The 57,671-nt window shown below is 53.7% G+C and carries 55 protein-coding genes and 1 pseudogene (1 of these 56 running past the window's edge); 42 read left to right on the top strand and 14 right to left on the bottom strand.

Annotated elements, in window-relative coordinates; all coding sequences use genetic code 11:
• Together GOM71_RS02555 and GOM71_RS02550 are read right to left on the bottom strand one after the other, a co-directional pair.
• A protein-coding gene (locus GOM71_RS02555; RefSeq protein WP_156278200.1) for an alpha/beta fold hydrolase crosses the window boundary here: on the bottom strand, nt 1–6 show its 5' end (the start). The gene continues 795 nt to the left of window position 1, outside the view; only the first 6 of its 801 coding nucleotides appear in the window; its start codon is at nt 4–6; its stop codon lies beyond the left edge, outside the window.
• Between the two features lie 25 nt (nt 7–31).
• On the bottom strand, nt 32–262 hold the full coding sequence (locus GOM71_RS02550) for a hypothetical protein (protein ID WP_156278198.1): 231 nt from the start codon (nt 260–262) through the stop codon (nt 32–34).
• A gap of 157 nt (nt 263–419) precedes the next feature.
• Between GOM71_RS02550 and GOM71_RS02545 the strand changes: the two genes are divergently transcribed.
• Nucleotides 420–725 carry a hypothetical protein gene (locus GOM71_RS02545; RefSeq protein ID WP_156278196.1) on the top strand — a complete coding sequence of 102 codons (306 nt, stop codon included), beginning with the start codon at nt 420–422 and terminating at the stop codon, nt 723–725.
• 34 nt (nt 726–759) lie between these two features.
• On the opposite strand, the gene GOM71_RS02540 is transcribed toward GOM71_RS02545, so the two are convergent.
• Nucleotides 760–1,161 (bottom strand): carboxymuconolactone decarboxylase family protein, encoded by a 402-nt coding sequence (locus GOM71_RS02540; RefSeq protein WP_156278194.1) that lies wholly within the window; start codon nt 1,159–1,161, stop codon nt 760–762.
• A gap of 71 nt (nt 1,162–1,232) precedes the next feature.
• Nucleotides 1,233–1,910 carry a Crp/Fnr family transcriptional regulator gene (locus GOM71_RS02535; RefSeq protein WP_156278192.1) on the bottom strand — a complete coding sequence of 226 codons (678 nt, stop codon included), beginning with the start codon at nt 1,908–1,910 and terminating at the stop codon, nt 1,233–1,235.
• Between the two features lie 481 nt (nt 1,911–2,391).
• Here GOM71_RS02535 and GOM71_RS02530 point away from each other — a divergent pair, with 481 nt between their 5' ends.
• The 4 genes from GOM71_RS02530 to GOM71_RS02515 are packed head-to-tail and all read left to right on the top strand — an operon-like array spanning nt 2,392 to nt 4,725.
• Nucleotides 2,392–2,715, top strand: coding sequence for a thioredoxin family protein (locus GOM71_RS02530; protein WP_156278190.1), 324 nt, complete (start codon nt 2,392–2,394; stop codon nt 2,713–2,715).
• Between the two features lie 2 nt (nt 2,716–2,717).
• The gene (gene msrA, locus GOM71_RS02525; protein WP_156278188.1) at nt 2,718–3,347 is read left to right on the top strand and encodes a peptide-methionine (S)-S-oxide reductase MsrA; all 630 of its coding nucleotides are present in this window, start codon (nt 2,718–2,720) and stop codon (nt 3,345–3,347) included.
• A 31-nt stretch (nt 3,348–3,378) separates the two neighbouring features.
• A complete protein-coding gene (locus GOM71_RS02520; RefSeq protein WP_156278186.1) occupies nt 3,379–4,005 on the top strand; it encodes a hypothetical protein in 627 nt (208 codons plus the stop codon).
• Nucleotides 4,006–4,047: 42 nt separating this feature from the next.
• A complete protein-coding gene (locus tag GOM71_RS02515; protein WP_156278184.1) occupies nt 4,048–4,725 on the top strand; it encodes an NAD-dependent epimerase/dehydratase family protein in 678 nt (225 codons plus the stop codon).
• Between the two features lie 304 nt (nt 4,726–5,029).
• On the opposite strand, the gene hflX is transcribed toward GOM71_RS02515, so the two are convergent.
• Complete coding sequence (gene hflX, locus GOM71_RS02510; protein ID WP_483311021.1) at nt 5,030–6,316, bottom strand: GTPase HflX; 1,287 nt, start codon at nt 6,314–6,316, stop codon at nt 5,030–5,032.
• Between the two features lie 438 nt (nt 6,317–6,754).
• Nucleotides 6,755–8,029 (bottom strand): MFS transporter, encoded by a 1,275-nt coding sequence (locus tag GOM71_RS02505; protein WP_156278182.1) that lies wholly within the window; start codon nt 8,027–8,029, stop codon nt 6,755–6,757.
• A gap of 135 nt (nt 8,030–8,164) precedes the next feature.
• On the opposite strand from GOM71_RS02505, the gene GOM71_RS02500 reads away from it, so the two are divergent.
• The 6 genes from GOM71_RS02500 to GOM71_RS02475 all read left to right on the top strand — a co-directional run bounded on the left by GOM71_RS02500 (nt 8,165) and on the right by GOM71_RS02475 (nt 13,198).
• Nucleotides 8,165–8,935 carry an AraC family transcriptional regulator gene (locus GOM71_RS02500; RefSeq protein WP_216651695.1) on the top strand — a complete coding sequence of 257 codons (771 nt, stop codon included), beginning with the start codon at nt 8,165–8,167 and terminating at the stop codon, nt 8,933–8,935.
• Nucleotides 8,936–9,046: 111 nt separating this feature from the next.
• Nucleotides 9,047–10,831, top strand: coding sequence for an HSP90 family protein (locus GOM71_RS02495; RefSeq protein WP_156278178.1), 1,785 nt, complete (start codon nt 9,047–9,049; stop codon nt 10,829–10,831).
• Nucleotides 10,828–11,883 carry a hypothetical protein gene (locus GOM71_RS02490; RefSeq protein ID WP_156278176.1) on the top strand — a complete coding sequence of 352 codons (1,056 nt, stop codon included), beginning with the start codon at nt 10,828–10,830 and terminating at the stop codon, nt 11,881–11,883. The genes GOM71_RS02495 and GOM71_RS02490 overlap by 4 nt, the downstream gene beginning before the upstream one ends.
• Before the next feature lie 28 nt (nt 11,884–11,911).
• Nucleotides 11,912–12,148 carry a DUF6953 family protein gene (locus tag GOM71_RS02485; protein WP_156278174.1) on the top strand — a complete coding sequence of 79 codons (237 nt, stop codon included), beginning with the start codon at nt 11,912–11,914 and terminating at the stop codon, nt 12,146–12,148.
• A 374-nt stretch (nt 12,149–12,522) separates the two neighbouring features.
• Nucleotides 12,523–13,017 (top strand): hypothetical protein, encoded by a 495-nt coding sequence (locus tag GOM71_RS02480; RefSeq protein ID WP_156278172.1) that lies wholly within the window; start codon nt 12,523–12,525, stop codon nt 13,015–13,017.
• Nucleotides 13,007–13,198, top strand: coding sequence for a hypothetical protein (locus GOM71_RS02475; RefSeq protein ID WP_156278170.1), 192 nt, complete (start codon nt 13,007–13,009; stop codon nt 13,196–13,198). Before GOM71_RS02480 ends, GOM71_RS02475 begins: the two co-directional genes overlap by 11 nt.
• Here the strand turns inward: GOM71_RS02475 and GOM71_RS02470 are convergent.
• Nucleotides 13,193–14,461, bottom strand: coding sequence for an S-adenosylmethionine decarboxylase related protein (locus tag GOM71_RS02470; protein ID WP_156278168.1), 1,269 nt, complete (start codon nt 14,459–14,461; stop codon nt 13,193–13,195). The two genes, GOM71_RS02475 and GOM71_RS02470, sit on opposite strands and share 6 nt — an antisense overlap.
• A gap of 195 nt (nt 14,462–14,656) precedes the next feature.
• Between GOM71_RS02470 and GOM71_RS02465 the strand changes: the two genes are divergently transcribed.
• The 4 genes from GOM71_RS02465 to GOM71_RS02450 all read left to right on the top strand — a co-directional run bounded on the left by GOM71_RS02465 (nt 14,657) and on the right by GOM71_RS02450 (nt 20,884).
• On the top strand, nt 14,657–15,382 hold the full coding sequence (locus GOM71_RS02465) for a GntR family transcriptional regulator (protein ID WP_156278166.1): 726 nt from the start codon (nt 14,657–14,659) through the stop codon (nt 15,380–15,382).
• Nucleotides 15,383–15,661: 279 nt separating this feature from the next.
• Entirely contained in the window at nt 15,662–16,732 is a 1,071-nt protein-coding gene (gene uxuA, locus GOM71_RS02460; RefSeq protein ID WP_156278164.1) for a mannonate dehydratase, read from the top strand.
• 1 nt (nt 16,733) lies between these two features.
• Nucleotides 16,734–17,594 carry an SDR family oxidoreductase gene (locus GOM71_RS02455; RefSeq protein WP_156278162.1) on the top strand — a complete coding sequence of 287 codons (861 nt, stop codon included), beginning with the start codon at nt 16,734–16,736 and terminating at the stop codon, nt 17,592–17,594.
• 203 nt (nt 17,595–17,797) lie between these two features.
• Nucleotides 17,798–20,884: a choice-of-anchor A family protein gene (locus GOM71_RS02450; RefSeq protein WP_156278161.1), complete on the top strand. Its 3,087-nt coding sequence runs from the start codon at nt 17,798–17,800 to the stop codon at nt 20,882–20,884.
• Nucleotides 20,885–20,891: 7 nt separating this feature from the next.
• Here GOM71_RS02450 and GOM71_RS02445 read toward each other — a convergent pair whose 3' ends face one another.
• Entirely contained in the window at nt 20,892–21,452 is a 561-nt protein-coding gene (locus GOM71_RS02445) for a MerR family transcriptional regulator (protein WP_156278159.1), read from the bottom strand.
• A 120-nt stretch (nt 21,453–21,572) separates the two neighbouring features.
• Complete coding sequence (gene speE, locus GOM71_RS02440; RefSeq protein WP_156278157.1) at nt 21,573–22,442, bottom strand: polyamine aminopropyltransferase; 870 nt, start codon at nt 22,440–22,442, stop codon at nt 21,573–21,575.
• 191 nt (nt 22,443–22,633) lie between these two features.
• On the opposite strand from speE, the gene GOM71_RS02435 reads away from it, so the two are divergent.
• Nucleotides 22,634–23,464, top strand: a complete 831-nt coding sequence (locus GOM71_RS02435; RefSeq protein ID WP_156278155.1) for a protein-glutamine gamma-glutamyltransferase — start codon at nt 22,634–22,636, stop codon at nt 23,462–23,464.
• An 86-nt stretch (nt 23,465–23,550) separates the two neighbouring features.
• On the opposite strand, the gene GOM71_RS02430 is transcribed toward GOM71_RS02435, so the two are convergent.
• Complete coding sequence (locus GOM71_RS02430; protein ID WP_156278153.1) at nt 23,551–24,168, bottom strand: TetR/AcrR family transcriptional regulator; 618 nt, start codon at nt 24,166–24,168, stop codon at nt 23,551–23,553.
• A 285-nt stretch (nt 24,169–24,453) separates the two neighbouring features.
• On the opposite strand from GOM71_RS02430, the gene GOM71_RS02425 reads away from it, so the two are divergent.
• The 8 genes from GOM71_RS02425 (at nt 24,454) to GOM71_RS02390 (ending at nt 33,528) form a co-directional block, all read left to right on the top strand.
• Nucleotides 24,454–25,908: a 4-hydroxyphenylacetate 3-hydroxylase family protein gene (locus GOM71_RS02425; protein ID WP_156278151.1), complete on the top strand. Its 1,455-nt coding sequence runs from the start codon at nt 24,454–24,456 to the stop codon at nt 25,906–25,908.
• A gap of 17 nt (nt 25,909–25,925) precedes the next feature.
• A complete protein-coding gene (gene ssuD, locus GOM71_RS02420) occupies nt 25,926–27,083 on the top strand; it encodes an FMNH2-dependent alkanesulfonate monooxygenase (protein ID WP_156278149.1) in 1,158 nt (385 codons plus the stop codon).
• A 129-nt stretch (nt 27,084–27,212) separates the two neighbouring features.
• Nucleotides 27,213–28,289, top strand: coding sequence for a dimethylsulfone monooxygenase SfnG (gene sfnG / locus GOM71_RS02415; RefSeq protein WP_156278147.1), 1,077 nt, complete (start codon nt 27,213–27,215; stop codon nt 28,287–28,289).
• Between the two features lie 27 nt (nt 28,290–28,316).
• Nucleotides 28,317–29,693, top strand: a complete 1,377-nt coding sequence (locus tag GOM71_RS02410) for an MFS transporter (RefSeq protein ID WP_216651694.1) — start codon at nt 28,317–28,319, stop codon at nt 29,691–29,693.
• 29 nt (nt 29,694–29,722) lie between these two features.
• Nucleotides 29,723–30,928 (top strand): acyl-CoA dehydrogenase family protein, encoded by a 1,206-nt coding sequence (locus tag GOM71_RS02405; protein ID WP_156278145.1) that lies wholly within the window; start codon nt 29,723–29,725, stop codon nt 30,926–30,928.
• A 95-nt stretch (nt 30,929–31,023) separates the two neighbouring features.
• Entirely contained in the window at nt 31,024–31,875 is an 852-nt protein-coding gene (locus GOM71_RS02400) for an AraC family transcriptional regulator (protein ID WP_156278143.1), read from the top strand.
• Nucleotides 31,876–32,000: 125 nt separating this feature from the next.
• Nucleotides 32,001–32,990: an L-glyceraldehyde 3-phosphate reductase gene (gene mgrA / locus GOM71_RS02395; protein WP_156278141.1), complete on the top strand. Its 990-nt coding sequence runs from the start codon at nt 32,001–32,003 to the stop codon at nt 32,988–32,990.
• A gap of 7 nt (nt 32,991–32,997) precedes the next feature.
• Nucleotides 32,998–33,528 (top strand): CbrC family protein, encoded by a 531-nt coding sequence (locus GOM71_RS02390; protein WP_301539597.1) that lies wholly within the window; start codon nt 32,998–33,000, stop codon nt 33,526–33,528.
• Between the two features lie 98 nt (nt 33,529–33,626).
• On the opposite strand, the gene GOM71_RS02385 is transcribed toward GOM71_RS02390, so the two are convergent.
• From GOM71_RS02385 to GOM71_RS02370, 4 genes are all read right to left on the bottom strand, one after another.
• On the bottom strand, nt 33,627–34,451 hold the full coding sequence (locus GOM71_RS02385; RefSeq protein ID WP_156278139.1) for a hypothetical protein: 825 nt from the start codon (nt 34,449–34,451) through the stop codon (nt 33,627–33,629).
• A gap of 439 nt (nt 34,452–34,890) precedes the next feature.
• Nucleotides 34,891–35,727 (bottom strand): 1,4-dihydroxy-6-naphtoate synthase, encoded by an 837-nt coding sequence (locus tag GOM71_RS02380; RefSeq protein ID WP_156278337.1) that lies wholly within the window; start codon nt 35,725–35,727, stop codon nt 34,891–34,893.
• A 17-nt stretch (nt 35,728–35,744) separates the two neighbouring features.
• On the bottom strand, nt 35,745–36,410 hold the full coding sequence (locus tag GOM71_RS02375; protein ID WP_156278137.1) for a futalosine hydrolase: 666 nt from the start codon (nt 36,408–36,410) through the stop codon (nt 35,745–35,747).
• Nucleotides 36,407–36,625 (bottom strand): hypothetical protein, encoded by a 219-nt coding sequence (locus GOM71_RS02370; protein WP_367649437.1) that lies wholly within the window; start codon nt 36,623–36,625, stop codon nt 36,407–36,409. The genes GOM71_RS02375 and GOM71_RS02370 overlap by 4 nt, the downstream gene beginning before the upstream one ends.
• Nucleotides 36,626–36,796: 171 nt before the next feature.
• Here GOM71_RS02370 and GOM71_RS02365 point away from each other — a divergent pair, with 171 nt between their 5' ends.
• From GOM71_RS02365 to GOM71_RS02290, 18 genes and pseudogenes are all read left to right on the top strand, one after another.
• Nucleotides 36,797–37,858, top strand: coding sequence for a lactonase family protein (locus GOM71_RS02365; RefSeq protein WP_156278133.1), 1,062 nt, complete (start codon nt 36,797–36,799; stop codon nt 37,856–37,858).
• A gap of 811 nt (nt 37,859–38,669) precedes the next feature.
• On the top strand, nt 38,670–38,828 hold the full coding sequence (locus tag GOM71_RS23685) for a hypothetical protein (RefSeq protein WP_173275093.1): 159 nt from the start codon (nt 38,670–38,672) through the stop codon (nt 38,826–38,828).
• Between the two features lie 1,096 nt (nt 38,829–39,924).
• On the top strand, nt 39,925–40,692 hold the full coding sequence (locus GOM71_RS02360) for a YveK family protein (protein ID WP_156278131.1): 768 nt from the start codon (nt 39,925–39,927) through the stop codon (nt 40,690–40,692).
• 17 nt (nt 40,693–40,709) lie between these two features.
• Nucleotides 40,710–41,432: a CpsD/CapB family tyrosine-protein kinase gene (locus GOM71_RS02355; RefSeq protein ID WP_253944668.1), complete on the top strand. Its 723-nt coding sequence runs from the start codon at nt 40,710–40,712 to the stop codon at nt 41,430–41,432.
• A gap of 62 nt (nt 41,433–41,494) precedes the next feature.
• On the top strand, nt 41,495–43,327 hold the full coding sequence (locus GOM71_RS02350; RefSeq protein ID WP_156278129.1) for a polysaccharide biosynthesis protein: 1,833 nt from the start codon (nt 41,495–41,497) through the stop codon (nt 43,325–43,327).
• Nucleotides 43,328–43,358: 31 nt separating this feature from the next.
• Nucleotides 43,359–44,789, top strand: a complete 1,431-nt coding sequence (locus tag GOM71_RS02345) for an oligosaccharide flippase family protein (protein WP_156278127.1) — start codon at nt 43,359–43,361, stop codon at nt 44,787–44,789.
• Nucleotides 44,773–45,936, top strand: coding sequence for a glycosyltransferase family 1 protein (locus GOM71_RS02340; RefSeq protein ID WP_156278125.1), 1,164 nt, complete (start codon nt 44,773–44,775; stop codon nt 45,934–45,936). Before GOM71_RS02345 ends, GOM71_RS02340 begins: the two co-directional genes overlap by 17 nt.
• Nucleotides 45,926–47,263 (top strand): hypothetical protein, encoded by a 1,338-nt coding sequence (locus GOM71_RS02335; RefSeq protein ID WP_156278123.1) that lies wholly within the window; start codon nt 45,926–45,928, stop codon nt 47,261–47,263. The genes GOM71_RS02340 and GOM71_RS02335 overlap by 11 nt, the downstream gene beginning before the upstream one ends.
• Nucleotides 47,226–47,864: an acyltransferase gene (locus GOM71_RS02330; protein ID WP_367649436.1), complete on the top strand. Its 639-nt coding sequence runs from the start codon at nt 47,226–47,228 to the stop codon at nt 47,862–47,864. Before GOM71_RS02335 ends, GOM71_RS02330 begins: the two co-directional genes overlap by 38 nt.
• 171 nt (nt 47,865–48,035) lie before the next feature.
• Nucleotides 48,036–49,271, top strand: coding sequence for a glycosyltransferase family 4 protein (locus GOM71_RS02325; RefSeq protein ID WP_156278119.1), 1,236 nt, complete (start codon nt 48,036–48,038; stop codon nt 49,269–49,271).
• Nucleotides 49,268–50,311: an NAD-dependent epimerase gene (locus GOM71_RS02320; protein ID WP_156278117.1), complete on the top strand. Its 1,044-nt coding sequence runs from the start codon at nt 49,268–49,270 to the stop codon at nt 50,309–50,311. The genes GOM71_RS02325 and GOM71_RS02320 overlap by 4 nt, the downstream gene beginning before the upstream one ends.
• A pseudogene (locus GOM71_RS24240) lies at nt 50,308–51,405 on the top strand (glycosyltransferase family 4 protein); the annotation flags it as partial. The gene GOM71_RS02320 and the pseudogene GOM71_RS24240, both read left to right, overlap by 4 nt.
• A gap of 81 nt (nt 51,406–51,486) precedes the next feature.
• Nucleotides 51,487–52,098, top strand: a complete 612-nt coding sequence (locus tag GOM71_RS24235) for a sugar transferase (RefSeq protein ID WP_253944667.1) — start codon at nt 51,487–51,489, stop codon at nt 52,096–52,098.
• A complete protein-coding gene (locus GOM71_RS02310; protein WP_253944653.1) occupies nt 52,095–52,805 on the top strand; it encodes an acetyltransferase in 711 nt (236 codons plus the stop codon). The genes GOM71_RS24235 and GOM71_RS02310 overlap by 4 nt, the downstream gene beginning before the upstream one ends.
• A 237-nt stretch (nt 52,806–53,042) precedes the next feature.
• Nucleotides 53,043–54,212 carry an aminotransferase class I/II-fold pyridoxal phosphate-dependent enzyme gene (locus GOM71_RS02305; RefSeq protein WP_483311020.1) on the top strand — a complete coding sequence of 390 codons (1,170 nt, stop codon included), beginning with the start codon at nt 53,043–53,045 and terminating at the stop codon, nt 54,210–54,212.
• A 127-nt stretch (nt 54,213–54,339) separates the two neighbouring features.
• On the top strand, nt 54,340–55,242 hold the full coding sequence (galU, locus tag GOM71_RS02300) for a UTP--glucose-1-phosphate uridylyltransferase GalU (RefSeq protein WP_156278113.1): 903 nt from the start codon (nt 54,340–54,342) through the stop codon (nt 55,240–55,242).
• 1 nt (nt 55,243) lies between these two features.
• Nucleotides 55,244–56,587 (top strand): UDP-glucose 6-dehydrogenase TuaD, encoded by a 1,344-nt coding sequence (gene tuaD / locus GOM71_RS02295; protein ID WP_156278112.1) that lies wholly within the window; start codon nt 55,244–55,246, stop codon nt 56,585–56,587.
• Nucleotides 56,588–56,717: 130 nt separating this feature from the next.
• Nucleotides 56,718–57,410 (top strand): hypothetical protein, encoded by a 693-nt coding sequence (locus tag GOM71_RS02290; RefSeq protein WP_156278110.1) that lies wholly within the window; start codon nt 56,718–56,720, stop codon nt 57,408–57,410.
• The last annotated feature ends 261 nt before the right edge of the window (nt 57,411–57,671 follow it).

Raw genomic sequence — 57,671 nt, 5'->3', positions numbered from 1 at the left:
GGTCAACTGGAATAGCTGCTCCTTTCCGGAATCATAATTGGTCGGCTTGCTGAAGATAATCTTCGATAATGGAGCGGATAAAGGCGGATACCGCGTAATCCTGTCTTCCCCCGCAATGCCGTTCGATTTCTTCCCAATAAGCGGGAGGGAGTGTCAGCGACAGCTTTCTAGTTACTCCGATCGGCTTTCTGCCGGCTCCGGCCCGTTGTCCGCCTCTGTGTCCGATCCCTTTCTCATTGCTTGCACAGTGTTCTGAATCCATATGATCATCACCCGATTCTATATTTTCATATTTTTTAGAGCGATTCAATTTCTGCTACTTTATTCAAAGTGGACATGCCGATATAGTTGTTATCGGATGAATAGTGTGAGATGTTGCGCAGCTTAGAACAACAATGGAATGGAAAGGGGTTGGAACGATGGGGTTTGATGTCGTGCTCTACTCGCGCAATAAGGAGCAAATCGGCTTCTTTGAAATACCCGAAGCGGTGCATGAAGCGATTTTCCAGAGCAATACGTACTGGAGGAGCTACGTACTGCTGCGGAAAATGAACGATTATTATGCGACCAATGTAAAGTTTACAGCGGAAGAGATTGCGGTTTTAGCCAAGGAACTGCAAAGCATGAAACTATTTATTGCTGCAAGGTTTCATGTCGAGATCGACCAAATCATCCTCCGTATGAGCGAGCCTTCGGTAGCGCTCGCGCATATAGCAGGCGACTGACGAGGCTCGCTATCACACAATCATTCTCATTATATTAGCAAAAACAATCCGGCGGCGAAGCCGAAGCTGAACTGGACGGAGCAGCTGTTTCGCCGCTTGCGCGCTGCTCTTCATCGTATGCGTTTAATGCATGCGTTGCATGGCTGAGCACTGCGCCGGCCCGGGTGGAGGCAGCGATAAGCACCGCGCCGAAAATTTCTTCTTTGGTTGCGCCGAGCGATTTTCCTTTTTTCACATGGACGTCAATGCAATAGGGACAGCCGGTGATATGGGCGACAGCAATGGCAATCAGCTCTTTTGTCTTTGGGGGGATCAAGTCGGAAGCGTAGTATACGTTGTTCTCAAATTCGAAAAAAGAAGTTGCCGCTTCCGGCGCGAGCTTCACCAGCTCGGGTATTTTTTGCAAATTTTTCGGATCGTAATACGATTGATTCATAATTAGTTAGCCTCCCTAATCGTTAATATTATCGATCATAAGGGAGATAAAGAGCGGCCTCCGTGACTTAGTCACGAATGCCGCTCGATTATTTTCAACAGCGCATCGCGCTTTGGTATGCCGATCCTGCCCCGGCTCAGCGCAACAACCCCGTCGCTTGCGAAGCTGCGCAGCGTCCGGGTAACGACCTCGCGGGAGGTGCCAAGCTCAATCGCCAGCTGCTCATGCGTCAGCTGCAGCGAATCGGCATGCGCCGACTGCAGCCACAAATATTCTGCGATCCGATAAGGGATCGGCTGAAATGCTACATTCTCAAGCAGCTGCGTGACGCTCGTCATTCGCTCGACGATCTGCTTGTAAATATATTGTCGGAGCGGGGCATACAGATCCATCCAATGCTTGAATACATCGACAGGGAGCAGCAGCACTTCCGCTTCCGTCTCGATGGAGGCTGACGCTTCATATTCCATTTCGCCGAGAATGCTCGCCATCATCAGCACGCAGCTTTGTCCGCCGCGCACACGGTATAGCGTAATCTCGCGGCCTGCCGGACTGATTTTGTATATGCGGATGGAGCCGCTGACGACGAACATCGCGTGCTGCAGCATATGGCCTTCACGGATGGTATGCGGGGTATCGGGGGTTACAGGCGCGAGCTCCGCCAGGCGCCAAGCTTCGCGAGGGACAGAGGAGAAGCAAGGGAACAGCCGGACAAGCTCGCTTATATGGCTGTCGAGTAAAGCAGGCATTGGTTCGTCTCCTTCTGAAAAAATAAATGCTAATTTGTTTGATTAGTTTCCGCCTGTTTTTTTCCTAATGAGAAGCCGTCAAATAGTGTTCCTCCATACGGACGCAGCACCTTGTTTGCTAAGCCCACAACCTTCGTTTTGTCCCCTGTTTTGTAAAAAAACATTGAAGGCATCGCTCCGCAATAAATTGTAGCGCGGCATCTTGCGGATTTAATTTATTCATACACGCCCTCCTGTCCCAATCTTATTCTTTGTATTCGACGTTGTGTTTTCCAAATCCTTGCTATCGAGACAGAGAGACCGCGGAGTCGCGCAAGCTTGGAATAGGGACTAGGGAGGATAGGGGAGAGCCGCCGGCGGTGCCGGGACGGTTCTCCCTTTGTTTCCATATGCGAAGCTTCGGCTTATACTAATAACTAGATGAGATAACGGAGCCGAAGATGCAAGGAGCAAGACGGCAAGGAAAGGAAAGATGGGCCACATGGCTATTATAGAAATTTCTGAAGACGAATGGCTGGGCATGAACCGGATTGGTACGGGCGTAGATGCGATTTTGTTCTCGACGCCTTTTTGCGGGACGTGCAAAGTAGCGGAGCGGATGCTCGAAATCGCCGATGCGGCGGGAACGCCCGCGACGCTGTATAAAATCAATATGAACTATGCGCCAAAGCTTCGGGAAGCATGGCGCATTTCGAGCGTGCCTTGCCTTGCGGTGGTGAAGAACGGCGAGCCTGTTCAGCTGGAATATGCGATGCGTTCGGTGGATCATATTTATAACCTTTTAAATCACGCGGAGCAGGTGTAGGGATGAATGCGGTACAGACGGTTACGCTCGGCATGGGATGCTTTTGGAGTCCGGAGGCGCTTTTCGGCCATATGCCCGGCGTTGTCGGCACGCGGGTCGGTTATGCCGGAGGGAAGACAGCGTTCCCGACTTATCGGGAACTGGGCGATCATACGGAAACGGTGCAGGTTCATTACGATCCGCGGCTCGTTACGTTTGAACAGCTTGCAGAGCTGTTCTGGTCGAATCATAACCCCGTTAATATTAATGACTATAAAGGAAAGCAATATATGTCGCTGCTGTTCTACGCGAGTGCGGAGCAGGAAGAGGCGATCCGCCGCGTGCTGAACAGCAGAGAAGAACGGGAACTGCCGCGGCCGGAGACGCGTATCGAGGCAATTGCACATTTTTATCCGGCTGAAGAACGGCATCAGAAATATTATTTGCAGCGGTACCCGGACGCGATGGAGAAGCTCGCCATGCTGTACCCCGAACGCACGGAACTGCTGGGATCGAGGCTTGCGGCAAGGCTGAACGGCTTGGCAAAAGGCTTTACGAATATGGAGCGAGTCCGGAATGAGATCGCCGGATGGAATATGGATCAGGCGGAGCGGGCTGCGATGCTGGAGACGATTAAGCAAATTCGCTGGTAAGCGGTAGAACAAGAACAAGGGGGCGCAGTCGATGCAACTATTTGCAATCAAAGCAGATTTGCTGGGAGCAGGGCGAATGGAGCAGTTTTTGGAAGACCATTATATTTGCATCGGTTGGCCCGGTATTGGCGATTTGCAGCAGGAGCAGCCGGACGAGACGATGTCGTTGCTGGCGAAAGCTTACGGTTTGCAGGGGCAGGAGCTGGCGGACCGGATTCAGGAAATCAGCTTGTTTGTATACGGCATGTCGGATGGGGATTACGTGCTTGTTGTGGACGGCGATATCGTTCATGTCGGCGATATCGGCGACTATTATTACGTTGAGAGCGCGGATACGCCGGAGGACGGCACCTGCCATCGGCGAGGCGTCACCTGGCTCAAGACGCTTGCTGCGGAAGATTTGGCCGCGCCGGAACTGGTGCGGCTTTTGCGAGAGGAGCGGGTCATCGCTTGGCTGGACCGTCCGGTCGACAAGAGCACGCTGGAGCGCTGGTTCTCGGGAGCTTCTGCAGCTGCCGAGGCTGCGGCTCCCGCAGTGCTTGTCGACGCGGAAACGGTTCAGACTGCGATCGCGGTGCTCAAAGAAGCGCTGCGCAGCGAGGATGCCGAGCGGCGGGAGCGCGCGGCGATCGCGATCTTGCGTTACGCGAAGCAGTGAGCGGCTCCGGAGGCCATTACCATTAACAAGGAGGGTTTTGCATTGAAGCTTAAAGTCATCATTACCGGAGTGACGGGAATGGTCGGTGAAGGCGTGCTGCACGAATGCTTGCAGCATCCGGATGTAGAGAAAGTGCTTGTCTTGAATCGGCGTCCGAGCGGGATCGCACATCCAAAAATGGTTGAAGTGGTGCATGACGATTTTTTTAATCTGGAGCCTGTTTGCAATCAGTTGAAAGGCTACAATGCCTGCTTCTATTGTTTAGGTGTAACCTCCATTGGGCTCACCGAGCAGCAGTATGCCCGCATTTCGTATGATCTTACGCTGTATGTCGCCCATCTGTTAGCGGAGCTAAATCCGGATCTGACCTTTACCTATGTATCGGGCAGCGGAACGGACAGCAGCGAGAAGGGCAGGAGCATGTGGGCAAGAGTGAAGGGGAAAACGGAAAACGAGCTGCTGCGCCTTCCGTTCCGAAGCGCGTTTATGTTCCGCCCCGGGTACATCCATCCGACCAAAGGGCTGAAAAACACGCATCGCTATTATAGCGCGCTAAGCTGGATGTATCCGGTTACCCGGCGCCTGTTCCCGGGAATCGTAACCTCGATGAGAGAGCTCGGCGTCGCGATGATTCATGCCGTCCAATACGGCTACAATAATCCGATTCTCGAAAATCCCGATATCGGCAAGCTGGCCGCTTCCAGCGGACCGGCAAAATAAAAAGCAGATGCGCCGCGTGCGCATCTGCTTTTTATTTGTTGTTCGCCGACAGGGCGGTTCTAACGGAACCAGAGTCTGTTAGAATTATCGCCAGGAGGAAACCGAATCGCTGTAACGGAAACTGATTCCGTTACAATGTCCATCAATCAGAGAAAAGGCGAAATAGTACGCTGTTTTGAAATCCTAACGGCCCCAAAGGCCGTTAGGATCAACGCCGAGCGGCAGCTATGTCGTTCTAACGGAACGAAAGTCCGTTAGAGCGTTCCGTTAGAGCGTTCACTCAAGCGGCGAAAGGCCGCTCGAGTTAGCCCTGCAGCACCGTCACATCGTTCCGATAGCGTTCGAGGTCGCTTGTGCGGCACTCCATTCGCAGGCGAGTGCCTGTTTCCTCATAGCTCGTTTCCTGCACATGGGCATTCTCGTTAAAGTATGCGACGAGCCGGCCTTGGCTGAACGGGACGAGCAGCTCGCATTGCACATAGTCGTTGAACACATGGCTGCGGATCACAGCAATCAGCTCGTCGAGACCGGCGCTCTCCTGGGCGGACATGTACACGGTGCCGTCCACAATTTGCGGATACGGATGATTGGTCAAGTCGCACTTGTTGTAGGCGAAAATCGTCGGGAGCTCAAGCGCGCCGAGATCCTTCAGCGTCTCGTTCGTAACGGCGACCAATTGGCTGTAGTCAGCATGCGAGTAGTCGACGACATGGACGAGCAGATCGGCTTCGGTCACTTCCTCCAGCGTCGAACGGAACGCTTTGATCAGATGATGCGGGAGCTGGCTGACGAAGCCGACCGTATCGGTAAGCAGAAAGCTTTTCTTATCCGGCAGATCGATGCTTCGAACAGACGTTTCCAGCGTCGCGAACAGCATATCCTGAGCGAAAACCCGTTTTTCGCTTTCCGGATGGAACTTGTCGATCAGCGCGTTCATAAGGCTCGATTTGCCCGTATTCGTATAGCCGACGAGACAGACGACCGGCACCTCGTTTTTCTTCCGCTGCTTGCGCTGAATTTGGCGGCGCGCCACGAGCTTCTCCAGCTCGGCATGCAGCGCCGTAATCCGCTCCTCAATGCGGCGGCGGTCGAGCTCGAGCTTGGTCTCGCCGGCGCCTTTATTTTTGACGCCCGAGCCGCCGCCCTGCCTGCCGAGCGATGCGCGAAGCCCGACAAGCCGCGGCAGCATGTATTGAAGCCGAGCGACTTCGACTTGCAGTTGGGCTTCCCGCGTTTTCGCCCGTTCCGCAAAAATATCGAGTATGAGTATCGTTCGGTCAATGACGGTACATTCGAGATCGGCTTCCAGGTTGCGGATTTGCGAAGGCGATAGCTCGTCGTTGAAAATAACGACGTCCGCCTCCAGCTCGGCATGCAAAGCTTTCAGCTCTTCAATTTTGCCCGTACCGATATAGTGGGATGGATTGACGCGGCTGGCCTTCTGGCTCAGCTCGCCGACAACCTCAATGAAGCAGGCGTCCGCCAGGTTGCGGAGCTCCTGCATCGAATATGCGAAATCGGTCTGCAGCTGAAGCTGCACGCCAACGATAATTGCTTTTTGCTGCTGCTGCAGCAGGGTTTGGTTTTCCATCATAGTAGATCATCCTCCAAGGTGAAAAATAACAAAAAAACACAGGCGTGTCTGCCTGTGTTCGTTCACAGTTTGGCGAGAGGCTGTCAGCAAACGAGTCCGTGCCGCCGTAACGCGATAATAGCCAAAGCAACAGCTCTTGAACATAAAGGCAATTCAAGCCGCACCTTAAAGCTATGTGCGGATATCCGGTGCTTGAACAAGCCGAGAGCCGAGGCGGATGCCTTATGCTAAGCTGTCGCTATGGGTTACGTGCGGAAATGACAGACTAATCCTGAGTCCTCTGCGCACAGGCAGAGCTTTGTCGCTATTAGTGGCAAATTAGCCGCGCAAAGTACGAACTCGGATAAAATCTATCACACGTAACCCTCCGTCCATTGGAAATTACGTACAGTGTAGCATAGAGATGCACTTCAAGCAAATGTGAAAAGAGGCAGTCTACGTCCTCGCCATTATTTTCGAATCTTTCGGCAGCAGGAGGGCGAACAGGCCAAGCAGCGGCAAGTAGGCGCATATTTTGACCATATAATCGACGCCGTGCGAATCCATCAGCCAGCCTAGAAGAACCGAGCTTAACCCGCCAAGGCCGAAAGACAAACCGAAGAAAAGTCCCGCGATCGTGCCGACATGGCCGGGGAGCAGCTCTTGCGCATAGACGATAATGACGGAGAAGCCCGACATGAGAACGAGGCCGATGGCGATGCACAGCAGTATGGAGCCGACAGGCCCGGCATACGGCAGCAGCATCGAGAAAGGCGCCGTACCGAGAATCGAGAACCAAATGATTTTTTGCCGTCCGAACCGGTCGGCGAGCGGCCCTCCGAAGAACGTGCCGATCATTCCGGCAAATTGAAGCGCGAATATGGCCAGCTGCGCGCGCTCCAGCGGGAGATGGTACGTGTCCATATAGTAAAAAGCATAATAGCCGCCCATGCTCGACAAATAGGCAAACTTGGAAAACAGCATCAGAATGAGAATGGCTAGCGTAATGGCGATAAAAGATTTGCTGAAAGGCGTCCCGCCGCCGGCCCTTGCCGCGCTTTTGTTCACAGCGTCCTTCGCCCGCTGATGCTCCCGGTACCATTTGCTAACCTTGTATTGGATCGCAATGCCTGCGGCAGCAAGCAAAGTAAACCAGAGAAAACCGTATCGCCCTCCGGGATTGATGATGAAGGCAACCATAAGCGGCGCCAACGCCTGCCCCATATTGCCGCCAACCTGAAAGACGGATTGCGCAAAGCCTTTGCCTCCCCGTTTTTTTCCTTCGGTGCTGCGCTTGCTTGCCGCCAGATGCGCGACGCGCGACGACTCCGGGTGAAGCACAGAGGAGCCGATCCCGATCAAAGCCGCTGACAGCAGCAAAACGGCGAACGATGGCGCCAGCGCGAGCCCGACCATGCCGAGCAAGGAAAAGACCATGCCGAGCGGAAGCAGCGCGGGCAGCGGCCGCCGGTCGGTATACAGGCCGATGAGCGGCTGAAGAATGGATGCGGTAATGTTCAAGGTAAATGCGATCCAGCCGATTTGGAAAAAGCTTAGGTGCATCTCCTGCTGGAAAACAGGAAACACGGCTGGCACAGCGGACTGCATCGCATCGTTCAGCAGATGGGCTGCGCTGACGCTTAGCAGGACGGTCATCGCAGTCCGGCTGGTCCTTGCTGTCGAATCGGCTGCGGCAACACGCGGTTCCGTGTGAATATTTGACTGGGACATAGCTCTCGACATCCTTTCGCGTTCGATAAATGATTTATCCATCGTACATGCAAAAATGGCTGGAGCGCGACGCGAAAATTGCTCTCCATCGAAGCAATTTTTGCTATAATGGCGGCAGGGTGATGGCAGATGCTGATGAAAGTGGCTTTACCGCAATTAGAGCTTCACAAAATCGATAATCAATTTCAAAATATACCCCATGCCCATGACGACCAATATCAAATTACAGTTCCGGTTAAAGGCACTTGCTATTTCAACTATGAGAATCGGGATATGACATTGGGAGCGGGAGACGGGCTAGTGCTGAATCCGTCAGACCGGCACTATTTTCATACTAGCGACGATGCGAGTTTGATCGTTATACGCGTGAACCATGGCAGCGGAGGTGCGGGCATAACCGACCCTGCGGCTCGCCAGCATTTAGAACCAGGCGCGATGCTCTCGTACTTCCAGCGCTGGGCTGGACAGATGCTGACAGTGGAGCCTGCCGATCGGCTGGCTGTGGAAGAGACGCAAGCGATGGCGCTGCATGATTTGCAGCAGATACTGAGGGGCGGAGGGACTGAAGGAAAGCCGGCGAAGGCAGCAGCCGACAGAAATGTGCTGCGCGTGCTGGACTACATTCATGCGCGCTATGCCGAGCAGCTGGACATCGATACGCTATCGGCGATCGCGCTGCAGAGCCGATATCATTTTATCCGCTCGTTCAAGCTTGCGACGGGGATGACGCCCTATCAATATGTGCTGCATCTTCGCGTAGAGGAAGCGAAAGCGCAGCTTCGCCGCGGCTCGTCGACGGTCACGGAAATCAGCTACAGCATGGGTTTTTCCAGCCCGAGCCAATTTTATCGGACCTTTATGAAATTTACCGGCGTAACTCCGGAATATTACCGTGGTCAAAGCTAACGGCGCAAAGCATAATGATTGAGAAATTAATATTTTTTTTAAAAAGGAAATGCGCGCTTCTGCTCGAATGATTATTGCGTCTGTCATTCATAACGAATATAGAGGTATAATATGGAAAATATAAATTTTCAAGTGAATTTGAACGGGATTATCGACCTGCTTTCGAATCATTTGTACTCCGACCCCGGCGTCTTTATCCGGGAGCTGCTTCAGAACGGAGTGGATGCCATTACCGCTCGCAAGAGGCTAGGCCACCAATTCGAGGAGAAAGTGTCGGTGGAGCTGTTCACAGCCTCCAACACGATTGCTTTTCAAGATAACGGCTCCGGGCTGACGGAGCAGGAAATTGAACAGTTTTTGGCCCGCATCGGAAGCACGACGAAGAAGAGCGATTTGGATATGTCCGATGATTACATCGGCCAATTTGGCGTAGGCTTGCTCGCTTGTTTTGTTGTAAGCGACGAAATCGTGCTGGTCACCCGATCGGCAGCGGACGGCGATTCCTTGGAATGGCGCGGCAAGCCGGACGGCACCTACGTGATCAAGAAGATGAAGAAGCAGGCGCCGATCGGGACGACCGTTTACTTGAAAGCGAAGCTGGAATATGAGGAATATTTCGATTCGTATCGGGTGAACGAGCTGCTTAGACATTATGGGCAGTTTCTGCCGATCCCGATTTACTTAACGGTAGGCAAGGACGAAGAACGCATTAACGAGACAGAAGCGCCGTGGAAAATGGATCGGGATGAAGCAATTGCATATATCGAGCGGGAATCGTTTCATAAGCCGATGGACGTCATTCCGCTTCATTCGACGATTGGCGGCGTTGAAGGGGTCGCTTATATTCTCCCTTATGCCGTCAGCTTGCAGGATGAAAAGCGGCATCACGTCTATTTGAAAAATATGCTGCTTTCGGACAAAATGCCGAATATTTTGCCTCCATGGGCGTTTTTCGTTAACGGCATTCTGAACACGAACAGCTTGCGGCCGACAGCCTCGCGTGAAGCGGTCCAGGAGAATGAGCTCTTTTTTGCAGTGAGAGACGAGCTTGGAGATTGTATTAAACGGTATTTAATCGACCTGTCGGGACGCAACCCGGAGCTGTTCAAGCGGATTATTGTCGTTCACTACGCTTCGCTGAAAGCGATGGCAGTCGAGGATAGCGAGCTGTATGAGCTCATTATCCGCCACTTAAGCTTTGAAACGTCATACGGCGATATGGCGATGTCCGATATTATCGCAAGCCATCCTTCCCTGCTCGTGACAACGACGCTTGATGAATTCCGGCAAATCGCCCGCGTCGCAAGATCGCAAGGACTAATGGTCGTCAACGGCGGCTATGTCCACGATTTCGAGCTGATCCGCCAGCTGCCGAGCGTTGAGGAAGAGGCGAGCGTTGCTGTTCTTGATATTTTAGAATTTTCGAGCCGGTTCGAGCGGCTTGGCGGGGAAGAGCGGCAGTCCATCGAGCCGTTTCTTGCGTATGCCAACGAATTGCTGGAACGGTTTCAGTGCCGGAGTCTGGTGAGATGGTTTGAGCCGGCCGATATCCCGGTATTGTATACGACAAACGATGAAGTCAATTTCATTAAGCTCGCCGATGACAGCGAACGGGAAGCAAACGGGCTGTTCGCGGAAATCGTGCATGTGATCCGCAAGGAGCTCTACGAAGAGCCCTTCGCGCAGCTGTGTTTCAATTACAACAATCCAATCGTGCGGAAAGCGGCTGCTTCCAAAGACGAAAATATTCAGCAGACGTGCATCGAGCTGCTCTATACGCAAGCTCTTCTAATGGGCAACCATACAATGAACGCGGAGGAGCTGCGGCTGATGAACGAATCGCTGCTTCAGTTTATGAATATGGGCTTGAATCAGGCAATCGGAGGCGAGCGATGAAAAACCGCTTTTATGGCTTGCGGCGCGAGCTATGGTCGATGCCTGACGGCAAGCGGAAGCTGACTGTTATGGAGGAAGCGATCCGCATCGCGGACCAGCACATGACGGAAAGCGACGCTTATGATGCACGGATGGACTATTCCTCGGCTGCGCTCGAATGCGGCTGTCCCGAGCGCATTTTCATATCCTTCTCCTGGTGTCTGGCGAAGTTCGAGCAACGGCCGGGCGAATACTCCAGCTACATGATTATGTGGCACTACAAATGGGTATTGAATCAAATTTGGCGGCTGCCGCAGGTTGAGTTGGAGCAAATCGAGCGTATTTTTGAAGATTTCCGGCAAAAATGTGTGCAGTACGGCTACTCGCTGCGGGCGTACTATCAGCAGAAGGTAAACTTCATGCTGTCGCAGGGCCATATGGAAGAAGCGGCCGCTATGTATAAGAAGTGGAGGGAAACGCCTCGGGATCAGCTGTCCGACTGCCGGGCATGCGAGCAAAATTTGTTCGGCGAATACTACTTCCAAATCAATCATCTAAAGAGGGGCATGCAGACGATAAAGCCGATACTCGAAGGGAAGCTGAGCTGCCGGTCCATTCCCCAGAATACGTACAGCAATATGATTGTGCCGCTGCTTAAGCTCGGCGAATATGACCAGGCGGTTGAAATCGCCAAGAAGGCGTATCGCTCGATCGAAGGGCCGTCCTATTTGGCGGAGTATGGCGTGTTCATGGAGTTTTTCACGGTGACGGATATGGCGAAGGCGGTCAAGCTGTACGAGCGCACCATCCGGCTCGGCCTGGAAAGCAAAATGCCGTGGGATCGGTTTCAGTATTTGCTCTCGGTCCGGTTGTTTCTGCAGCAGTGGTCGGCAACGAAGCGGCGCAAGAAGCTGGCCGAATCCGAGCGGGTGACGATGGCGTGGCTGGATGAGGAGATCGGAACGCTGGCGGAAGCGTTTAACCGGCGGAACGGCAATGATTATATGCACCGTTTTATTGAGCAGAAAGAGCAAAACATCAGCCGGTTAATTAAAAACAGTTCGAAATCGTAGCTCTTCGTATGGAAAGGAGTGGCTGGATATGGAGACAACAGAGCAAGCGATTGCGGAGTGGATGGTTAGTGAAATCAAGTTCAAGGGCATGCTGCATCAAGCCGATGCGATCGAATATGTGAAATCGCAGTTTGGCGAACAGTTTGTCTTTGTGAATGAGAATGGCAATCCGTCCTTGTCTAAAGAAGTGAAGAAGGCGTTCCGAAAGCTGCATAAGGGCAAAGTAGCCTGGGATCGGGACGGTTTTTTCTGGGCATGGACGTAAAAAAGGCCGGAGCCTTGATTCAGTCGTTGTGACTGGTCAGCAGCTCCGGCTTTTTTTCGCAGATGAATCACGCCCTTGCTAGTACTCATTCTTATATTTGCTGACGTTCTCTTGCGCGTTCAATTGAATTTTCAAGCCAAGCTTTCGGAAGTCCTTCATCGGGATGAAGGTCCGGTATTTGAACGTGATAGTAGTCGTTCACCCAACTGCTCCATACGTTCATCCTGTAAAAATTGCTGTAGCTAAGATCCGATTGACAAGGGATAGCGGGCCTGCACGATTTGCATATGGGATGAATAGTTTGTGGGGAGAGCCATATGATAATTGTAAGCGCTATCATTTTATCTAGTGCGCATCAATTCGGAGGTGGAATGATGGGAACTCGTCTATGGATGGAGCATGTCGTGAGGGAACATTTGCCGCAGCTTCGTTATGTACGCATTCAAAACGCCGGCAGCCACAAAGCCGTTATATATGCTTGGGACGACCAGCTTCGGCTTCAGGAGGCGGATGCGGCTAAGCTTATGCGATTTTCCGCTGATTATTTGCCGCAGGATGTGTGCTTTACGGTGAAGCCGTATTCGGCTGCGCCCGAGGACGGCGTATATCCTTGCGAGGTGCCTGAACCGCTGCGAAAGGCGGCGATGAACGGCAGTCTTGATCAGACCGCCGTCTTTGCCGTCTTGAACAGTCTGTTCTCCGGCATCATTCTCGCCTACAGGCGCTATGATCTGCGAACAGGAACCGTTCATATGGCAGCGTACAGCTACACGACAATTGGCAAAAAAGACAGGGAAGTCATTCAGAAATATGCCGATGAATTGATGCCGGTCGGCTCAACGGCGGAGGTGTTCTATTATGGATCCTAGAGAACGTTTAAGGCTGAGCCGGCGATATTCAAGAAGAGTCGGGCGCAAACGGCAGCGGGCCGTCGAACGAATCGCTGAACCGGAGCAAATGCCGGACGTATCCGAGCGGAGCTCTTCGGCAGCCGAGAGCGCGCTTGCCGGCTCTGCTCGAGAAGAGGCAGCTCGAGAGCTTGAATTATGATGACCGGAATGGCCGCATCCGCTGCAGCAGAAGTCCGTCCGAGGCTGCATTCTCGCCCTTAATGAAAGGCGTCATATAGCGGGAGACATAATGGCCGTAGCTGCTTGCTGCGGTCATTAACAAATCATCGACATAATGGACGCCGTTCGGCACTTCATCGAGCAGCAGCGAGCATACAGCGCCATAGACGCCGCAAGCCACTTGAAAATAGGTAGCGTTCGCGCCGTATTTTGCGTAAACAGAAGCGTTATCCATGACGTTGTACATGAAGCGTTCCTTGTCTTTATAGACAAGCAGCACGCCTACAAGATCGGCGCCGGTCAATTCTGCATCACCAGGATCGAGCACCTTGTGATTCCATTCCCACAGATCATCCGAATTTTGCAGATTGTCGCGGATCGTGCCGATCGTATAGTCGTTAACCTTGTAAATGAAACCGAACTCCATATTATAGTGCTGGCCCATCGTCAGCACTTCTTCATGCGGCATCAGGCAGCCGTAGAACTGAATATCGCCAAGCGTAACTTTGAATTGAAGCTCGTAAACGTCGTTGTAGAGGACAAGCGGGGTATGCTGTTGGACAAACATTGGATAGTTGCTGATCGCCTCGTCGAGGAAGCATTCGGGCGACCAAGAGGAATAAACGGTGCGGGGCTTGACGAGGGACTTATCTTTGTAAAAGGTGTTGTCGGTTTCAACAACGTAACAGGCGATAGGGAGCTCGTCTGGCGTTTCCTTAAGCATTTCATGCGCCATCCATTGCACGACGCCGGGATTCATGCCCGAGCATACGATCGCTTTCGTATTCTGAAAGCTGCCGCGCCGTTCTTCGAAAATATGATAACGCTCGAGCAGCGTGAAGCCGTGCAATTGATCCGAGGCGTCGACTGAGGCGATTTCTAGGGCGGTGTTGACGTAAGCGATCGCAAGCTCGTCGCAAAGCTCCAGCATTTCAACGGTATCGGCCCATGATGTATCAATGACGAGCGAGACTTCCGCCTCCGCAAGAAACCGGCGAACGGTATCCAAATCGGTTAGATCCAGCTTGTGCAACGTAATTTTGTCCGATAACGAGGGGCAAATCGCCTTGTAATAACCGGCTTCTCTCTGTTTCCAGTCTACGAGATGCAGGCGGCATTGACGCAAATGCTCGTAAAGCGGGTCATCGGGAGTTTGAGCTGATTTGCCAAGAAGCGCGAGCACAGACTTGGCCACCCCGCCGCTGCTGCCGAAAACTGCAATCGAGATTTGTTTTTGATTCATAGCGGATCACCTCCTTTCTCTATTATTTTATGCGTCGGAACGCAGGGGGCTTGTATGAATTGCGGCTGTAATACGTCCATTCCTTATGTCTGCATGCCGGAGCAGATTTTAGCATCTTGACTTGTATACAAGGATACAAGTACATTAAGAATAGATAATAAATGAATGCAGGAAACGTTGAAAGGAGCTACTCCAATGTCGTTAACTCCGCCATTGCCGCCGTTGAAGCCGCAGGAGCAGCGCAAATCGCTGGGCGATCAAATTTACGAAACGGTCCGCGAGCAAATCGTGTCGATGAAGCTGGAGCCGGGCGGAATGATCTATGAGAACGAGCTGGCGGAAGCGTTAAATGTCAGCCGCACACCGGTGCGCGAGGCAATTCGGCTGCTGGTCAGCGAGCAGCTTCTGGACGTGCTGCCGCAGCGAGGCACGCGCATCGCGCTCATTTCCGAGCGCAAAGTAAACGAAGCGCGGTTTATTCGCGAGCAATTGGAGCTGGGCGCTTTCAGGCTCGCCGCCGCGAGATGGCGGGAGGAGCCGAATGGCGCGGCGCTTCAAGCAGCGAATGCGGCGCTTGAGCATGTGATGCAGCAGCAACGGGCTGCTTCGGATAGCGGCGATGCCGCGCTTTTCCTCCAGTTGGATGAATCCTTTCACCGCATCATATTGGAGACGGCGGGAAACGCTTCGCTTCTGCAGGTGGTCTACCATATGCGAGGCCATTTGAACCGCGCCCGCTACCTTGCGATGAAGCAGTTCGGCCAGACGCCTCGGGTTATAGAGGAGCATCAGCAGCTGCTCGACGCGCTCCGGCAAGGGGATGAGCAGCTGGCGGCGATGCTGCTGCAGCCGCATATCGGCAAGCTGGATCACGAGCTGCCGGAGCTGCGCCGGTTATTTCCGCACTATTTTACAGATTAGTAGAATTAGGCTCAAATGAATCTAAAAGAGGTTGGTGAGTGGCGGTTTTTGCGATATTAGTCTCAAATGAGCCTTATATTGTGGAATATGCAGCAACTCGTACGTTCGTAAGGTCATTTTAGATCCGAATGTGCCTTAAACCGCTGATGGAGTACCCGAATGATATAATTTAAGGCTCAATTGGGCCTTAAATCGAGACGGGAATTGGAAGTGTGACTTTGAGAATAAGGAGTGGCTTTAAACTCCGCTCAAAGATCCTGATGTGAGGAGTGTATAGACATGAAAATGGTATTTCGCTGGTACGGAGAGGGCAACGATTCGGTCACGTTAAAGCAAATTAAACAAATTCCTGGCGTAGAAGGGCTCGTCTGGGCGCTGCACGACGTCCCTGCCGGGGAAGAATGGCCGATGGACAAGATTATGGAATATAAACGATTGGCCGACGAGCACGGCTTCCATCTGAAGGTTGTTGAAAGCGTTAACGTGCACGAGGACATTAAGCTTGGCCTGCCGACGCGAGACCTTTATATCGAAAATTACAAGCGCACAATCGAGAAGCTGGCGAAGGTTGGCGTCAAAGTTATTTGCTACAACTTCATGCCGATTTTCGACTGGATTCGCACCGACCTGTTCAAGGAAATGGAAGACGGCTCGACGGCGCTGTTCTTTGATAAAGCAAAAATCGAAAGCATGGCTGCGGAAGACCTCGTTCGCAACATTAACGAAAACTCGCAGTTCACGATGCCGGGCTGGGAGCCTGAGCGGCTGAAGCGCATCGCTCCGTTGTTCGACGCCTACAAGAACGTGAGCGAAGAGGATTTGTTCGACAATTTGAAATACTTCCTGGAAGCGATTGTGCCGGTGGCGGAAGCGAACGATATCAAAATGGCGATTCACCCGGACGATCCGCCTTATTCAGTATTCGGCTTGCCGCGCATCGTGACGAACCGCGACAATTTGCGGAGGCTGCTTGATTTGGTAGACAGCCCTTATAACGGTTTGACGCTTTGCAGCGGCTCGCTTGGCGCTAATCCAAGCAATGACGTTGCGGCAATGGTGCGAGAGTTTGCCGACCGGATTCCGTTTGCCCACATTCGCAACGTGCGAGTATATGAAAACGGCGATTTCATCGAAACATCTCACCGGACGCAGGACGGCACCGTCGATATCGCGGATGTTGTCCGGGCCTACCATGAGAACGGCTACGAAGGGTTTGTCCGTCCGGACCACGGCCGCCATATTTGGGACGAACAATGCAGACCGGGCTACGGACTGTATGATCGCGCGCTCGGCATTATGTATTTGTGGGGCTTATGGGATGCGCTGGAGCGCGCCAAAGGAGGCAACTAAGATGACGACAGCATCGATTCCTGTGCATAGTCAACTGGCAGGCAAAATCGCTGTAATTACCGGGGGCAGCGGCGTGCTGTGCGCCGCGATGGCGAAGGAGCTTGGACGCCATGGCGTCAAAGTGGCGATTTTGAACCGGACGGCGGAAAAAGGCGAGCAGGTAGCGCAGGAAATTCGCGAAGCAGGCGGCGAAGCGATTGCGGTCGCTTGCGACGTGCTCGATTCGGCGAGTGTGCAGCGCGCATGCGATATCGTCACGGACACGTTCGGCGTCTGCGATATTCTGATTAATGGCGCGGGCGGCAATCATCCGGACGGCATTACGACGAAAGAGTCGTTCCATCCCGATGATTTGGCCAATGAGGGCATTAAAACGTTTTTCGATTTGACGGAAAAAGGGTTCGGCTACGTGTTCGACCTCAATTTTATGGGGACCCTCATTCCGACGCAAATATTTGCGAAGGGGATGGCGGGCAAGCCGGGAGCCACTGTCATTAACATGTCGTCAATGAGTGCGCCTAGCCCGATGACGAAGGTTCCGGCGTACAGCGCGGCCAAAGCGGCGATCAACAACTTTACGCAATGGCTTGCGGTGCATATGGCCGATGTCGGCATTCGCGTCAATGCGATCGCTCCGGGTTTCTTCCTGACGGAGCAAAATCGCAAGCTGCTGACGAATGAGGACGGTTCGCTTACGGAACGCTCGAACAAAATCATTACCCATACGCCGATGCGCCGCTTCGGCAAGCCGGAGGACCTGCTCGGCACGCTCATTTGGCTGGCTGACGACAGCATGTCGGGCTTCGTAACGGGAATTACCGTGCCGGTGGACGGAGGTTTCATGGCTTACTCAGGGGTGTAGCCGATGCCAGCGTCAAATGCGACGGCTTAAGCATCGCTTGAATTGTAGAAGAAAGGGTTGTTCCGTACAAAGGTCCATTATTGGCCTTGCGGGACAACCTTTTTTTATTGAGGATAGGTTATTACGGCTATTACATAGAAATATTCCAATCTTTTTCGGCCTATATATGAAAGAGGAGGGTTAGATCGAGGGGGTGAGGCAAAATGGCAGTGTGCACGAATTTTGGTACGGCTAATGATTACAATGTGTTTGTCTTCGGCGACCATTCGCAAATGAACACGTCTGCGGACGGTCGAGTGGCGGCTGGCGGCAATGTCAGTTACCAGGATTATTCCGTCGGCACGACGCTGCCTATTTCCACGATGGACGCTCAGCTGATTATTGAGGGCAATGTATCCATCGTGAGGGGCTTTAATAACGGCAATACCATTATTGCGCCGACATCCGTTGTCACCGAATACTCGATGATTAACAGCAACGGCGTAGCCGGACAGCCGATCGTCGACGAAAGAATCGATTTTGCGGCGGCGCGGACATTCTTGCAGTGCACTTCGACCGGCTGGGCGGGGATTCCGGCAAACGGCACTGCCGTTAATGCGTTTGGCGGTCTCGTTATGACGGGGACGGACCCAGTGTTGAATGTCTTCACGTTTAACGCCGCAGACATTGACGGGAGCGGTCTGGCGCTGGCTTCCGCCAACAATGTGCTGATCCGAATTCCGGACGGCTCGTATGCGCTCATTAACTTGCTTGGCAACAATATTGGCTTCGGCAGTTACGTCATTACGATTGAGAACAGCAATGATCCCAATCCGCCCGGCAGTCGGCTTTTATGGAACGTGCCCGAGGCCGCAGCGTTTTTTCATCAAAGTTTGCTGCTGCAAGGGACGCTTCTTGCACCGTTTGCAACAGTGACTGCCAATGGCTCCGGGCAAATCAACGGGCAATTGATCGCTGCCGCTTATAATGGCAACTTCAACAGCTTTAAGGAGGCGATGGTCCTCTATGGCGGTTGTTTACCCGATTTATGCGGCAATCCTTCGCTTTCTGTTGCGAAAACGGTTCAGGGCGCCGCTGAATTTACCGGAGTGCCCGGAACCCCGTTCGTTTATGCGATATCGGTTCGCAATACGGGAGGCGTCACGATTACGAATATTGTTATTAAGGATGATGTGATCGGAGTTCAGCAGGACGTCGCGGCGTTGAATCCAGGTCAGGTATATGTAAGCGAGTTTAATTCAGCGGTAAGGGACGGCAAAGCCGGTGAGCAGTATGCCAATGTTGCTGTCGTCACAAGCGACCAGACAACGGCCCAATCGGCTTCGGCGAACGTCATTATCGGCGCGTTGCCGGTTAATGTGAGCTTTACCAAATCGGCTAATAAAACGTCTGTCGTTCCGGGCGAGCAGGTCATTTATACTTTTTTTCTAACCAACAACGGAAATACGGATTTACTGAACGCAACGCTGACGGATGTAGCCCTCGGCGTTCAGACGACTCTAGGCACTGTATTTGCCGGGGAGCTGCTGAACTTGCCTTTTGTCATACCGTCGAATGCGGCGCCGGGGACATCGTTTGTGAATACAGCGAGACTTTCCGCTTCGAATTTGCCGTTTCCAGGCTATATCGAATCGAGCTATACGATTCAAATATCGGAAACGCCGTCCGTCGGCTTGACGAAGGAGACCGATACGGATGTAGCGCTTCCCGGCGATACGATTACGTACAGAATACGTGTTTCCAATGATTCGCTTACGACGACAGTCAACAATTTGCAGGTCATTGACGGTTTGCTCGGATTGAATAAGCTGATCGATACGCTCCCACCCGGGTCCAGTGTCGTCTATCGTCAGCCGTTGGTTGTGCCGGAAGGCGCGCCTGCGGGCACAGCGTTTACAAACACCGTAACGGTTCAGTCTGCTTATGGCATCGAGCAGGCGTCAAGAACGGTGCGAATCGGCAGCAGTCCCCGATTGCTGGTGGCGAAGGACGTTGACACGCAGTTTGCCAATCCGGGCGACACGGTACAGTATTTGTTCACGTTAATTAATGCCGGCAATACAACGCTGACCGATATTACGATTACGGACAGCTTGCTTGGGATAAATGAAGCTGTGGCGCCCATTCCAATCGGGGAACGCAGGCTTATTACTGCTAATTATGTGATTCCGGAAGGGACGCCGCCCGGCACGCTTATCTCCAATGTGCTAGTCGTGCAAAGCCCTGCGCTGGGGACGATTACGGATGATGCCGAGGTTATTGTAACCGTATCGCCAATTCCTCCGCGGGATGCGACGCTTAGCGCAATCGGCTTTGCAGACCGTACAACCGTTTTTCCGAATCAATCGATCGTTTTTTCGGCAGTCATTACGAATCCGTCTCAAATTACCGTTCGGAATATTGAGCTTCGTTCGCCGCTCTTCCAGTATGTGGGTCTGCTTCAAGAACTGCTCCCGGGGCAAAGCTACCGCATTGAGGGCGTGTTTGACGTCTCAGCCCAAACGCCGCCGGGAACGGTCATTACCGGATCGCTTATCGCGACGAGCTCCCAGACGGCGCCTGTTCGCGTTGCGGCAGATGTAACGGTCCTCTCCGAACCGAAAGTCGAACTGGCTTTGAGCGTTGCTCCGACAGAAGTCATTCAAGGAGAAGCGGAAACCTACAATGCATTGCTCCGTAACACCGGAAATACCGATTTGACCAACGTTTTTATTCGCGATTCGCTGCTGCTGCGGGCCGTATGGATTAATCGCTTTGTCGTAGGCTCGTTTTTAAGAGGGGTCGTAGATATTGCGGTGCGATCAGCGCCCGGCAGTGTCGTTTCAACCCGTTTGATGCTGAGCTCGGATCAGATTGAAGTCGAGAGCAACGCGGCAACCTATACAGTGTACGGCTTGACGGTGCAGCTGTCTGCCAATCGGGCCTCGGTTGCTATTGGCGAGACCATCGTTTACTCGGCGGTCGTCTCCAATCCTTCGCTCGCCGAAGCGACGGAGGTCAACCTGATTGAATTGATTCCTCCGTTTACCGCAGCCATAGCCGGGAGCGCGACGAGAAACGGCGCGCCTGTTTCCAATGCGAGCCTTGCGATCGGCATTCCGATCGGCTCGCTGCTTCCGAATCGGTCCGTCGTCATCACGTACGAGGTTGTAGTTAGGGCGGAGCCTGCGAACGGACTTCTCCCTGCGCAGGTAGCGGCAACATTCTTCTTTCCGTCAACGGCAAGGCAGCTTAGAGGGACGTCGGACTCGAATCAGGTCATTATATCGGTGGAAGAGGAAGAAGAATAGCGTCAGTCTATAAAAATGGGAAAATAGCGCGCAGCATCCGTTTCCGTTTCGACCGGCCTCCGGCCGGAGCAGGCGAAGCGGCTGCGGACTCGCTGGCAAGGGCGGCCGCGCTATTCTGGATTGGAATATAGAGCGCCTCGACGCTTGCCGCCAGCTGGGCAAGCGTCTGGCGTATGTCCTCCAGCTCTTGCCGATGGTGCATGAGCTGGAACGAGACGACCTCGTCCGCTTTATGGGAGAGGGAAGCCTCCAGCCGGCTGATGCGAATGAGCAGCGATTCGGATGCCTCGGGGATGAGCGGAGCGGTTTGCTGCGGCAGCGCCGCGGTTTGCGGCTCAAGCGTTAGCGTTTGCGTACCGGCTTTCGGCAGCTTAATATCGGGCAGGCCGATGCCTTCCTCGAGCTCGGTCTTGATGCGACGGAGCTTCTCCAGCGCGGCATCGTCAAAAATGTAGTGGCCAAACATGTCCTTCGGAAAAGAAGACGGGAACAGAGAAACCCAGCGTCTAATTGTCGTTTCGCTGACGGCAAGCTGCTGGGCAGCTTCCTTCGTTTTGAGCAGCGTCATGAACGATCACCTCCGGTTTAGATCATACACATATTCGCCCCTTTCTTTCCGCTCCCTGCCCGCCCGACAAAGGTAGTGTCCAATCGCTAAAAGTAGTGCAGATCCGCTATGATATAGCATTTATTTGAGCATGTCCCGAATGTAGTTCGGAAGCTGGAAGGACGCGCGAAAAATGTCGGGATTCATATATTTGGCGTTCTCCCATTGCAGCCGGTTTAGATCGGCCTGGAGCGGGCTCCACCTCTTCGAGGCGATTGTGAACGTCCAAATTCCGCCCGGAAACGAAGGAATAGTGGTCGTATACGTATGGACAATCGGAAAAAGCTTGCGCAGCTGATTGACCGTTTTTTTGAACGAATCGCTGTAGAAAGGCGAGCCGGATTGAAATACGGCAATGCCGTCGTCCTTCAACGCTTGATGCACGTCACGGTAAAACCCTGCCGTATACAGCGCCGTTGCTGGTCCGTACGGATCGGAGCGATCCACAAGAAGCACGTCATACTGGCGTTGCTGCTTCTTAATCCAACGCGCGCCATCCTCGTAGAACAGGCGAATGCGGTCATTGCTTTCATAAGGCGTCATCCAAGTGCGGCAAGCCGATACGACCAGCGGATCGATCTCAACAACGTCAATCGTTTCGACGGAGCCATATTTCAGCGCTTCGCGCGCCGGACCGCAGTCCCCGCCTCCGATCATCCCCGCTGTCAGCGGTTTCGGATGGGTTGTTAAAGCGATGTGCGAGATCATTTCGTTGTAGATGAAGCCGTCCTTCTCCGTAATTTGAGGCGTTCCGTCCAGCACAAGCATGCGGCCGTAGCTTGCGGTTTCAACGATGCTGATTTCCTGAAAAGCCGATTTTTCCAGATGCAGCAGCTTTTTGATTTTATAGCCGATTTCCATTTTGAGCTCGGGAATATCATCCCACAGCCACAGCTGGTCGTCCTCCTTCTCATAGCCAATTAGCGATTCCGAAAAATCTCTGTTCGACATTACGCGATCACCCTCTTTTTGCTTATTATCAACTTACTATATTCTGCGGAGGGACAAGGTGCTTGTGCTCCGCGATCGAAGCGCAGAGCCCACACCATTAGGCGAATCGACACGTACAATAATCCAATTGATGCGTAAAAGAGAGTGAGTTTGGGCTTTGCCCAAAAATTCGGATGCGAGGTGGGAAAGCGATGATCGTCATTTCGGGCGGCAACGGCGCGCAATGGATTGAACAAATGCCGTTGTCCCAGTTGGAGAGGGAAATCGTTCGCGGCAAGCAATTAAGCCGTGTTGTGTACAGATACGACTCGCCGGAGGATTTGCGGTTTGAGCTGGCAATGCGCCAGAGCATTGTCAATGCGGCAAAAGCGTTGCAGGAGAGCCAAGCGGCGTTTGCGATTTTTGAGAAATCTCGCTGCAACGAGCAGTATTGGTCGCGGACGCGGGAAGGCGGATTCAGACTGCGAAGCGGCGTGAGGCCGTCGGACGCTATACGCGATATTTTTCAGAACGGCGAGCTTTACGGATTTGAATGCGCAACCGCTATTGTAATCGTGTGGTATAAGGCGATATTGGATGTAATCGGCGACGAGGCGTTTAACCGTTATTTCACCAACCTGTACTTGCGTGACTGGAATCACGACAGCGACCTGTGGCTCATTTCAACGCATGACAAAGACGAGGCGTTTCCGGGGGATGTTCTTTATTTCAAAAATCCCGACCACGATCTGGACACGCCGGAATGGCAGGGCGAGAACGTCGTCAAGCTGGAGGGCAATCTGTTCTTTGGGCATGGCATCGGCATCGAGACTGGCGAAGAGATTATTGCGGCGCTCAATCGGCAGCGCGAGCCGGGCGCAATGACCTCGGCCTATTTGTCCGATCTCGTCGTGTACCCGAACTTTGAATATTTGCGCAGGCTGACGATGCGGCTGCACGCGGAGCTGGGGCTTACGGCTCCGAGGCTGATCGGCGGGCAGTGCATCGAAGCTGTGATCGGCTCGCGTACAGCGGTTCGTTAAGCGTTGTTCCAAATCAAAGAAGCTCCTCCGACTAGCGACTAGCGGAGGAGCTTCTTTTAATTATAGCGGCGGACCGCTCATAACGATTAATTGACTTCATTGACGGATACGCCCATCGATTTATAAATGCCGAGCAAAGACAGCCGCGTAAGCTGAAGTGCCATATGGTCAGGTGAATATACTTTATTTTCGGACAGCCATTTATCGATAACTCCGCTTGTTGAATAGCTTATATAGTCGAGCAATAGATCAAGCGGAACCTGCAGTTTTTGTTCCATTCCCTGTTTCGATAGGCATAAGAAAAATCCATCTTTAATGATTCCGTTAAATTTGGTGCGAAAATCTCCTGCAGTGCAGTTCGCAAACATAACGCGATAAAAATAGCCATACTCGAATACATGCTCAAAGAGTGCCAAAAAAATCGGATCGGGTCTGTAGAATGCAGGCGCAGCCGCAGGCGATTCGATCCCCTTATTGATCTTTTCCTTAAGCAGATTAAGCTTATCGGCAACCATTTGATGAAGCAGATCTTCCTTATCGATAAAATGAGCATAAAAGGTCGAGCGGTTAATATTGGCTTGTTCAGAAATGTCTACGATGCTGATTTCATCGAACGGTTTGTTGTGCAATATGACTAGAAATGCTTCGGAAATCATGGTGCGCGTACGAATGATTCTGCGATCCGTTACCCGGTTATTATTCATTTTCCAACCACCTCTCAAACAACATATTTGCATAAAATGTCGGTTAAACAACAGGCAGCGACAGCATCAATTGCGAATAAAATGTAGTTTATTTCGATATTTCCCAACACAATTGCAATTTGTGTTACATAAACATCGAATCCAGAAATATTGATTGTTGATATAAATTGGATAATAGCTATATTAATAAATAAAGCACATCAAATCAATCGGAATAGTAAAAATTTATTTTGCAAGGAGTGACTTTGAGCTTAGCTCAAAGATCCTGATGTAAGGAGGGACAACTTGAGGGGAGAGCGGTTTTTATCAAGTCTGAATGACGGGCGCAGCATCTGGCTGGAAGGGAAGCAAGTCCGTAACATTCCTGAGCATGCAGCCTTCAAAGGCACATTAAATACGATTAAAAATTTGTTCAACATGCTGGATGATCCGGGCGAGCGGGATAAGGTGGGATATCTGGTTGCGGACAAAGGGCATTATGCCCACAGTTCGTTTCTAGTTCCGTATACGCAGGAAGAGCTCGCGAAAAGAAATCAATCGTTTTCCTGCTGGTCTGCGGAAACAAACGGTATGATGAGCCGTTTATCCGATTACGCCCGTTCCATGATCACTGGCTGGTACGCGGCGCGGCATCAGTTGGCGGCCCTCGATCCGCATTTTGCGCATAAAATCTCGTCGTATTACGAGGCGGCAAGGGATAACGATCTCTTTTTAACGACTGCCATTATCGATCCGCAGATTGATCGCTCAAGCGATCTGGACGATAAGCGAATTTCGGAGCGGTTTCTGCATGTTGTCAGGGAAACGTCGGAAGGAATCGTAGTGCGGGGCGCCAAGATGATAGCCACCGGCGCGCCGTACACGCATGATTTCGTCATCTTTTCTTTCCTTCAATTCCAAACGCAGCATCAAAAGCATGCCCATGTTCTCATCGTACCTGCCAACTCGCCGGGGCTTCATATCGTCTGCAGAGAATCGTTCGCCGACGAGCGCGAACGGAATCATCCGCTTAGCGCGAAGTATGACGAGATGGATGCGGTCCTGTTTTTCGATGACGTACTCATTCCGTGGGAAAGGGTTCTTCTGTACGGCGATCCCGAAAAGGTGCTCGCATTACGGGCAAATCAGACGGCGAACGGGCTTGCTTTTCATCAAAATGTCGTTCGTTTCGTCGCGAAGCTGGAGTTTGTCACGGGCATCGCTTTTGCAGTCGCTGAATCCATTGGAGCAACGGGATTCCTCCATATTCAGGAGAAGCTTGGCGAATTGCTGACGCAAATCGATGTGATAAAGGCACTTATCATCGCGGCCGAAACGAAAGCCGTTCCCGACGAATCCGGGGTGCTGGTTCCAGACCTTTCGTACATCGAGACGGCCAGAAGTTTGGGAACGAAATACTATCCAAGAGCTATCGAGATTTTGCAGCAGGTCGGAGCAGGGGGGTTCGTGCAGACGCCTTCCGGCATCGAGGATTTCTACGGACCCATATCGGAGCTGATGCATCTCTATTTCGAAGGCGCTTCTGTCAGCGCGGAGAAGAAAGTGGAGCTTTTCAAATTGGCTTGGGATCTTATTGGCAGCCCTCTTGGCGCGAGACATCTGCTGTATGAAAGATTTTACGCCGGCGATCCGATTCGCGGTCTCGCCAATCAATACAATCGGTTTGATAAGAAATCGTTAACCAATCCGATTTGGAATCTTCTTAAGGAGACCAGCAAAGGCGGACTAACGGTAATCTAACGAATGGGGGTTAATGAATGGAACTATTCTGGTTTATCCCGACTCACGGCGACGGCCGCTTCCTTGGCACAAGGGAAGGCGCCAGAGCCGTTACTTATCACTATTGCAAACAGATTGCACAAGCGGCCGATGAGCTTGGATTTGCCGGCGTGCTGCTTCCCACAGGAAAATCCTGTGAGGATGCATGGGTTGTCGCTTCTTCCTTGATTCCTGTAACGGAAAAACTGAAGTTTCTCGTTGCCGCGCGTCCAGGTCTTATGCTGCCGACAACGGCGGCGCGAATGGCCGCTACCTTGGACCGCTTCTCCAAGGGAAGGCTTCTGATCAATGTCGTAACCGGAGGAGATCCGGTAGAGCTTGAAGGAGACGGTCTTTTTCTGGGACATGACGAGCGGTATGAATTAACGGACGAATTTTTGACCATTTGGCGTAAGGAATTGGAGGGCGAAGAAGTAGATTATACGGGGAATTATTTGAAGGTAAAAGGCGGAACGGTGCTGTACCCGACCATTCAGAAGCCGTATCCTCCGTTATACTTCGGAGGCTCCTCCGACGCTGCGATGGAGGTGGCGGCCGATCATGTCGATGTCTATTTGACATGGGGCGAGCCTCCCGATCAAGTTGAACGCAAAATCAACCGCATGCGGGAGCTCGCGGCTAAGAGAGGCCGAACGCTCCGTTTCGGTATACGCCTGCATGTTATCGTTCGGCCAACCGAGACGGAAGCGTGGCAAGCTGCGGACGCCTTGATTGCCCATCTCGATGAAGAAACGATTGCTTCCGCTCAGAAAATTTTCGCCAGAATGGACTCCGTTGGGCAAAAAAGAATGTCGGAGCTTCATAAAGGCGATCGTTCGAGTCTTGAAATCAGTCCCAATCTATGGGCTGGAATTGGATTGGTGAGAGGAGGAGCCGGAACGGCTTTAGTGGGAAATCCCGATCAAGTTGCGGCCCGAATCAGAGAATATGAAGAGCTTGGAATCGAGACTTTTATATTGTCGGGCTACCCTCATCTGGAAGAAGCCTATCGGACTGCGGAGCTGCTCTTTCCGAAGCTGCAGTACTCCCGGGACCGCGAGAGCGGCGAACGGTCGTTCATCAGTCCGTTCGGAGAAATCATTGCAAACAACAACATTCCGGCGCATGTCGTGAAGACAGCTGCTACCGTGAAATAACAGTTGAATATCCGCGGCCTATTAGACCACTAAAGGCACCTGAATGCATGGTATCAGGTGTCTTTTTGTCCTTTTAGAACAGGGCTTGTCCCTTGTCTATATTAAATTTTAAATGAAGAGGTGAAAGCAATGTCATTGAAATTTGCTTATTGGGTACCGAATGTAAGCGGAGGGCTGGTCATATCCAAAATTCCGCAAAAGACGGGCTGGTCGTTTGATGACAATTCGAAATATGCCCGGTTGGCCGAAGAAGCGGGGTTTGAGTATGCGCTGCTTCAAACCCGATTTATCGCCAGCTACGGCGCTGAAAACCAGCTTGAGGCCATTGCATTGGCATCGGCATTGGCCACGGTGACAACGAAGCTTAAATTAATCGCCGCCGTTCTGCCAGGGCTTTGGCATCCGGGAACGATTGCAAAGGCGATCACGACCATTGATCAAATCAGCAAAGGCCGTGCAGCCGTCAACATCGTAAGCGGCTGGTTCAAAGGCGAATTTCATGGCTTTGGTGAACCGTGGCTGGACCACAATGAGCGGTATCGGCGCTCGGAAGAGTTTATTCGCGTTCTCAAGCAGCTGTGGTCTGAGGAGGAAACGAGCTTCCGCGGTGATTTTTATCGAATCAACGGGGCTCCGCATAAACCGAAGCCGAACGTAATCCCGCCCGTATTCCAGGGCGGAAACTCTGCGGCAGCCCGCGAAATGGCTGCGAAAGTTTCCGACTGGTATTTTATGAACGGCAATACGATTGACGGGTTCCGCGCTCAGATTGAGGATGTGTCCCGACTGGCTGCCGCCCAAAACCGCAAGCTGAGCTTTGGCGTTAATGCGTTCGTTATCGTAAGGGATACGGAGGAAGAGGCAAGGCAAGTTTTGCGGGATATTATCGATTACGCCGATCCCGAAGCGGTCGAAGGCTTCCGCAGCCAAGTCCAGTTTGCCGGGAAAGCTTCTCCGGAAAGGGAAGGCATGTGGGCGAATTCCAATTTCGACGACCTTGTACAGTACAATGACGGATTCAAAACCGGCTTGATCGGGACGGCGGAGCAGGTTGCCGACCGTATTATCGAATTAAAGAAAATCGGGGTTGATCTAATTCTGACGGGCTTCCTTCATTATGACGAGGACATTAAAGCTTTTGGGGAAAAAGTTATTCCGCTCGTGAGGGAGAAGGAAGCAGCTCTGCTCAGCGCTTCCGCGTTATGAGACATTTGGAAAAGGAGGTGACACAGGGTGAAAAATCAGCTTCTGGCCAGGCTGGAAAATTTGAAGTGGAACAAATTCCATACTCACGTTTCACTGGCGCTTGGCATCGCCTGGATGCTGGACTCATTTGAGGTCACGATCATCGGCAATATAATCGGCGTGTTCAAAGATAAATGGAGCCTGACCGAATACGAGCAATCCTGGATTTTAAGCGTTTGGTTCATCGGAATCATGATCGGTTCCTATGTGCTCGGGTATTTGGCGGACCGATTCGGGAGAAAGCGGTTGTTTCTGATCACGCTGACGCTTTATGGAACGTTCACGCTTTTGTCGGCATTTTCTTGGAATTACGAGTCGTTGCTCGTCCTTCGATTACTGACAGCAATTGGCGTAGGAGCTGAGTATGCGGCGATTAATGCTGCTATCAGCGAGTTTATCCCGACTAAGTATCGCGGAAAAGCCAATGCACATGTTATGAATTTTTGGTCGCTGGGGCCTATTCTTGCGGCGCTGGTCACGCTGGTCGTGATCAATAGCCTTCCTTTGGAGTGGGGCTGGCGAATTGCCTTTGGCTTTGGCGCGCTCGTCTCGCTGCTTGCCTTAATCATTCGGAGATATATCCCGGAATCTCCTCGATGGCTGATCGAGCAGGGTGAACTGGAAGCGGCGTCCAAAGTGGTTGAAGGTATTGAGAAGGCTCAGGCAAGCACAGAGCGATTTGTCGTGAGAGGAAAGAAAAAGGCAAATACGGCATCCATTTGGAAACAAACCAAAGAGCTGGTTACGAAGTATCCCGGCCGATTGGCGCTCGGAAGTCTGTTGGATTTTTCTGAGGCAGCCGGCTATTATGGCATCTTTGCATTCATGCCGATCTTTATTTTGCCGGAGATCAACGTTAGCGCGAATTTTGTGCCGTTCTTCTACCTCATCGCCAATATTGGCGGGCTCATTGGCGGCCTCATTGTCGCTTACTTACTGGAGCGCATCGGGCGCAAAAAGACCGTACCGCTGTTTTATACGCTGGCAGCCATTTCGGTTGTGCTGCTTGCAGTATCTACTCAGACGCACAGCTGGGGCTGGGTGCTTGCAGCCTTTACGCTGGCGACCACTTTTGCGAATGGCAGCTGGATTTCAGCATACGTAACGTTTGCCGAAATCTTTCCAACGCATTTGCGCTCCACAGGGATAGGCTTGTCCGTTGCATTCGGTCGGCTTGGGGGCGTTATTTCGCCGATAATGCTGACCGCAATCGCGACGTCTGCAGGAATTGAAGCCGCATTATGCGTCCTGTCCGCTTTCTGGTTAATCGGCGCTTTCGCAATGGTGCCTTGGTATTTCAAAGGAGTCGAAGGTAAAGGAACGTCTTTGGAAAACATGACGAAAGCGGGAAGTACAGCTTCATAAACTATAATTTAAATAAGGAGAGATTACGCATGAGTATCCATCTCGATCAAACAAGCGCACAACCGAACTATGAAAAATTGAGAGCTGAAATAAGAGGCATAGTAGACGAGGCTATCAAACCGCGGGCAGAACTGACGGACCGTGAAGGGATCTTTCCGAGGGAAAACCTGGAGGCACTTGCGGAAGCCGGTTGGAACGGTGTTCTGATTCCGGAGCGTTGGGGAGGCAAAGGACTGGATCACGTCGCCTTCGCCATTGCGGCCGAGGAAATCGGCAAGGGATGCCCATCGACTTCGCTGGTTTATGTCATGCATGTCGGAGCTGTTCAAACGATCGCCTTGTACGGAAACGACGACCAAAAGGAACGTTGGCTGAAGCCGATCCGCAGCGGTTCGATCGGGACATATTCAACGAGCGAACGGGCATCGGGCGGACATTGGTGGTTTAACTTCAGTGAGGCTTCGCGCGACGGAGAGGATTATATTCTCAACGCGGAAAAATCGTTTACGACGAGCTCCGGGCAAGCTGACTTCTATGTCTTTCAAACGAGAACGCCGGGCGCGCAGACACCAACGGACGTCAGCTTCTTTATCGTCGACGGCACGCTGCCGGGTATTACGCCGGGCGTGTGGGAGGCTCTTGGCGTAAGAGGCAATCATAGCGGGCCGATAAAATACGAGGGAGTAAGGGTTGCGCCCCAAGACAAGCTTGGAACGGAAGGACAAGGCCGTGAAATTCTGGAGAGCGGCGTATCTCCCGTTTATCTGATCGGGCTGGGTTCAACCTGGCTGGGTGTTGCGGAGGCTGCGCTTGAAGCGGCAACCGAATACGTAAAAGGGATGGTCCATCGGGACTTCAATAAACGTCTGGCGGATTATCAAATCATTCGCCAGCAGCTGGCAGAAGTGAAAGTGCTGATCGCAAGCTTGAAGCCTTGGCAAATTTCTCTTGCCAAACAGTTGGATGAACTGCAGGCGCAGGGACGGCCGCAGGTGGAACTTCTGCTGCCGCTTGTGGAATTCAAGATCCATGCGGCTGAGGTTGCCAATAAGGCGACCAAAGCTGCGCTTGACGTAACCGGAGGCTATGGCTACAAAAAAGGCGTTTTCGAAAGGCTATTCCGCGATGCGCGTGCAGGAATAGCTATGGGCCCCTCCAACAATATCGCTCGAGAATGGATCGGCAAAGCTCTGGTCGGTCTGCCGCTGGAACTGTGGTACGAGGGAGGGGACTAATCTATATATCGTGCAAATGGGCGGCATCGTGCCGCCCATTTTTTTTATGTTAGACGGATTATTTGTGCTATGCTGTACGCGAGGGAGGTAATCGCATGGCCGCCGTTTTTCAATATAATCCGGAGCGTCCCCAGCGGGACGAGGCGGAGCTGTACCTGCAATATTGGGGCAAAGAGGATTGCGTTCCCGGGCATGCCGTTGGACCGGGCGTGCGTGAAATTTATAAAATTCATTTTATACATAAAGGAAAAGGCCATCTGCGAATCGGAGAGAAGACATATAATCTGGGCGCAGGTCAGGCTTTTCTTATTTTTCCGCATATCGTCACGTATTACGAGGCGGATCAGGCGGACCCATGGACCTATTCGTGGGTCGGTTTCGTCGGCACGGCTGCCGAGCCCGCCCTGTCGCGGGCAACGCTTACGCCGCAATCGCCGATTTTTCCGATGGATGTGCGCATGATGCCGGGGTTGTACGAGCAGTTGACGGAAGCGGCCGGGCTTGAGGCAAGCGCAGGCTTTCGACTTCAGTCACTGTTATACGAGCTGTTGTCGCTTATGATCGACATGGCACCGCAATCGGGCTCGGCAGGCGCGAATGCGAATGTGCTGACGAAGAAACAAGACGCTTACGTCCATCAAAGCATGGAATATATACACGCCTACTATTGCTATGATATTTCGGTTCAGCAGCTAGCCGATTCGTTAGGCTTGGATCGAAAATATTTGTCCGCTCTATTCAAGGAGTCGCTTGGCGTGCCGCCTCAGCAATATTTGCTCCGCTACCGGATGGACAAGGCCTGCGAGCTGCTCGCCAAAGGAACGTATACGGTCGGAGAGATTGCGAGATCGGTCGGCTATCAGGACGCCCTGCTGTTTTCCCGCATGTTCAAAAAAACGACTGGGGTATCGCCAAAAGCTTATTTGCAGACATTACTCCATAAATAGCATCCATGTTGATATAGGCGAGCACACAACCTCAAGCCTAAAATAAACATAGCCTTTGTTCGTTTCAGCAAAAGAGGCGCAATATTCAAATCTGAATTTGGTCTATATACGAGGAGGAGTATGGAATGGTATATTCGGCAAATGAACAACGATACGACATGATGACATATAACCGCAGCGGACGCAGCGGCTTGAAGCTGCCGGCGATCTCGCTCGGCTTATGGCATAATTTCGGCGGCATCGACACGCTGGAGAAGGGACGCAGCCTGTTGCAAAAAGCGTTCGATCTCGGCATTACGCATTTCGACCTTGCCAACAACTACGGACCGCCTCCGGGCTCTGCGGAAGAAAGCTTCGGCGTTTATTTGAAGCAGGATTTGGCTCCTTACCGCGACGAGCTCATTATTTCCACCAAAGCGGGCTATTACATGTGGCCTGGACCGTACGGCGAATGGGGCTCGAAAAAATATTTGGTGTCCAGCCTCGACCAAAGCTTGAAGCGTATGGGGCTCGATTACGTGGACATCTTCTATCATCACCGTCCAGATCCGAATACGCCGCTCGAAGAGACGATGGCTGCGCTCGATCTGGTCGTCCGCCAAGGCAAGGCGCTCTATGTCGGCTTGTCCAACTACAGCCCTGAACAGACTCGCGAGGCTTCGCGCATTCTGAAATCGCTGGGCACGCCTTGCCTCATCCATCAGCCGCGCTACAACATGCTGGCGCGCGATGTAGAGAAAGGCTTGCTCGATGTGCTCGATGAGGAAGGAATCGGCTCAATCGCCTTCTCCCCGCTGGAAAAAGGCATTTTGACCGATCGCTACTTGAACGGTATTGCCCCCGACTCCCGTGCGGCAGGCCCAAGCGTTTTCCTGCGTCCGGAAGAAATCAGCGACGAGAAAATCGGCAAAGTGCGGTTGTTGAATGAGATGGCGGCGGAGCGCGGGCAAAAGCTGTCCCAAATGGCGCTCGCTTGGGTGCTGCGTCGCGGCCGTGTCACTTCTGCGTTGATCGGAGCGAGCAAGGTGTCGCAAATCGAAGATGCCGTGCAAGCGATGCAAGCAGGCGACTTCACGGACGAAGAGCTGGCGCGCATCGACTCCATTCTGGGTTAGTTCTAACATGCCGATGACATTGCCGGCCTTTAAATACAATCCGAACGCTTTATTGCTGGGCGTAATCAAGAACGAGAAAACGAACTGCCCTGTATGCAAACAAGAACGGGACTATGTTTATTACGGCCCCTTCTTTTCAACTGAGGACGTTGAAGGCTTATGTCCTTGGTGTATTTCAGACGGGGCGGCATCGAGGATGTTCGATGGAGAATTTCAAGACCCGGCAAGCTGCGATGAAGTGGAAAATGAACAAAGCCTAGATGAACTGATTCATCGGACTCCAGGCTATGTCGGATGGCAGCAGGAGTATTGGCTGAGCCATTGCGGCGATTTTTGTGCGGTTATCCAATATGTCGGCTGGGATGAGATCAAGCACTTAGAAGACGAACTCGCCGATGATATTGCATCTATCTGTTCGGGATACGACCTGACCGTGAACGAGTTCAAAAAAATACTGCGCAACGAAGGAGGCCTTCAAGGATACCTGTTCAAATGTATCCATTGCGGCCAGCATCGTTTATGTGCAGATTCCAATTGATTCATGCAGTTGGATAGGAGCTGCAGCCGCGAATGGAAACGGCGGCGGCATAGAAGCCCCGGCCTCAGCGCCGGGGCTTCCTGCCGCTAGCAAGCATACTAAGGAATTTGCGCGCTTGCATTGCTAATGATGCTGCCGATTTGCGTTTCGTATTTATAGATGGATTGCTTCTGCTCGTTGATTTGCTGCTGCCAATCGAGCATGCGGATGAAGGACGCGGAGGAAGCGGCCGCATCGCCCCTGCGCACCGATTGATTTAAAATTTTCCCTTCGGTTGCGAACGATTTTTTCAAGCTGCTGATCGTTCCTTTTGACGACCTGATTTTAATTTTCAGCGAGTCATTGATCGGAGCCAGCATGCCGTTCAACTTTTTCTTTGCGGCATTCGCCTCGTCCTTCGCTTTCTTTAGAGCATTCTCCTTTGCTTTGATGTCTTCGCGCGCCATGGCGATAGCGGTTTTTGCCGTATCGACCTGGGGCTGAAGGATTGCCGTCATCGTTTTGCTGTTCAACGATTTAGCCAGCGCCAGCTGCTGCTTTAGCGAATCGTACAGCTCGAACAGCGGCTCGTACTTGCTGCGGGTTTTCTCTACTTCGGCGGCCAAGTCGGCCTGTTTCTTCGCGCCGATTTGTTTAATCCGGCTTCGCGCGGCGGCCAAAGCCTCCTCGTTGCGATAATGCAGCTCGTTAATTTTCCGATCCCAATCGAGCTCCCGTTTTTGGGCGGATTGCAGATCGCTGTACTGTTTTTTCAGTTGGGTTCCGTCTTTTGCGGCATCCGCCATTTTGTCGAAGGCTGCTTTGCCCGCAGCTGAAAACTCGAAGGCTGCAGCATGGACCGGCGAAGCAGGGACAGCAATCGCGGCGAAGGGGAGCAGCAAGGCGAGCGCAATGAGAATGAGCTTGAGCTTGGCGGTTTGCATGAATGTTTGCCTCCTTTCATCAGAATTTTTGCATGAACGGCTCAACGCAAAAAAAGCACCAGCAAAAGAGCGGCCAAATTGCCGTTCTTCCACGGGTGCTTCCCAGTGTAAACCGATTTCAAGCGGTGAATCGTTTTCAATGTACAATAAATTCCAGAAATTAGTCAAGCTTTGTTGCAAAATGTTAATAATTAAAGCGGTTATTTTTCGACTTTGTCCGTTATGATAATGAAAAAAGGCAAAGGGGGTTTCGCCGAAATGGGTGTACCTGCTGGCGTATGGATTTTTGCGATTATTATCGTTATTTTGCTCACTTGGATGACGTTATGGGTGACGAAAAAAGCGTACTCGAAAAAATGGGACGATTCTGACGTATAGATAAAACGGAAAAAAGCTCCGCCGATCGTTTTAAATGCGATCGGCAGAGCTTTTTTTGCATCTATGGCAGCAGCTTTTCGGGATCGATAGCGGGAACGAGGCCTTCTGCCGCCGCACGTTCGAGAAGCGAAGTGACGGCGGCATAGCCGCTGCCGCCTAAGCTGCCGGTGAAGTCGTTAACGTACAGCGCGATATGCGCTTTTGCGACTTCAGGATTCATCTCCTGCGCATGCTCCATCACATAATGATGCGATGCGTCAGGATGCTTCCATGCGTACTCGACAGAAGCTTGAATCCAGCCGGCAATCGCGGAGCGGTCGAGCGAACGGCGCGCGACAATCGCGCCGAGCGGGATCGGGAGTCCGGTGTCGGACTCCCACCAGCTGCCGAGATCGGCCAGCATCGTCAGGCCGTAATCGGTGTAAGTGAAGCGCGCCTCGTGAATAACGAGGCCGGCGTCTACATGGCCGTCGCGTACGGCGGGCATAATTTCATGGAAAGGCATGACGATGATTTCGCCGACGCCGCCCGGCACCTGCTGCGCCGCCCATAATCGGAACAGCAGATAGGCGGTGGAACGTTCGCTCGGCACAGCGACGCGTTTGCCGCTCAACGCAGCAGGTCCGCTGGATTCACCATTGGTCAGCACCAGCGGGCCGCAGCCTCTGCCGAGCGCGCCGCCGCAAGGGATAAGCGCGTAATCGTCAAGCACCCAAGGCAGGGCGGCGAACGAAATTTTGAGCACGTCAAAATCGCAGCTGCCGCTGGCGGCCAGATTGTTCGTAATGTCGATATCGGCAAACGTAACGTCCAGCTTTGGCGCGCCCGGCACGAGGCCGTGCGCCAGCGCATGAAAGACGAAAGTGTCGTTCGGGCAAGGGGAATATGCAATTTTCAATGCAGGTTGTTCATTCATCAATCGATAACCTCCAGTAATACCGCGCTCGCCGCTTCGAGCGACTGAAGCGCCTCTTTAATGCGCCATGCGCTGCGGTCGCGCGGACCGACCGGATTGGAGATGGCGCGCAGCTCAAGCGCAGGCAATCCATGGCGGCGGGCTGCGGCGGCAATGCCGAAGCCTTCCATCGCTTCGGCGCATGCGCCCGGTACTCGCGCGGCCAACGCCTCCGCCGTTTCCGCCGTACCGGTAACGGTCGACAGCGTTAAGATCGGGCCGTGCGCCGTCTCGAGGCCGGAGGCCCGAAGCGCCTTCGCCAGCCGCGCAGCCAGCTCGGCATCGGCCGCAATGGCGGCGGAGCCGAAGCCGAGCTCGTCCACGCGGCGAAAGCCTTCCGGCGTTTCGGCGCCAAGATCGGCGGCGATGAGCTCGCTCGCCACGACGAGCGAGCCGACAGCGGCGCGGCCGACAAAGCCGCCGGCGATGCCGGCGCTGATGACGAGGCGGTACGCGCCATCGCCGGCAAGCGCCAGCGCGGTCGCTGCGCCAACGGCTGCCTCGACCGGCCCGACGCCGGCCTCCAGCACGTCGAAGCGCGCATCGCCGCGCAGGCCGCGCAGCACCGCGTCCCGTTCGGCGGCGACGGCGGTCATAATTAATATTTTGGAAGCGGCGGCGGTCATTTATTTTTCCTCATTTCGAAAAACTCGCAGCTGTTCCTGTCATGGTAGTCAATCTCGCTGACGCTGGACTGCACAACGATTGTACGCTCGTCGAAACGGATGATGACGCCGCTGCTCGTTACAATATAATCGTCCTGGAACACGCGCACCCGCGTCTCCAGCTGTACCGCCTCTTCGAAGTCCCGGTCGGTCAACAATTTGCGATTTAAAGCCACAGGGAAAGCTCCTTCCAGAGGTATAGTATGTTTGTATCTATTGTTGCGCATTACAGCGCATTTTTCAATGCTGCAGGGGCTTTCTCTGCCGCAAGGGATGGGCTTGGTTTATAGGCGTTAAGCTAGTACAATAGGAATTATTGGTTAAAAGCGATGGAGGAGATTGGAGAAATGACAGAACAGACGAAACAAATACAAGTATTTATCGGTTCCTATGCGGAGGCTTCTGCGGCAGGCGTATATATGTATGCGTTTGATGAAGAAAAGGGCACATTGACGCTGCTTGATCAAGCATCGGGCATGCGCAATCCTACGTACTTGAACATTGATGCGGCGAACCGCCGTCTGTATGCGATTGCGGAAGGCGTAACGGAAGATGGCGGCAAAGGCGGAGACGCGCTTGCGTTTGAGATCGGCGTTCAAGGCGACGGCGGATCGTTGACGCTGTTGAATCGCAAGCTTGCGATTACGGCGCCATCCTGCCACATACAACGCGACGCGCAAAGCAAATATGTGCTGCTTGCTAGCTATCATGGCGGCCGCGTAAGCCTGGTGTCGCTTACGGACAACGGCGAAATCGGCGAACTGCTCGACATTCAGCAGCATGAAGGGGAAGCGCCCCATCCGCACAGCTTGTTCTTCAGCCCTGACGGCCGCTTTGTATTCGTGCCGGATTTGGGCATCGACCGCATTCGCGCATATACGATTAATGAAGAACAAGGCGTCCTGGTATTCCATGGCGAGACTGCGGTGCAAGCAGGAGCAGGCCCGCGCCATTTGACGTTCCATCCGAACGGCAATTTTGCATACGTCATTAACGAATTGGATTCGACGATCGTTGCGTTCCGTTATGATGCGGAAGGCGGCCGTCTGGAGACGATTGAGACGGTTTCGACGCTTCCGGCTGGCTGGGAAGGGCAGAATGGCTGCGCGGAAATTACGATGTCGGCGGACGGCCGATTCCTGTACGGCTCCAATCGCGGACATGACAGCATCGTTGTTTTCGCAGTTGATGCGGCATCGGGCAAATTGGCGCTTGTCGGCCATGTGTCCACCGAAGGCAAGCATCCGCGCCATTTCTCGATTTTGCCGGGAGGCCAATATTTGCTTGCGGCTAATAAGGACTCGAATAACGTAGCTGTATTTCGTCTGGAGGAATCGGGTTTGCCTGTATACACGGGATATGCCATCGAAGTTCCGGGAGCGGTTTGCGTGCAAGGCGTTTATCTGTAAGCCGGAGCGCTAATCATGACGAACAAGATGCCTGCAAAGCTGGCGCAGGCGATCGCTTCCGTTCACGGGCAGTTTCGATCCGAAGCGCTGTAAGGACAATTTTGACCAGTTTGCAAATTGAACAAGGTTAGTTGGATTCGGGTCAGGAGAAAAGGCTATCCCAAAACGTCATCACGATGACAATGGGGTAGCTTTTTGTTTGTGGATGGGGCTTACTGGCTAGCTGACTCCACTATTAGGCTCAAATGAGCCTAATGTCGTTGGATTTCAGCATCAACGCGGCATATTAAGCGCATATGAGACTAAAAAGTCCGGTTGGTGCGGCAAGACAGGTTGCATTTGCAGATATTCGGCTCAAATGAGCCTAATGTCGTTGGATTTCAGCATCAACGCGGCATATTAAGCGCATATGAGACTAAAAAGTCCGGTTGGTGCGGCAAGACAGGTTGCATTTGCAGATATTAGGCTCAAATGAGCCTAATGTCGTTGGATTTCGGCATCAACGCGGCATATTAAGCGCATATGAGACTAAAAAGTCCGGTTGGTGCGGCAAGACAGGTTGCATTTGCAGATATTCGGCTCAAATGAGCCTAATGTCGTTGGATTTCGGCATCAACGTGGCATATTAAGGCCGAAAAACGCCTTAAAGTCGAGTGCACGAGGTGTAGCTGAGGAGGAAAGACCGAAAACAGCCTTATACGGATGGAAAACAGCAGCAGTCGGCGGAAAAGGCGGTCTTTAAGGCCGAAAAACGCCTTAAAGTCGAGTGTGCGAGGTGTAGCTGAGGAGGAAAGACCGAAAACGGCCTTATATGGATAGAAAACAGCAGCAGTCGGCGAAAAAGGCGGTCTTTAAGGCCGAAAACGGCCTTAAAGTCGAGTGCGCACTACCTGTAGCTGAGGAGGAAAGACCGAAAACGGCCTTATACGGATGGAAAACAGCAGCAGTCGGCGGAAAAGGCGGTCTTTAAGGCCGAAAACGGCCTTAAAGTCGAGTGCGCGAGGTGTAGCTGAGGAGGAAAGACCGAAAACGGCCTTATATGGATAGAAAACAGCAGCAGTCGGCGGAAAAGGCGGTCTTTAAGGCCGAAAACGGCCTTAAAGTCGAGTGCGCGAGGTGTAGCTGAGGAGGAAAGACCGAAAACGGCCTTATATGGATAGAAAACAGCAGCAGTCGGCGGAAAAGGCGGTCTTTAAGGCCGAAAACGGCCTTAAAGTCGAGTGCGCGAGGTGTAGCTGAGGAGGAAAGACCGAAAACGGCCTTATATGGATAGAAAACAGCAGCAGTCGGCGGAAAAGGCAGACTTTAAGGCTATTGAGTCTAAAATGTCCGGTTGGTGCGGCAGGATTAGACTCGTGTCGTCAGACCGGCGAACTATCGGCATTTACAATTGACATATGTTGAAAGCGCTTAAATACTGTATTATTCAGGAAAACCAATCATTACTTATCCATAATGAGAGCCGCATTAAATTATATTAATCGTCATTTCCTCGATTTTTGGCGAGCATAATGATTACATAAGCAATGCTGGAGGACAATCGTCCTTCCAAAAAAGACCAAGAATAGGTCGGCAGACGGTTTTCCATACCTGCTGATTAATGATCTGTTTTTGACGCAATAGCGAAAAGCTGGACGAAAATCCCAAAGGCTGGCGCCATCCATGGCAAAAGTCCTTCTATTGCTTCCGAAAGCGATCCCCCTCCTCGCGCCATAATTCCTCGTCCTTCTTTGTTAACCATTGATGTTGTGCGGAAAGTTGACCTTTCAAAGGCAAGAAATCGACTAATCCAATAGGCATATAACCGTTTATAGCTACATGGAAAATTAAAACTGCAAATAATATATTTAAACAACAATTTATTCGTTCATGTCATGTTTTTATTCATATATTTATTCGAGTTCAAGATAAATGATTAGGATATTTAGCATGTAAATGGTTTTGAAAATGATAGTCAGCTCCTATTTGAAAATATTACCTTAAACCCTCATTGTAAAGTTTGGTATTGTGACATAATCAAATCGAATAAAACGACTTGTTGGAGAAGGATGGAGGTTCGTGTCGTATTGAGCAGTCAATTGGACTTGAAGCAAATTTTAATGCTCATTCGGAAAAAGCTTTGGCTCGTCATACTCGTAGCCGTCATCGGCACAGCATCGGCGGGAGCTTATAGCACATGGATTATGAAGCCGGTCTACCAAGCCTATACGAAGCTGATCGTCAATTCGACCGTCGGTCAGGCGGGGGCGTTCAAGCTCGATTTGAACATGATCAACACAAATCTCAGTCTGATCAACACGTACAAAGAGATCATCCGCACGCCGTCCATAATGGATCTAGTCGTGGAGAAGCATCCCGAGCTTGAACTGACAACGGAGCAGCTGATGCGCAATATCAGGTTCAGCTCCGTGAACGGGACGCAAGTGGTGACGGTATCCTATATGGACACCGATTATAAGCGGGCGGCGCAAATTGTAAATTCCGTGTCTTATGTGTTCCAGCAGCAAATTCCGCTTATTATGCAAGTCGACAATGTGTATATTTTGCACACAGCAGATTTGGACAAGCAGCCGGGCCCGATCAAGCCGGAGACGAAGCTGAATATCGCCATCGGCTTGGTGGTGTCGCTTATGCTGGGCATTATGCTCGTGCTGTTGCTTGAATATTTCGACGATACGCTTCGTTCGGAAGCGGCAATCGAACGGCATCTCGGGCTGCCTACACTGACTGCGGTTCCGAATATCAGGCAAAGCGATTTAAGGCTAAAAACAAGAGCAGCAGCTTCTGCAAATGGAGGAGCTTCGCCGCTCATGTCTGAGAATAAAGGAGGCTGATGGAACGTATGTCCCGCATGACAAGGCTCAACATGAGCAAAAGCATGGCCAAAGGCAAGGGCAAATCAGACAGCGAGCAGCGGCCTATCGTAACGGAGGTTAATCCGATGTCCCCGATTTCGGAAGCTTACCGGACGCTGCGCACCAATTTGCAATATGCGGAAATCGACCGTGCGCTTCAGCTGTTGATGGTTACTTCGGCAAGCCCGAAGGAGGGCAAGTCGACAACCATTATGAATCTCGCCGTCACTTACAGCCAGTCTGATCTCAAAGTCATTCTTATTGATGCCGACTTGCGCAAGCCGACAGCACACTATACGCTGCAGCTTAGCAATCGCGCAGGCCTGTCGCAGGTGCTGTCGGGACAAGCGCGGCTTGACGATGCGATTCAGAAGAGCCGGATCAAAGGACTTGATGTGCTCACTTCTGGACCGACGCCGCCGAATCCGTCGGAGCTGCTTGGATCGGCCCGAATGGATGCGATGCTTGAACAATTGAGAGGGCAGTACGACATGGTGCTGATCGACACGCCGCCTGTGCTTGCCGTAAGCGATGCGCAGATTGTGGCAACAAGATGCGACGGCGTACTGCTCGTCGTGAATGCCCGAACCGGCAAACGGCAGCATGTGGTCAAAGCGCGCAATGCGCTGCAGTTTGTTCAGGCTCGAATCGTTGGCGTCGCTTTGAACCAGACGTCGCAAAGCGAAGCCGGTCCTTATTACGAATACGCCGAGGGTTAGCGCCCAGGCATTCTAAAACTGGAAAGGAAGAACAGGCAAAACGAGAAGGAGGAATAACAATTATGCGTGTAGCTTATCGGACAAAAGTAATTATCGCTTGGGATCTGGCGGCCGTGCTGCTCAGCTTGGCCGTTGCTTACGCTCTCGAGCCGTCGGAGCCCCTGGGAGGACCGACCGGGTGGCTGCTTTACGGCGCCGCTTCGCTGGCGATCGGTTATTGGAGCTTGAACCGCCATAAGCTGGACCGCCGCATCTGGCAGTATACCGGCATGGCGGAGCTGAAATGCATCGCGCAAACTGCGCTGCTTGCTGCGGTTATCCCGTTTGCCGCAGCGCTTGTTATTCAAGGCAAAGCGCATGGGCTGCTTGCGCTGCACCATTTTGCAGGCATTCTGGCTTTAATGGCGGGTCCCCGCATCGCATGGCGGGCGTTCTGCGACAAGTACAGCATCAAGAAGCAGCCGGTCACGCGCAAAGCGCTCATTATCGGCGCCGGCAGCTGCGGCACGCTGATCGCGAAGGAAATGCAGCAGAACGACGGCGTTACGATTACCCCTGTCGGCTTTATTGACGACGATCCGTACAAGCACCGGATGCAGGTGCTCGGACTGCCGGTATTCGGCGGCCGCGGCGATATTGCATGCATCGTCGAAAGCCACCGCATCGATGAAATGATTATCGCCATGCCTTCCGTATCAAAGTCGCAAATTTCTGCACTGGTCAACATCTGCAAAACGACGAAAGCAAAGCTGCGCATCGTCCCTGATTTGCAGGATATGATCGACGGACGCGGCGCTTCCGGCCGGGTTCGCGACGTGAGCGTTGAGGATTTGCTCGGACGCGATCCGATTCGGACCGATCTCGAGCATATCGCGGGCTATGTTGAACGCAAGGTCGTGCTCATTACCGGCGCAGGCGGTTCGATCGGGTCGGAGCTATGCCGCCAGATCGCGCCTTTCGCTCCAAGCAAGCTGCTGCTGCTCGGTCATGGCGAGAACAGCATTTACAATATCGAGATGGAGATGCGTGGAACGTTCCCGGAGCTCGAAATCGAGACGGTTATCGCCGATGTTCAAGACCGCAGCCGCATCGACAGCGTTTTTGCGCGGTTCCGTCCGCAGGTCGTATTCCACGCAGCGGCGCATAAGCACGTACCGCTTATGGAGCGCAATCCGGCTGAAGCAATCAAGAACAACGTGTTCGGCACGAAAAACGTCGCCGAATGCGCAGACGCATACGGAGCAGAACGATTCGTGCTGATCTCGACGGATAAGGCGGTTAACCCGACGAGCGTTATGGGCACGACAAAACGGATTGCCGAGATGTTCATCCAAAGCTTGGATAAGCACAGCTCGACCAAATTCGTCGCCGTTCGTTTCGGCAACGTGTTAGGCAGCCGAGGCAGCGTTATTCCGCGCTTCAAAGAGCAAATTTTGAAAGGCGGGCCGGTGACGGTCACGCATCCGGAAATGGTGCGCTACTTCATGACGATACCGGAGGCGGTGCAGCTCGTTATTCAGGCCGGTTCCTTCGCCAAGGGCGGCGAGGTGTTCATTCTCGACATGGGCAAGCCGGTCAAAATTTACGATCTTGCCGTCGACTTGATCCGCCTGTCAGGCTACGAGCCAAATCTCGATATCGACATTACGTTCTCCGGCATGCGCGAAGGCGAAAAACTATACGAGGAGTTGTTGACCAACGAAGAGGGCTTGTCCTCTACGAAGCATAATCGGATCTTTATCGGTCGGCCGGCGCAGTTGAACCGGACCGAGCTTGATTTCGAAATCCGCAAAATGGAGAAGGTGCTTGCGCAGCATCCGGATGAAATCCGCGCCGTGCTGCAGCATCTAGTGCCGACTTACCGCAATTCGGAAACGATCGCAGTCGGCTCCTAATTTTACGAAGAGAAATGAGGGAATTCATACGATGATTACGGGCGAGACGGCGGGACAAGCGGCGGGAAAGCAGGCGGCGACGCCGGCGGCAGCGCCCAAGACGCAGCAGTCGTCATTCGCCAAAAAGCTAAGCCGCGGCGGCAGCGCGAGCTTCCTCATCAACTCCGCAGGCATGGCGCTTGCGATGCTGATGCAGGTCGCGCTGGCCCGAGTGCTTGGCGTCGACGGCTACGGCGTTTACGCTTTCGTGACGACGGTCGTCACGTTTATGGTGTTTCCCGCAAAGCTGGGCTTCGATACGGCAATCGTAAAGCTGGTTGCCGCCTATCGGGTGAATGGCGAATGGGGACTTATTAAAGGACTGCTGCAGCGCAGCAACCAGATTGGACTGGCGCTCTCTATTGTATTAGCTGTCGCGGGACTCGCTTATGTGCTGCTGAACGGCGATGCGGCAGGAGACACGGCAAAGGCTGTTGCCTATGCGGCAGGCTTCGCCTCGATTCCGCTTCTGACGCTGGCGACGCTTCGCCAAAGCGCTTTGCAAGCGGTGAAGGACGTGCTGTACGCGCAAATGCCGGAAAAAATATTGCGTCCGGTATTGACGATCGCCTTCGTATTTGCCGCTTCGGCACTTGGCATTACCGCTGACGCCGGCGTGGCGATGCTATGTTTTGTAGCCGCCGTCGTTATCGCGTACGCGGTTGGCGCGGTCGTGCTCAAGAAGCGGATCGGCCGCGAGCTGACGGCTGCGGTACCTCAGTACGAGATGCGAAGCTGGATGAAGCTGTCCGGCTCGTTGATGGCTAACGCAGGCGTCTACCTCATTCTCGGACAATTGAACGTACTCATGCTGGGGTTAATTGAGAATGAAACGCAATCGGGCATTTTCTCCGTCGCCGTCCGGCTGGCGACGCTTGTCGCCTTTATGCTGACGGCGGTCAACATGACCGCTTCGCCGCTCATTTCCGAGACGTATGCAAAGGGCGATATGGACACGCTGCAAAAGGTGTGCACATCGACCGGGCGGGTCGGCTTCCTGTTCGCCGTGGCCGTCGGTTTGTTTTTCGCCATCTTCGGCCGCTGGACGCTGGCACTGTTCGGTCCTGAATTTACGCAGGCGTACCCGGCGATGCTGATTCTCGTTTTTGGCCAAGTGTTTAACGCCTTTTGCGGACAGAACGGAATTGTCGCGACGATGACCGGCGGCCAAAATGCGCTGACCAAGGTGCTTGTGGTAGCGGCTGTCGTTAACGCTGCGCTTAATGGACTGCTTATTCCTTCTCTCGGTATGACAGGGGGTGCGATTGCCGCCACAGCCTCGATCATGACCTGGAATATCGGAGCCGTCATGATCGTCCGGCGCAAACCGGGCGTGCAGACGCTGGCATGGTCGCTGGGCTTTCACTTGAAAAAGGCTCCGCAGGGCAATGGAGGAGGAGACAAAGATGAATCCGGTTCGTAACCGCAAAATTAAAGTGCTGCACATCGTAGGCAAAATGCATCCCGGCGGCATTGAGACGCTCTTAATGAACGTTTATCGCAATATCGACCGCGACCGGTATGAATTTCATTTTGCTGTCCAATCGCCCGAGCCTGCTTTTTACGACGACGAGATTAGGGCGCTTGGCGGAACGATATTCGTCCAGCCGCCGCCCAAAAACGGCATCGGCGCTTTCCGCAAGCAGCTGCTTGCCAATATGCAAAAGCATGGCCCGTATGACGCTGTTCACAGCCATGTGTTCGGCTTCAGCGGCTATGTGCTGAAGCTTGCTGCCAAGCTGGGCGTGCCGGTGCGTATCGGGCACAGCCACAATACGAACGACAGCCGCTCGAGCTCGATGCTTCGCTCGCTGTACCGCGCCTACATGCGGCGGTTAATCCGCAAGCATGCGACGGCGCTGCTCGGCTGCTCGCGGGCCGCTTGCGAATCGCTGTTCGGCGAGGATTGCTGGCGCGATCAGCGCGCCGCCGTATTCCCGAACGCGATTTCGCTGGCACCCTATGAGGAGCTGCCGGAGGACCGCGCAGAGCTGCGCCGCAGGTTCGGCGCAAGCGGAGAAGGTCCGCTGCTCGGCCATATCGGCCGTTTCAGCAAACAGAAAAATCATGCCAAGCTGCTTGAAGCTTTCGCTATCTATGCCGGCGCTGCGCCGGACGCGCAGCTGCTGCTCGTCGGCGACGGACCGCTGAGGCCCGAGATGGAGCGAAAGGCGGAAGAGCTTGGCATTGCCGGCCAGGTCCGCTTTCTCGGCTTGCGGAAAGATATTCCGGAGCTGCTGGGCGCTCTCGACGGCTTTTTGCTTCCTTCGCTATACGAGGGTCTTGGCATCGTGCTTATCGAGGCGCAAGCTGCCGGCGTTCCGTGCCTCGTTTCTGAAGAAGTGCCTCGCGAGGCCGATCTCGAGCTCGGCATGATCAGCCGGCTTCCGGCCGATGATACCGCGGAACGCTGGGCCGAAGGCATCGCGAAGCTCGCTGGGGAAGCGGATATTCGCGACCGGGGCAGGCATAAGCAAAGAAGCTGGCAGCAGCGGGCGGCGGCGCTGAGCGAGCGCGGCTACAACATTGAAGAAAGCGCGGCAAAGCTGGAGCGTATGTATGCCGGCTGAGCGGATCGATGTACGTACAGCCGCCGGCTTGGCGTATGCCATCCTGCTCGCATTGACGGCGCGCTGGGTGTTTGCCTGGGATGAGACGATCGCCCTCGTCGTATACTGCGGTCTGCTGCTCCCGGCATTTGCTCTGATGCGCTGGCCTAATGCGCCGCTTCTGCTTATGACAGGCTTCACGGCCATGCTGCTCGGCAAGCTGATCTACGGCGCAACCGTCAATCCGCTCAACGGACCGGACGAGATTCATTACTTCGAGCAGGTGACGACGTTTGCGCGGCTGTCGGAATATATGCCGTATGCGATGGAGCATATCCGGACGCAATGGATGAACATTTCGGCGGTGCCGATTTTCGGCATGCTGTATATGCCGTTCTTCAAATGGCTGGAGCTTGAAAATCCGCTGGCCATCATTTTGCTCAACACGGTGTTGCTGCTGCTTATCGTTAACGCGGCATACCGGCTGAACGACGGGCGATTCGGCTATACGCTGCCACCGGATGCGGAAGGCCGGGACGGGCTGGAGGACGGCGCATGGCGGCCGAAGCATTCTTTTGCCATTGTGACGGTGGTCGGCCTGCTTCTCAGTCCTTCGCTTATGTACATGTCTTCGCTGTTTGCAAAGGACATTACATGCGTATTGCTTGGCCTGTACGGCACCATACTGCTGCTGCGCAAGCAATGGCTGCTGTTTATCGTCGTGATGCTGTACGCAACGGGGCTGCGGGATTACGCAATCATCTACACGCTAAGCTTCTACTTCCTTTACGCGCAGAAGCTGCGCTCGGCGATTGTGATGGCTGTTGGCGCGCTTTTGCTCATCGTATGGCAGGTCGGTCCGCTTTCGCTGATCAATGCCGGCATGCTGTCGGTCTTTCTGTTCATCAGTCCCAATCCGATCAATCCGGCGAACTGGGAGCCAAAGCTGATGATGCGCACGATGGAAGCGCTGTTCATGACGATCATGCTGGGGATGTCCGTGTTCTACGCCTTGAAGTACAAGGAAACGCGCCGGTTCTATCTCATGGCCGCCCTGCTTATTTTTACGTATGCGTGCGTGCTAGTGCTGGTCGGCTATGCGACGGTAACGGGGCGCTCGCTTGATTACGGAATTGGAACGATCGGAGACAACATGGTGCGGAAAAAATTGCCGATCGTACCGGTGATCTATACGATTAGCGCCTATACGCTCGTATGGTGCCGCTACTCCTTCAGGCCAAAACATCAGAAAATTCAGACTAGTGATAGAGTGAAAAATAACGCTTTAATCGCAAACGCGATCTCAACACGTGCAAAAGGAGCTGATCCGCATGCGGGGACGCGATAAATTCGGCCGCTTTTTACCTGCGCTTAGGCTGCTGGAAACGATGCTGCGGCCGCTCCCGAGACCGCTGCTGCAATGGCTGTGGGTGCTGAGCGACGGCTTGCCGGAGCTTGCGGGCGTCGCATTCCGGTACTGCCTGCTGCGCAGACTGGCCAAAAGCTGCGGCGACAACGTGCTCGTCGGCCGGTCGGTCGAGCTTAAGTATCCGGAGCGGATGACAATCGGCTCGAATGTCAGCATCCATAAGCAATGCTACATCGATGCTTACGGGGGGCTGATGATCGGCGATGAGGTGTCCATCGCCCATCAATCGTCGCTCGTCTCGTTCCAGCATACGTGGAGCGATGCGTCGCTGCCGATCCGCGACAATCCGGTCGCGGGCGGGATGATCCGCATCGGCCGAGACGTTTGGATCGGCTGCGGGGTTCGCGTGCTGGCGGGCGTCGATATCGGAGCCCGCTCGATCGTAGCGGCCGGGGCGGTCGTGACGAAGCCGGTCGGATCCGGCGTTATCGCCGCCGGGGTGCCGGCTAAAGCGGTGAAGCGCATCGACGGGCAGGCCGCGGCGGCATGGCCACGGGGCGATGCTGGGGCGCGAGGGTGACGAGCAAGGCTGGCGGCGGAAATAGCGGAAGAAAGTTCCGCTATTCCGCGAAAGAGCGGCATTAGGCTCGAAATAGCGGAAAAAACATAAAAAACATCCGCTATTCGGTTTCACAATACGGTCCGTCGTCTGCGAACGGCGGAGGTTGGATCATTTTTAGGAGGGAACAGGATGAAGCTGGTTTGGGCGCATGACCATACATTTTATTTCAATGAATCCGGCAAGTTTTTCTCCGGCGGCAAGCTGCCTTATGCCGTGTGGGAAAGGTATCTCGGCGTGTTCGATCAACTGACGATCGCCTGCCGCGGCAAAAAAACGCCGCTTGACGCCGATATGACCGGCAAAACGCTATCGAGCGGCGCAAACGTCGAGTTTCTGGTGCTGCCGTCATTAAGCAACCCGGTCAATAAGCTGACCAAGCGGGGCTATATCGAGCAGCTGCTGACGGAGGCGATCGGCAAAGCGGATGCGGTCATTGCAAGGCTTCCGAGCGAGATTGGAGCGGAAGCGATTCGCGTCGCCCGCAGTCTGGGCAAGCCGTATGCGGTCGAGGTCGTCGCCTGCGCATGGGACGGGCTGTGGAATTACGGCAGCGTGCAAGGCAAGCTGTATGCGCCGCTCGCGCTGCAGCAGACGAGAGCTTTGGTCAAAAGCGCGCCTTACTCGCTTTATGTAACGGAGCAGTTTTTGCAGCAGCGTTATCCGTGCGTTAACGGCTTGACCGAGTCCTGCTCGAACGTAGAAATTCCCGAGCCGGGCGAGGAGGTGCTGAACCGCAGGCTGGAGCGCATAATGTCGGGAAGCTCGCAAACAACGATGACGATTGGCTTGATCGGGTCCTTGAATGGCGGCGCGAAAGGGATTGATGTCGCGCTTAAGGCAATTGCGAAAGCAAAGCCGCATCTTCCCCGCGTATGGTTCCGGGTGCTGGGCGACGGCGATCCGTCACGCTGGCAGGCGCTAGCGGACAAGCTTGGCATCGGGAGCGCGGTGACGTTCGAAGGCGTGCTGCCAAGCGGCGGAGCGGTATTCGAATGGCTGGACAACATCGACCTGTACTTGCAGCCAAGCTTTCAGGAGGGCTTGCCGCGCGCGACGATTGAAGCGATGAGCCGCGGATGCCCGGTGCTCGGCTCGACGGCCGGGGGCATTCCCGAGCTGATTCACGAAAGCTGCCTGCACCGTCCGGGACAAGCAGCCCAATTGGCGGAGCAGCTCAAGCGCGCCGCTGTCGACCGGGCATGGGTGAAAGAGCAGGCGGAGCTCAACTTCGGCAAGTCGCGGGGCTACACGAAAGTGCGCCTGGATGCGAAGCGCCAAGCGTTCTGGCGTTCTTTTGGCGAGTATGTCCGTTCCGGCGGAGCGGTCAGAACAACTTATTCGAAAGAAAGGGTGGAGGCATTATGACAATTCTAGTAACTGGAGCGGCAGGCTTTATCGGCTATCATTTATGCGCCCGCCTTTTGGCAGAAGGAAAACGCGTTGTCGGCATCGACAACTTTAACGACTATTACGACGTGCAGCTGAAGCGCGACCGGTTCGCGCAGCTGCTTCCACATACCTCTTTTAAAGGCGTTGAACTGGATATCTCTGATTACGACGGTTTGATCCAGCTCGTGCGGGAAGAGCGGGTTGAGCACATTATCCACTTGGCGGCGCAAGCCGGCGTGAGATACAGCCTGACCAATCCGTTCGCCTATTTGGAGACGAATCTCAAGGGCTTCGGCCATGTGCTGGAAGCGTCGCGCCAAGCGGGCGTGAAGCATTTGATCTACGCTTCCTCGAGCTCGGTTTATGGGGCGAATGAGCGGATGCCTTTCTCTGCGACGGATAGCGTCGATCATCCGGTCAGTCTGTACGCCGCGACGAAAAAAGCGAATGAGCTGATGGCGCATACGTACAGCCACTTGTACGGATTGCCGACAACAGGCCTGCGGTTTTTCACCGTGTACGGCCCTTGGGGCAGACCGGATATGGCTTACTTTAGCTTTACGAAGAAGATGATGGCCGGCGAGCCGATCGAGGTGTTTAACGAAGGGAAGATGCTGCGCGACTTTACGTACATCGACGACATTGTGGAGGGCATTTACCGGCTTCTCAGCAACGTGCCGCAGCCCGATCCCGCCTGGGACCGCAGCAATCCCGATCCGTCGAGCAGCTATGCGCCGTTCAAGGTGTACAACATCGGCAACAACAAGCCGGTGGAGCTCATGCATTTCATCCGCACGATTGAGAGCTCGATCGGCCGCGACGCGGTCATTGAATATAAACCGATGCAGCCGGGCGACGTGCCTGCTACCTACGCGAACATTGACGGCCTGATGAAGGATGTCGGCTTCAAGCCGGACACGACGATCGAAGAAGGCATCGGCAAGTTTGCGGAATGGTACAAAGCCTATTACGGCGAAAAAGCTGAGACCTTGGCAACTGCGGGTGGCAGCAAATGATGAAAGCAGCCCATATTTGCACATCCGGCGTCAGCCACAAAATTATGGGCGACAAGCTTCGGCTGCTGCAGCAGCTGGGCGGTTACGAGGTGACGTTCATATCGTCGCCGGAGGGAACGGATGCAGAAACGATGTCTGCGTATCCGTTCGAATGGCGAGCTGTTCCGATGGAGCGTTCCATCAAGCCTCTCGCAGACTTCCGGTCGATTATGGCGATGTACCGGCTAATTAAAAAAGAACGCTATGACATCGTTCATACGCATACGGCAAAAGCAGGCATTATCGGCCGCGTTGCGGCGATGATGGCAGGCGTGAAGACGGTCGTTCATACGAGCCACGGCCTTCCTTTTTATGAGGGGCAGCCGAAGCGGACGTATTGGCTTTACCGGATGCTGGAGAAGGCGGGCGCCGTATGCTGCCATGCGTTGGCATCGCAGAATGCGGAGGATGCACAGGTGCTGAAACAGCTGGCGCCATGGCGGCCGGTTTATATGGAAGGCAACGGCGTCGACAAGGAGCGGCTGGAAGCGAAAGCTGCGAACGTGTCGGACGCGCAGCTGGAAATGCTGCGCAGAGCGTTCGGCATTGGGCCGGAGCGGAAGGTGCTGCTGGTCGCCGCCCGTTTCGAAGCGGTAAAGGATCATTATTTGCTGCTGGAATCACTCGCGGCACTGAAGCAGGAAGGCAAGCTGGACTGGGTAACCGTACTGGCTGGACAAGGCCCGCTGGAAGCGGCGGTTCGCCGGTTTGTCGGCAGTCATGGCCTGACGGAGGATGTCGTATTCGCCGGTCAGCAGCCGACGATTATTCCTTGGATTGTGATGGCGGACGCGGTAGCGCTGACCTCGGAGAAGGAAGGCATTCCGCGCTCGTTAATGGAAGCAATGGCGCTCGGCAAGCCGGTCGTAGCGACCGATGTGCTCGGAACAAGGGAGCTTGTTGCCGACGGCGAGACGGGATTGCTCGCGCCGTATCGCGACGCGGTTCGGCTTGCTGAGGCGCTGGCGAGCGTAATGGGCGATGCATCGCTGCGCGCCCGTTTCGGCGAGGCCGGACGCCGGCGGATCGACGCCGAGTTTACGGAGGCGCGCGTCGTGGAGCGTCTGCAGCGGCTCTATCGCGAGACGGCCCGCCGCGTATCCCGCTCGCGCGGGATAGCCGCACGATTGAACAGCATGGCAAAGCGGCTGTTCGACCTGGCGGTCAGCGTGCCTGCGGCGCTGCTGCTGCTGCCTTTAATGGCGGCAGTCGGCGTTGCGGTGCGCTTGAAGCTTGGCTCGCCGGTGCTGTTCAAGCAGCAGCGGCCGGGAAAATACGGCAATCCGTTCTATGTGCTGAAATTCCGCACAATGCGCGATGCGTTTGACCGAAACGGCGAGCCGCTTCCTGACGAAGCGCGGATGACGGCATTCGGCCGTTTGCTCCGCAAGCTGAGTCTCGACGAGCTGCCGCAGCTGTTCAACGTTATACGCGGCGATATGAGTCTCGTCGGACCGAGGCCGCTGCTGATGGAATATTTGCCGCTGTACACCGAGGAGCAGGCATGCCGTCACGACGTTCGGCCGGGCATAACCGGCTGGGCGCAGGTGAACGGCCGCAATACGGTGTCTTGGGAAGATAAATTTAAGCTCGACGCGGAGTATGTCGAGCGGCAATCAATAGGGTTTGATTTGCGAATATTGGCTTTGACGGCGGTCAAAGTGCTTAAGCGGGACGGCATCTCCCAGCAGGGTCATGCGACCGTCCATAAATTTACGGGCAGCCGGGAAATGGGGAGCGCATCATGACGAATCGGGGAGCAGCAGCTTACGCATACGATTACGCTTACGCCGCGAATTCGGAAGCTTATGAGGACGGTTCGGCTCCGCGTCGTCCGCTCATGATTGTCGGCATCGGCGGTCATGGCCGCGTGCTGATGGATATGGCGCGCTTGTTAACGGCGTACCGGCTGGCGGCTGTCGTCGATGACCGCTTCACGGCGGTGGAGCTGCGCGGCGGACTGCCGTACGGCCCGATCTCAGAGCTGCCGAACTTTATTGCTGACGAGCCGGACATGCATGTCGTCATCGGTGTCGGCGATAACCGCACGCGCCGGGCAATTGTCGAGCGGCTTGCGCTGCCGGAGGCGGCGTACGCGGTGCTCGTCCATCCGGCGGCAGTCGTCGCCGAGGATGCGCGGCTCGGCCTCGGCACGGTCGTTATGCCGGGGGCGGTCATCGGCCCGGGCGCGGCGATCGGCACGCATGCGATCATCAACTCCGGCGCTGTCGTCGAACACGACGCCGTCGTGGGCGCATACGCGCATGTATCGCCGAACGCGACAATGGCCGGCGCAGCTGTCGCTGAAGAGGGCGCGCATATCGGCAGCGGCGCGGTGCTCATTCCGAGCGTCCGCGTCGGCAGTTGGTCGGTGCTGGGCGCAGGCGGCATCGCCGTCCGCGACGTTCCCGACGGCGTAACCGCTGTCGGCGTGCCGGCGAAGGCGATCCGCTAAGCCGCGATGGATATTGATTTTATGCAATCGCATATTTGTTGTTGCGAGCGAGCTTTAAGACCTTGCGGAGGTCTTAAAGCTCCATGACACCTAAGACCCTGCGAGGGCCTTATGCAATCAAAACTGCCGAACAAATGCGAGATAAGAGCCTGTCAGGGTCTTATCGGCAAACTAGCGCAGGCAATAAGCAATCAAATGTTCAATAGAGGCGACGTTTGAAAAGCGAAAGGAGCTGTCATCGGCGTGGAACAACGCATTTTATTATCTCCTCCTCATATGGGTATGCATGAACGCGATTATGTGGAGGATGCCTTCCGCACCAATTGGATCGCGCCGCTTGGAGCGAACGTAGACGGCTTCGAGCAAGAGCTCGCCGATTATGCGGGAGCGGGCGGAGCCGTTGCGCTTTCCTCCGGTACGGCAGCCATTCATATGGCGCTGAGGCTGATCGGCATCGAGCGAGGCGACCGTGTTTTTGTATCGACGCTTACGTTCATCGCCAGCGTCAATCCGATTCTTTATGAAGGCGGAGAGCCGGTGTTTATCGACTCCGACCGGGACAGCTGGAATATGTCGGCGACCGCTCTTGAGCAGGCTTTCGAGGATGCGCAGCTGATCGGCCGGATGCCGAAAGCGGTCATCGTCGTCAATCTGTACGGCCAAAGCGCGGACATGGACCCTATTAACGAAATATGCGCGCGCTACGGCGTACCTGTCATTGAAGACGCCGCCGAATCGCTTGGCGCAACTTATAAGAATAAAGCCAGCGGCACGTTAAGCCGCTTCGGCATCTACTCGTTTAACGGCAACAAGATCATTACGACGTCGGGCGGCGGAATGCTCGTTTCCGATGACCTGGAAGCTTTGGCTAAAGCCCGCTTTTATGCGACGCAGGCGCGGGATCAAGCGCTGCACTATGAGCACACGCAAGTCGGCTTCAACTACCGGATGAGCAACATTTTGGCCGGTATCGGGCGCGGGCAGCTGCGCGTGCTTGACGATCGGGTAAATGCCCGCCGCGAAGTTTTCGAGCGATACGCTAAAGCGTTCGAATCGCTGGAAGGCGTCGCTATGATGCCGGAAGCTTCGTATGGCCGGGCTAACCGCTGGCTCACTGCGATGACGATCGACAAGCATGTGACGGGGCTGACGCCTCCCGAGCTGATCAGCCGCTTGAATGAGGCGAACATTGAGGCGCGCCCGGTATGGAAGCCGATGCATCTGCAGCCGCTTTTGCGGCAGTATGCCTACTACCGGCACAGCAGCGAAGAAAGCGTCTCGGACAGCTTGTTTGAAGAAGGCATTTGCTTGCCTTCGGGCTCAAGCCTTACGCAGGACGAGCAGGACCGCGTTATTGACGTGATCGTTGGCAGTTTGCAGCAAGCGAAGCGAGCGGTTGCGCAATAGCGGCGGGTGCGAGCAGCGTGAGTTTTAGGCTCAAACGAACCTAAAACGGAGCCAGTCGAGTCGGTACCGACCCATGCGAATGAAGCTCAAACGAGCTTAAAAATGAACATATACAGGAGGATATCTCATGAAAGTGCGTAAAGCGATTATTCCGGCAGCCGGTCTTGGCACCCGCTTCTTGCCGGCGACGAAAGCCCAGCCGAAGGAAATGCTCCCGATCGTGGACAAGCCGACGATTCAATACATTATCGAGGAAGCGATCGCTTCCGGCATCGAGGATATTCTCATTATTAGCGGCCGCGGCAAACGGGCGATCGAGGACCATTTTGACAAAACCTTCGAGCTTGAGGACATGCTTTCCAAAAAGGGTAAAACGAAAGAACTTGATCAAATCCGCCACATTTCCGAAATGGCCAACATTCACTATATCCGTCAAAAAGAACCGAAAGGGCTTGGCCACGCGATCTGGTGCGCACGCAGCTTCGTCGGCGACGAGCCGTTCGCGGTGCTTCTGGGTGACGATATTGTGCAATCGGAAGAGCCTTGCTTGAACCAGCTCATCCGTGTATACAACCGGTATTCCTCTTCGGTTGTCGGCGTACAACGCGTCAGCGACGATGACGTGTCCAAATACGGCATTATCGCGCCTCGCGGCTCCTCGATCGAACCGTCGGTCTTTTTCCTGGACGGGCTGGTGGAGAAGCCGTCGCGCAAAGCGGCGCCGTCGAACTATGCAATTATGGGCAGATATGTGCTGACTCCGGAAATTTTCGATATTTTGGAGCATCAAGCGCCGGGTGCGGGCAACGAAATTCAGCTGACAGATGCGATCAAAAAGCTGAACGACCAGCGCAACGTGCTGGCCTACAACTTCGACGGCGTCCGTTACGATGTCGGCGATAAATTCGGCTTTATTAAAGCGACGCTTGATTTCGCTTTACAGCGTGAAGATTTGCAAACGGACGTGCTTCATTATGTGCAGTCGGTTTACGAGAAACATTTTCCCATTCTAAATAAGGTGGCGAAGTAATATGCGGAAAATTACGGTAATCGGAACGGGCTATGTCGGACTGGTGTCGGGCGCATGCTTTGCGGAAATCGGCAACCGGGTCATCTGCTGCGACGTCGATCAACGCAAAATCGATATGCTGAACCGGAATGAAATTCCGATCTACGAGCCGGGACTGCAGGAAATGGTTGTCCGCAACAAGGAACGGGGGCAGCTGCTGTTCACGACGGAAGTCGGCGAAGCGATCGAGGCGTCGGATATCGTCTACATTGCGGTAGGCACGCCGATGTCGGAGACCGGCGAAGCGGATATGCGCTATGTGATGTCGGCTGCGCGCAAAATCGGCGAGCATTTGAACAGCAACAAAATTATCGTGAACAAAAGCACCGTCCCTGTCGGCACGGGCGAGCTTGTGCGCGAGGTGGTGCAGGCGAACAAGAAATACCCTTGGATCGGTTTTGACATCGTCTCCAATCCGGAGTTTCTGCGCGAAGGCACGGCTTTATCCGACTGCATGAACATGGACCGCGCGATTATCGGTTCAGACAATATGGAGGCGGCGGAAGTCATTGCGGAGCTTCATGCGCCGTTTAAGACGCGTATTTTCAAAACGGATCTGGAAAGCGCGGAGATGATCAAATATGCGGCCAACACGTTCCTAGCGACCAAAATCTCGTTTATCAACGCCATCGCCAACATTTGCGAAAAAGTCGGCGCCGACGTCGAGGACGTAGCAACCGGAATGGGGATGGACAGCCGCATCGGCGGCAAGTTTTTGCAAGCCGGCATCGGCTATGGCGGCTCCTGCTTCCCGAAGGATACGTATGCGCTCGCGCATATCGCCGACAAAGCAGGCTATGAATTCGAGCTGCTGAAGTCGGTTATTCGGACGAATCAGAAGCAGCGTTTTGTCATTATGGACAAGCTGCGTGAAGCGCTCGGCAGCTTTGCGGGCAAGCAGATCGCAGTGCTCGGCCTTGCGTTCAAACCGAACACCGATGATATGCGGGAAGCTCCATCGTTGTCGATCGTGCCGGAGCTGCTGAAGCTGGGCGCAACAGTGCGCGCATATGACCCGATCGCGACTGAAGCGGCTTCGAAGCTGCTTCCGGCAGAGGTTGCTTATATGGAATCGGCGGAGCAGGCGGTTGCTGGAAGCGATGCTTGCGTTATTTTGACCGAATGGGCGGATATTGTGTCGATGGACTTGGCAAAAGTGCGCGAAGGCATGAAGCTGCCGGTCATTATTGACGGACGGAACTGCTTTGATCCTGCGGCGATGGAGAACTCGGGCTTTATCTATTACTCCATTGGACGCAGGCCGGTGAATCGGATGCAGGAAGGGCGGAGATCCGTTAGCTTGTAGTTCAAAACTTTGATCCGGGAGAGGGGGTGAATGGTTTCGTTGACGGCGTTTTCTAGGCAAGCAATGCGCAACTGGTGGGGTTTGCCGCTGAAAACGGGTGGATCACTAAGCTTTGAGAGGAGAGCAGACAATGAGAAAAAATTATCGCGTATTGGCCATGACGCTGATTGTTGCGCTGATGCTGCCGGCTATGGCGGCTAACGCTTCCGCGGCATCCAAGCTGTCTATCGGCGGCCAATCCGGATCCTGGCTGGGGCTAAGCTCCAAAGCTTCGAGCAATGGATTTAAAGGATTTGAGAGCCAGTTTTTGGACAAAATTTTGAACAAGCTGAAGTCTGAGATTGACAAAAGCAAGGGTAAAAACAGCAACGGCGACAGCAAGCCTAGTACTGGCAATGGTAGCGGCAACGGCCAAGGCAATGGCAATGGCAATGGCAATGGCCAAGGCAACGGCAACGGCAACGGCCAAGGCAATGGCAATGGCAATGGCAATGGCAATCAGGTTGAGAAAGAAGTGCAGCGTATTTACAATACGACTTCCGCAAAACTCTTCCAGCTCCGCAACGAATGCCAAGCTGAGCTTACCGGTTATGCAGTTGAGTTCACGAAACTGACTTCGACGCATGACAAAACCGAGCTTTACAAAGTAGCTACGTCCGCTTTCAACAGCTGCACAGCGGAATACACTGCGATCTTCAACGATGCCGGCGATCAAATAGCGGCTGCTGGCGGCGACGCCTCGATTCTCGAGCCTATGCAGACTCGCTACGAGCAAGAAATTGTCGCAGGTCGCGCACAATTGAATGCAATCGTAGGAAAATAATTACTCATACTTACTCAAGCTTTGGCTTGCGCAAAGCGCCGAGCGCCGGTTTCAACCGGCGCTTTTTGTCGTTGACTCGTCTGGCCTGCTGCCACCAAACTAACTATTCAAGAACCTGCTATTTCTACCTATCCGCCGCCAAGAGTGCCGCTCTCCCGCTCGCCTCCAACGTAAGACCAAAATTGGCCTAACAAGAGTCGAACTAGCAGCAGAGAACACCTGTAAGTCCGATATTGGCCTTACAAGTGCCGCCAAGAGTGC

This window comes from Paenibacillus sp. NEAU-GSW1, from assembly GCF_009737085.1.
Classification (GTDB): Bacteria; Bacillota; Bacilli; order Paenibacillales; family Paenibacillaceae; genus Pristimantibacillus.
The sequence above is the reverse complement of the archived record's forward strand: the minus strand, read 5'-3'. Positions and strand labels throughout refer to the sequence as shown.

Coding starts and splice junctions, on each gene's coding strand:
- GOM71_RS02550 (WP_156278198.1), bottom strand. CDS start 262: ATGGATTCAGAACACTGTGCAAGCAATGAGAAAGGGATCGGACACAGA.
- GOM71_RS02545 (WP_156278196.1), top strand. CDS start 420: ATGGGGTTTGATGTCGTGCTCTACTCGCGCAATAAGGAGCAAATCGGC.
- GOM71_RS02540 (WP_156278194.1), bottom strand. CDS start 1,161: ATGAATCAATCGTATTACGATCCGAAAAATTTGCAAAAAATACCCGAG.
- GOM71_RS02535 (WP_156278192.1), bottom strand. CDS start 1,910: ATGCCTGCTTTACTCGACAGCCATATAAGCGAGCTTGTCCGGCTGTTC.
- GOM71_RS02530 (WP_156278190.1), top strand. CDS start 2,392: ATGGCTATTATAGAAATTTCTGAAGACGAATGGCTGGGCATGAACCGG.
- msrA (WP_156278188.1), top strand. CDS start 2,718: ATGAATGCGGTACAGACGGTTACGCTCGGCATGGGATGCTTTTGGAGT.
- GOM71_RS02520 (WP_156278186.1), top strand. CDS start 3,379: ATGCAACTATTTGCAATCAAAGCAGATTTGCTGGGAGCAGGGCGAATG.
- hflX (WP_483311021.1), bottom strand. CDS start 6,316: ATGGAAAACCAAACCCTGCTGCAGCAGCAGCAAAAAGCAATTATCGTT.
- GOM71_RS02505 (WP_156278182.1), bottom strand. CDS start 8,029: ATGTCCCAGTCAAATATTCACACGGAACCGCGTGTTGCCGCAGCCGAT.
- GOM71_RS02500 (WP_216651695.1), top strand. CDS start 8,165: ATGAAAGTGGCTTTACCGCAATTAGAGCTTCACAAAATCGATAATCAA.
- GOM71_RS02495 (WP_156278178.1), top strand. CDS start 9,047: ATGGAAAATATAAATTTTCAAGTGAATTTGAACGGGATTATCGACCTG.
- GOM71_RS02490 (WP_156278176.1), top strand. CDS start 10,828: ATGAAAAACCGCTTTTATGGCTTGCGGCGCGAGCTATGGTCGATGCCT.
- GOM71_RS02485 (WP_156278174.1), top strand. CDS start 11,912: ATGGAGACAACAGAGCAAGCGATTGCGGAGTGGATGGTTAGTGAAATC.
- GOM71_RS02480 (WP_156278172.1), top strand. CDS start 12,523: ATGGGAACTCGTCTATGGATGGAGCATGTCGTGAGGGAACATTTGCCG.
- GOM71_RS02475 (WP_156278170.1), top strand. CDS start 13,007: ATGGATCCTAGAGAACGTTTAAGGCTGAGCCGGCGATATTCAAGAAGA.
- GOM71_RS02470 (WP_156278168.1), bottom strand. CDS start 14,461: ATGAATCAAAAACAAATCTCGATTGCAGTTTTCGGCAGCAGCGGCGGG.
- GOM71_RS02465 (WP_156278166.1), top strand. CDS start 14,657: ATGTCGTTAACTCCGCCATTGCCGCCGTTGAAGCCGCAGGAGCAGCGC.
- uxuA (WP_156278164.1), top strand. CDS start 15,662: ATGAAAATGGTATTTCGCTGGTACGGAGAGGGCAACGATTCGGTCACG.
- GOM71_RS02455 (WP_156278162.1), top strand. CDS start 16,734: ATGACGACAGCATCGATTCCTGTGCATAGTCAACTGGCAGGCAAAATC.
- GOM71_RS02450 (WP_156278161.1), top strand. CDS start 17,798: ATGGCAGTGTGCACGAATTTTGGTACGGCTAATGATTACAATGTGTTT.
- GOM71_RS02445 (WP_156278159.1), bottom strand. CDS start 21,452: ATGACGCTGCTCAAAACGAAGGAAGCTGCCCAGCAGCTTGCCGTCAGC.
- speE (WP_156278157.1), bottom strand. CDS start 22,442: ATGTCGAACAGAGATTTTTCGGAATCGCTAATTGGCTATGAGAAGGAG.
- GOM71_RS02435 (WP_156278155.1), top strand. CDS start 22,634: ATGATCGTCATTTCGGGCGGCAACGGCGCGCAATGGATTGAACAAATG.
- GOM71_RS02430 (WP_156278153.1), bottom strand. CDS start 24,168: ATGAATAATAACCGGGTAACGGATCGCAGAATCATTCGTACGCGCACC.
- ssuD (WP_156278149.1), top strand. CDS start 25,926: ATGGAACTATTCTGGTTTATCCCGACTCACGGCGACGGCCGCTTCCTT.
- sfnG (WP_156278147.1), top strand. CDS start 27,213: ATGTCATTGAAATTTGCTTATTGGGTACCGAATGTAAGCGGAGGGCTG.
- GOM71_RS02405 (WP_156278145.1), top strand. CDS start 29,723: ATGAGTATCCATCTCGATCAAACAAGCGCACAACCGAACTATGAAAAA.
- GOM71_RS02400 (WP_156278143.1), top strand. CDS start 31,024: ATGGCCGCCGTTTTTCAATATAATCCGGAGCGTCCCCAGCGGGACGAG.
- mgrA (WP_156278141.1), top strand. CDS start 32,001: ATGGTATATTCGGCAAATGAACAACGATACGACATGATGACATATAAC.
- GOM71_RS02390 (WP_301539597.1), top strand. CDS start 32,998: ATGCCGATGACATTGCCGGCCTTTAAATACAATCCGAACGCTTTATTG.
- GOM71_RS02385 (WP_156278139.1), bottom strand. CDS start 34,451: ATGCAAACCGCCAAGCTCAAGCTCATTCTCATTGCGCTCGCCTTGCTG.
- GOM71_RS02375 (WP_156278137.1), bottom strand. CDS start 36,410: ATGACCGCCGCCGCTTCCAAAATATTAATTATGACCGCCGTCGCCGCC.
- GOM71_RS02365 (WP_156278133.1), top strand. CDS start 36,797: ATGACAGAACAGACGAAACAAATACAAGTATTTATCGGTTCCTATGCG.
- GOM71_RS23685 (WP_173275093.1), top strand. CDS start 38,670: ATGGATAGAAAACAGCAGCAGTCGGCGAAAAAGGCGGTCTTTAAGGCC.
- GOM71_RS02355 (WP_253944668.1), top strand. CDS start 40,710: ATGACAAGGCTCAACATGAGCAAAAGCATGGCCAAAGGCAAGGGCAAA.
- GOM71_RS02350 (WP_156278129.1), top strand. CDS start 41,495: ATGCGTGTAGCTTATCGGACAAAAGTAATTATCGCTTGGGATCTGGCG.
- GOM71_RS02345 (WP_156278127.1), top strand. CDS start 43,359: ATGATTACGGGCGAGACGGCGGGACAAGCGGCGGGAAAGCAGGCGGCG.
- GOM71_RS02340 (WP_156278125.1), top strand. CDS start 44,773: ATGAATCCGGTTCGTAACCGCAAAATTAAAGTGCTGCACATCGTAGGC.
- GOM71_RS02335 (WP_156278123.1), top strand. CDS start 45,926: ATGCCGGCTGAGCGGATCGATGTACGTACAGCCGCCGGCTTGGCGTAT.
- GOM71_RS02325 (WP_156278119.1), top strand. CDS start 48,036: ATGAAGCTGGTTTGGGCGCATGACCATACATTTTATTTCAATGAATCC.
- GOM71_RS02320 (WP_156278117.1), top strand. CDS start 49,268: ATGACAATTCTAGTAACTGGAGCGGCAGGCTTTATCGGCTATCATTTA.
- GOM71_RS24235 (WP_253944667.1), top strand. CDS start 51,487: ATGGCAAAGCGGCTGTTCGACCTGGCGGTCAGCGTGCCTGCGGCGCTG.
- GOM71_RS02310 (WP_253944653.1), top strand. CDS start 52,095: ATGACGAATCGGGGAGCAGCAGCTTACGCATACGATTACGCTTACGCC.
- galU (WP_156278113.1), top strand. CDS start 54,340: ATGAAAGTGCGTAAAGCGATTATTCCGGCAGCCGGTCTTGGCACCCGC.
- tuaD (WP_156278112.1), top strand. CDS start 55,244: ATGCGGAAAATTACGGTAATCGGAACGGGCTATGTCGGACTGGTGTCG.
- GOM71_RS02290 (WP_156278110.1), top strand. CDS start 56,718: ATGAGAAAAAATTATCGCGTATTGGCCATGACGCTGATTGTTGCGCTG.